At 69.9% G+C, this 54256-nt stretch carries 60 protein-coding genes, 1 tRNA gene and 1 pseudogene (2 of these 62 running past the window's edge); 15 read left to right on the top strand and 47 right to left on the bottom strand.

The annotated features are described in order from the left end of the window. The 15 genes from ACWD11_RS11645 to ACWD11_RS11575 all read right to left on the bottom strand — a co-directional run. Positions 1 to 1140, bottom strand: the 5' portion of a protein-coding gene (locus tag ACWD11_RS11645) for a serine hydroxymethyltransferase (protein ID WP_389414936.1). It extends 99 nt beyond the left edge of the window; the window shows 1140 of its 1239 coding nt (coding positions 1-1140); its start codon is at positions 1138 to 1140; its stop codon lies beyond the left edge, outside the window. Positions 1141 to 1206: 66 nt separating this feature from the next. Continuing rightward, positions 1207 to 1875, bottom strand: a complete 669-nt coding sequence (locus ACWD11_RS11640) for an arsenate reductase/protein-tyrosine-phosphatase family protein (protein ID WP_389414937.1) — start codon at positions 1873 to 1875, stop codon at positions 1207 to 1209. After that, complete coding sequence (locus tag ACWD11_RS11635; protein ID WP_383312239.1) at positions 1872 to 2519, bottom strand: L-threonylcarbamoyladenylate synthase; 648 nt, start codon at positions 2517 to 2519, stop codon at positions 1872 to 1874. The genes ACWD11_RS11640 and ACWD11_RS11635 overlap by 4 nt, the downstream gene beginning before the upstream one ends. A 49-nt stretch (positions 2520 to 2568) precedes the next feature. After that, positions 2569 to 3414 (bottom strand): peptide chain release factor N(5)-glutamine methyltransferase, encoded by an 846-nt coding sequence (gene prmC / locus ACWD11_RS11630; RefSeq protein ID WP_328873844.1) that lies wholly within the window; start codon positions 3412 to 3414, stop codon positions 2569 to 2571. 31 nt (positions 3415 to 3445) lie between these two features. Further along, a complete protein-coding gene (prfA, locus tag ACWD11_RS11625; protein ID WP_389414938.1) occupies positions 3446 to 4522 on the bottom strand; it encodes a peptide chain release factor 1 in 1077 nt (358 codons plus the stop codon). Positions 4523 to 4625: 103 nt separating this feature from the next. Next, positions 4626 to 4847 (bottom strand): 50S ribosomal protein L31, encoded by a 222-nt coding sequence (gene rpmE / locus ACWD11_RS11620; RefSeq protein WP_016438250.1) that lies wholly within the window; start codon positions 4845 to 4847, stop codon positions 4626 to 4628. A gap of 170 nt (positions 4848 to 5017) precedes the next feature. After that, complete coding sequence (locus ACWD11_RS11615) at positions 5018 to 6157, bottom strand: LCP family protein (RefSeq protein ID WP_451282674.1); 1140 nt, start codon at positions 6155 to 6157, stop codon at positions 5018 to 5020. 207 nt (positions 6158 to 6364) lie between these two features. After that, the gene (locus ACWD11_RS11610; protein WP_451282754.1) at positions 6365 to 8128 is read right to left on the bottom strand and encodes a trypsin-like serine protease; all 1764 of its coding nucleotides are present in this window, start codon (positions 8126 to 8128) and stop codon (positions 6365 to 6367) included. A gap of 128 nt (positions 8129 to 8256) precedes the next feature. Next, on the bottom strand, positions 8257 to 10281 hold the full coding sequence (gene rho / locus ACWD11_RS11605) for a transcription termination factor Rho (RefSeq protein WP_451282672.1): 2025 nt from the start codon (positions 10279 to 10281) through the stop codon (positions 8257 to 8259). Positions 10282 to 10671: 390 nt separating this feature from the next. Continuing rightward, positions 10672 to 11601 (bottom strand): homoserine kinase, encoded by a 930-nt coding sequence (gene thrB / locus ACWD11_RS11600; RefSeq protein WP_389414941.1) that lies wholly within the window; start codon positions 11599 to 11601, stop codon positions 10672 to 10674. 225 nt (positions 11602 to 11826) lie between these two features. Continuing rightward, on the bottom strand, positions 11827 to 12885 hold the full coding sequence (gene thrC / locus ACWD11_RS11595; RefSeq protein WP_389414942.1) for a threonine synthase: 1059 nt from the start codon (positions 12883 to 12885) through the stop codon (positions 11827 to 11829). Between the two features lie 6 nt (positions 12886 to 12891). Next, the gene (locus tag ACWD11_RS11590) at positions 12892 to 14184 is read right to left on the bottom strand and encodes a homoserine dehydrogenase (protein WP_389414943.1); all 1293 of its coding nucleotides are present in this window, start codon (positions 14182 to 14184) and stop codon (positions 12892 to 12894) included. Between the two features lie 159 nt (positions 14185 to 14343). Next, the gene (gene lysA / locus ACWD11_RS11585; RefSeq protein ID WP_389414944.1) at positions 14344 to 15735 is read right to left on the bottom strand and encodes a diaminopimelate decarboxylase; all 1392 of its coding nucleotides are present in this window, start codon (positions 15733 to 15735) and stop codon (positions 14344 to 14346) included. Positions 15736 to 15751: 16 nt separating this feature from the next. Next, on the bottom strand, positions 15752 to 17257 hold the full coding sequence (gene nrtL / locus ACWD11_RS11580; RefSeq protein ID WP_451282669.1) for an ArgS-related anticodon-binding protein NrtL: 1506 nt from the start codon (positions 17255 to 17257) through the stop codon (positions 15752 to 15754). Between the two features lie 157 nt (positions 17258 to 17414). After that, on the bottom strand, positions 17415 to 17915 hold the full coding sequence (locus ACWD11_RS11575) for a response regulator (protein ID WP_389414945.1): 501 nt from the start codon (positions 17913 to 17915) through the stop codon (positions 17415 to 17417). A gap of 97 nt (positions 17916 to 18012) precedes the next feature. Between ACWD11_RS11575 and ACWD11_RS11570 the strand changes: the two genes are divergently transcribed. Further along, positions 18013 to 18084: transfer RNA gene (locus ACWD11_RS11570), tRNA-Arg, on the top strand. Between the two features lie 185 nt (positions 18085 to 18269). On the opposite strand, the gene ACWD11_RS11565 is transcribed toward ACWD11_RS11570, so the two are convergent. Further along, complete coding sequence (locus tag ACWD11_RS11565; protein ID WP_451282667.1) at positions 18270 to 18962, bottom strand: hypothetical protein; 693 nt, start codon at positions 18960 to 18962, stop codon at positions 18270 to 18272. Between the two features lie 155 nt (positions 18963 to 19117). On the opposite strand from ACWD11_RS11565, the gene ACWD11_RS11560 reads away from it, so the two are divergent. Continuing rightward, on the top strand, positions 19118 to 20275 hold the full coding sequence (locus ACWD11_RS11560) for a DUF4365 domain-containing protein (RefSeq protein ID WP_451282665.1): 1158 nt from the start codon (positions 19118 to 19120) through the stop codon (positions 20273 to 20275). A 60-nt stretch (positions 20276 to 20335) separates the two neighbouring features. On the opposite strand, the gene ACWD11_RS11555 is transcribed toward ACWD11_RS11560, so the two are convergent. From ACWD11_RS11555 to ACWD11_RS11490, 14 genes are all read right to left on the bottom strand, one after another. Beyond that, entirely contained in the window at positions 20336 to 21796 is a 1461-nt protein-coding gene (locus tag ACWD11_RS11555; RefSeq protein ID WP_451282663.1) for a tyrosine-type recombinase/integrase, read from the bottom strand. Beyond that, positions 21793 to 21987 (bottom strand): helix-turn-helix transcriptional regulator, encoded by a 195-nt coding sequence (locus tag ACWD11_RS11550; protein ID WP_451282662.1) that lies wholly within the window; start codon positions 21985 to 21987, stop codon positions 21793 to 21795. The genes ACWD11_RS11555 and ACWD11_RS11550 overlap by 4 nt, the downstream gene beginning before the upstream one ends. Then, complete coding sequence (locus tag ACWD11_RS11545) at positions 21984 to 23141, bottom strand: AAA family ATPase (RefSeq protein WP_451282660.1); 1158 nt, start codon at positions 23139 to 23141, stop codon at positions 21984 to 21986. Before ACWD11_RS11545 ends, ACWD11_RS11550 begins: the two co-directional genes overlap by 4 nt. Continuing rightward, the gene (locus ACWD11_RS11540; RefSeq protein ID WP_451282658.1) at positions 23138 to 24037 is read right to left on the bottom strand and encodes a bifunctional DNA primase/polymerase; all 900 of its coding nucleotides are present in this window, start codon (positions 24035 to 24037) and stop codon (positions 23138 to 23140) included. The genes ACWD11_RS11545 and ACWD11_RS11540 overlap by 4 nt, the downstream gene beginning before the upstream one ends. 89 nt (positions 24038 to 24126) lie before the next feature. Continuing rightward, entirely contained in the window at positions 24127 to 24522 is a 396-nt protein-coding gene (locus tag ACWD11_RS11535) for a hypothetical protein (RefSeq protein ID WP_451282656.1), read from the bottom strand. Between the two features lie 17 nt (positions 24523 to 24539). Beyond that, the gene (locus tag ACWD11_RS11530; protein ID WP_451282654.1) at positions 24540 to 24857 is read right to left on the bottom strand and encodes a hypothetical protein; all 318 of its coding nucleotides are present in this window, start codon (positions 24855 to 24857) and stop codon (positions 24540 to 24542) included. After that, a complete protein-coding gene (locus ACWD11_RS11525) occupies positions 24854 to 25459 on the bottom strand; it encodes a hypothetical protein (protein WP_451282652.1) in 606 nt (201 codons plus the stop codon). The genes ACWD11_RS11530 and ACWD11_RS11525 overlap by 4 nt, the downstream gene beginning before the upstream one ends. A gap of 11 nt (positions 25460 to 25470) precedes the next feature. Further along, complete coding sequence (locus ACWD11_RS11520; protein WP_451282650.1) at positions 25471 to 25659, bottom strand: hypothetical protein; 189 nt, start codon at positions 25657 to 25659, stop codon at positions 25471 to 25473. 35 nt (positions 25660 to 25694) lie between these two features. Continuing rightward, complete coding sequence (locus ACWD11_RS11515; RefSeq protein ID WP_451282649.1) at positions 25695 to 25946, bottom strand: hypothetical protein; 252 nt, start codon at positions 25944 to 25946, stop codon at positions 25695 to 25697. Between the two features lie 139 nt (positions 25947 to 26085). Beyond that, the gene (locus ACWD11_RS11510; RefSeq protein ID WP_451282647.1) at positions 26086 to 28341 is read right to left on the bottom strand and encodes a cell division protein FtsK; all 2256 of its coding nucleotides are present in this window, start codon (positions 28339 to 28341) and stop codon (positions 26086 to 26088) included. Positions 28342 to 28422: 81 nt separating this feature from the next. Further along, the gene (locus ACWD11_RS11505) at positions 28423 to 28806 is read right to left on the bottom strand and encodes an RRQRL motif-containing zinc-binding protein (RefSeq protein WP_451282645.1); all 384 of its coding nucleotides are present in this window, start codon (positions 28804 to 28806) and stop codon (positions 28423 to 28425) included. After that, positions 28806 to 29456: a GGDEF domain-containing protein gene (locus tag ACWD11_RS11500; RefSeq protein ID WP_451282643.1), complete on the bottom strand. Its 651-nt coding sequence runs from the start codon at positions 29454 to 29456 to the stop codon at positions 28806 to 28808. Before ACWD11_RS11500 ends, ACWD11_RS11505 begins: the two co-directional genes overlap by 1 nt. After that, entirely contained in the window at positions 29453 to 30442 is a 990-nt protein-coding gene (locus ACWD11_RS11495) for a DUF2637 domain-containing protein (protein ID WP_451282641.1), read from the bottom strand. Before ACWD11_RS11495 ends, ACWD11_RS11500 begins: the two co-directional genes overlap by 4 nt. Continuing rightward, the gene (locus ACWD11_RS11490; RefSeq protein WP_451282639.1) at positions 30439 to 30738 is read right to left on the bottom strand and encodes a hypothetical protein; all 300 of its coding nucleotides are present in this window, start codon (positions 30736 to 30738) and stop codon (positions 30439 to 30441) included. Before ACWD11_RS11490 ends, ACWD11_RS11495 begins: the two co-directional genes overlap by 4 nt. A 163-nt stretch (positions 30739 to 30901) precedes the next feature. On the opposite strand from ACWD11_RS11490, the gene ACWD11_RS11485 reads away from it, so the two are divergent. Continuing rightward, complete coding sequence (locus tag ACWD11_RS11485) at positions 30902 to 31297, top strand: GntR family transcriptional regulator (RefSeq protein ID WP_381859479.1); 396 nt, start codon at positions 30902 to 30904, stop codon at positions 31295 to 31297. A gap of 215 nt (positions 31298 to 31512) precedes the next feature. Here the strand turns inward: ACWD11_RS11485 and ACWD11_RS11480 are convergent, their stop codons facing one another. From ACWD11_RS11480 to ACWD11_RS11455, 6 genes and pseudogenes are all read right to left on the bottom strand, one after another. Then, complete coding sequence (locus tag ACWD11_RS11480; protein WP_451282637.1) at positions 31513 to 32076, bottom strand: flavoprotein; 564 nt, start codon at positions 32074 to 32076, stop codon at positions 31513 to 31515. Next, complete coding sequence (locus tag ACWD11_RS11475; RefSeq protein ID WP_451282635.1) at positions 32073 to 33308, bottom strand: helix-turn-helix domain-containing protein; 1236 nt, start codon at positions 33306 to 33308, stop codon at positions 32073 to 32075. The genes ACWD11_RS11480 and ACWD11_RS11475 overlap by 4 nt, the downstream gene beginning before the upstream one ends. Before the next feature lie 263 nt (positions 33309 to 33571). Further along, on the bottom strand, positions 33572 to 34009 hold the full coding sequence (locus tag ACWD11_RS11470) for a hypothetical protein (RefSeq protein ID WP_451282633.1): 438 nt from the start codon (positions 34007 to 34009) through the stop codon (positions 33572 to 33574). A gap of 282 nt (positions 34010 to 34291) precedes the next feature. Beyond that, the gene (locus ACWD11_RS11465) at positions 34292 to 35797 is read right to left on the bottom strand and encodes an AAA family ATPase (RefSeq protein ID WP_451282752.1); all 1506 of its coding nucleotides are present in this window, start codon (positions 35795 to 35797) and stop codon (positions 34292 to 34294) included. A 357-nt stretch (positions 35798 to 36154) separates the two neighbouring features. After that, positions 36155 to 36292, bottom strand: a pseudogene (locus ACWD11_RS11460) (AAA family ATPase); the annotation flags it as partial. A 447-nt stretch (positions 36293 to 36739) separates the two neighbouring features. Continuing rightward, positions 36740 to 37120, bottom strand: coding sequence for a hypothetical protein (locus tag ACWD11_RS11455; protein WP_451282631.1), 381 nt, complete (start codon positions 37118 to 37120; stop codon positions 36740 to 36742). Positions 37121 to 38096: 976 nt separating this feature from the next. Here ACWD11_RS11455 and ACWD11_RS11450 point away from each other — a divergent pair. Further along, positions 38097 to 38630: a DUF5994 family protein gene (locus ACWD11_RS11450; protein ID WP_451282629.1), complete on the top strand. Its 534-nt coding sequence runs from the start codon at positions 38097 to 38099 to the stop codon at positions 38628 to 38630. Between the two features lie 274 nt (positions 38631 to 38904). On the opposite strand, the gene ACWD11_RS11445 is transcribed toward ACWD11_RS11450, so the two are convergent. Beyond that, positions 38905 to 39300: a DUF5994 family protein gene (locus ACWD11_RS11445; protein WP_389415955.1), complete on the bottom strand. Its 396-nt coding sequence runs from the start codon at positions 39298 to 39300 to the stop codon at positions 38905 to 38907. A 43-nt stretch (positions 39301 to 39343) separates the two neighbouring features. Next, positions 39344 to 40345, bottom strand: a complete 1002-nt coding sequence (locus ACWD11_RS11440) for an acyl-CoA desaturase (RefSeq protein ID WP_389415954.1) — start codon at positions 40343 to 40345, stop codon at positions 39344 to 39346. 263 nt (positions 40346 to 40608) lie between these two features. Between ACWD11_RS11440 and ACWD11_RS11435 the strand changes: the two genes are divergently transcribed. From ACWD11_RS11435 to ACWD11_RS11415, 5 genes are all read left to right on the top strand, one after another. After that, positions 40609 to 41382, top strand: coding sequence for a DUF5994 family protein (locus ACWD11_RS11435; protein WP_389415953.1), 774 nt, complete (start codon positions 40609 to 40611; stop codon positions 41380 to 41382). Positions 41383 to 41392: 10 nt separating this feature from the next. Then, entirely contained in the window at positions 41393 to 41659 is a 267-nt protein-coding gene (locus tag ACWD11_RS11430) for a hypothetical protein (RefSeq protein WP_389415952.1), read from the top strand. A gap of 413 nt (positions 41660 to 42072) precedes the next feature. Beyond that, positions 42073 to 42489 carry an STAS domain-containing protein gene (locus ACWD11_RS11425; protein WP_389415951.1) on the top strand — a complete coding sequence of 139 codons (417 nt, stop codon included), beginning with the start codon at positions 42073 to 42075 and terminating at the stop codon, positions 42487 to 42489. Then, the gene (locus ACWD11_RS11420) at positions 42479 to 43240 is read left to right on the top strand and encodes an ANTAR domain-containing protein (RefSeq protein ID WP_451282626.1); all 762 of its coding nucleotides are present in this window, start codon (positions 42479 to 42481) and stop codon (positions 43238 to 43240) included. The genes ACWD11_RS11425 and ACWD11_RS11420 overlap by 11 nt, the downstream gene beginning before the upstream one ends. 78 nt (positions 43241 to 43318) lie before the next feature. Then, positions 43319 to 44035, top strand: coding sequence for a GAF and ANTAR domain-containing protein (locus ACWD11_RS11415; RefSeq protein WP_389415949.1), 717 nt, complete (start codon positions 43319 to 43321; stop codon positions 44033 to 44035). A gap of 56 nt (positions 44036 to 44091) precedes the next feature. Here ACWD11_RS11415 and ACWD11_RS11410 read toward each other — a convergent pair whose 3' ends face one another. After that, positions 44092 to 44409, bottom strand: a complete 318-nt coding sequence (locus tag ACWD11_RS11410) for a hypothetical protein (protein WP_389415948.1) — start codon at positions 44407 to 44409, stop codon at positions 44092 to 44094. Positions 44410 to 44593: 184 nt separating this feature from the next. Between ACWD11_RS11410 and ACWD11_RS11405 the strand changes: the two genes are divergently transcribed. The 4 genes from ACWD11_RS11405 (at position 44594) to ACWD11_RS11390 (ending at position 46608) form a co-directional block, all read left to right on the top strand. Continuing rightward, entirely contained in the window at positions 44594 to 44950 is a 357-nt protein-coding gene (locus tag ACWD11_RS11405) for a PRC-barrel domain-containing protein (RefSeq protein WP_451282624.1), read from the top strand. A 37-nt stretch (positions 44951 to 44987) separates the two neighbouring features. Next, positions 44988 to 45158 carry a hypothetical protein gene (locus ACWD11_RS11400; RefSeq protein ID WP_389415946.1) on the top strand — a complete coding sequence of 57 codons (171 nt, stop codon included), beginning with the start codon at positions 44988 to 44990 and terminating at the stop codon, positions 45156 to 45158. A 10-nt stretch (positions 45159 to 45168) separates the two neighbouring features. Beyond that, positions 45169 to 46128 carry a D-2-hydroxyacid dehydrogenase family protein gene (locus ACWD11_RS11395; protein ID WP_451282621.1) on the top strand — a complete coding sequence of 320 codons (960 nt, stop codon included), beginning with the start codon at positions 45169 to 45171 and terminating at the stop codon, positions 46126 to 46128. Positions 46129 to 46281: 153 nt separating this feature from the next. Beyond that, positions 46282 to 46608 carry a chaplin gene (locus ACWD11_RS11390; RefSeq protein ID WP_389415944.1) on the top strand — a complete coding sequence of 109 codons (327 nt, stop codon included), beginning with the start codon at positions 46282 to 46284 and terminating at the stop codon, positions 46606 to 46608. A gap of 114 nt (positions 46609 to 46722) precedes the next feature. On the opposite strand, the gene ACWD11_RS11385 is transcribed toward ACWD11_RS11390, so the two are convergent. The 8 genes from ACWD11_RS11385 to chpG all read right to left on the bottom strand — a co-directional run bounded on the left by ACWD11_RS11385 (position 46723) and on the right by chpG (position 51899). Then, positions 46723 to 47589, bottom strand: a complete 867-nt coding sequence (locus tag ACWD11_RS11385; RefSeq protein WP_451282619.1) for a tyrosinase family protein — start codon at positions 47587 to 47589, stop codon at positions 46723 to 46725. Further along, complete coding sequence (locus ACWD11_RS11380; RefSeq protein WP_389415942.1) at positions 47573 to 48037, bottom strand: tyrosinase family oxidase copper chaperone; 465 nt, start codon at positions 48035 to 48037, stop codon at positions 47573 to 47575. Before ACWD11_RS11380 ends, ACWD11_RS11385 begins: the two co-directional genes overlap by 17 nt. 138 nt (positions 48038 to 48175) lie before the next feature. Beyond that, entirely contained in the window at positions 48176 to 48688 is a 513-nt protein-coding gene (locus tag ACWD11_RS11375) for a hypothetical protein (protein WP_389415941.1), read from the bottom strand. Positions 48689 to 48806: 118 nt separating this feature from the next. Continuing rightward, the gene (locus tag ACWD11_RS11370) at positions 48807 to 49412 is read right to left on the bottom strand and encodes a vitamin K epoxide reductase family protein (RefSeq protein WP_389415940.1); all 606 of its coding nucleotides are present in this window, start codon (positions 49410 to 49412) and stop codon (positions 48807 to 48809) included. Further along, positions 49412 to 49909 carry a DUF5949 family protein gene (locus tag ACWD11_RS11365; protein WP_389415939.1) on the bottom strand — a complete coding sequence of 166 codons (498 nt, stop codon included), beginning with the start codon at positions 49907 to 49909 and terminating at the stop codon, positions 49412 to 49414. The genes ACWD11_RS11370 and ACWD11_RS11365 overlap by 1 nt, the downstream gene beginning before the upstream one ends. A gap of 188 nt (positions 49910 to 50097) precedes the next feature. Beyond that, complete coding sequence (locus ACWD11_RS11360; protein WP_389415938.1) at positions 50098 to 50385, bottom strand: hypothetical protein; 288 nt, start codon at positions 50383 to 50385, stop codon at positions 50098 to 50100. Between the two features lie 192 nt (positions 50386 to 50577). Continuing rightward, a complete protein-coding gene (locus ACWD11_RS11355; RefSeq protein ID WP_451282616.1) occupies positions 50578 to 51414 on the bottom strand; it encodes a hypothetical protein in 837 nt (278 codons plus the stop codon). A gap of 245 nt (positions 51415 to 51659) precedes the next feature. Next, positions 51660 to 51899 (bottom strand): chaplin ChpG, encoded by a 240-nt coding sequence (chpG, locus tag ACWD11_RS11350; RefSeq protein WP_389415936.1) that lies wholly within the window; start codon positions 51897 to 51899, stop codon positions 51660 to 51662. Between the two features lie 460 nt (positions 51900 to 52359). Here chpG and ACWD11_RS11345 point away from each other — a divergent pair, with 460 nt between their 5' ends. Continuing rightward, positions 52360 to 53520 (top strand): glycosyltransferase, encoded by a 1161-nt coding sequence (locus ACWD11_RS11345; RefSeq protein ID WP_451282614.1) that lies wholly within the window; start codon positions 52360 to 52362, stop codon positions 53518 to 53520. After that, a protein-coding gene (locus ACWD11_RS11340) for a sugar transferase (RefSeq protein WP_451282612.1) crosses the window boundary here: on the top strand, positions 53517 to 54256 show its 5' portion. It continues 688 nt past the right edge of the window; only the first 740 of its 1428 coding nucleotides appear in the window; its start codon is at positions 53517 to 53519; the stop codon falls past the right edge of the window. Before ACWD11_RS11345 ends, ACWD11_RS11340 begins: the two co-directional genes overlap by 4 nt.

Below are 54256 nucleotides of genomic sequence, written 5' to 3'. Positions count from 1 at the left end.
GGCGATCCGGGCCATCTCCTTCTCCCCCATGCCCTGGGTGGTCACCGCCGCCGCCCCCAGGCGCAGGCCGCGGGCGTCGCCGTGCGGCAGGGCGCAGCAGTCCAGGACGATCCCGGCCGCGGCGAGCAGACCGCGGGCGGTGCGGCCGTCGGCACCGAGCGGGGCGGGGTCGGCGGTGATCAGGTGGGTGTCGGTGCCGCCGGTGGTGACGACGAGGCCCTCGGCGGCGAGACCGGCCGCGAGGGCTCGCGCGTTGGCGACCACCTGATGGGCGTACGCGGTGAAGGCCGGTGTCGCCGCCTCGCCGAACGCGACGGCCTTGGCGGCGATGGTGTGCATCTGCGCGCCGCCCTGGGTGAAGGGGAACACGGCCCGGTCGACCCGCTCGGCGAGCTCCGCGCCGCACAGGATCATCCCGCCGCGCGGTCCGCGCAGCACCTTGTGGGTGACGGCGCACACGATGTCGGCGTACGGCACCGGGCTGGGCGCCGCTCCCCCGGCGACGAGCCCGATGGGGTGGGCGGCGTCGGCGATGAGATAGGCGCCCACCTCGTCGGCGACCTCGCGGAAGAAGGCGTAGTCGATGTGCCGGGGGTAGGCGATGGAGCCGCACACGATCGCCTTGGGCCGGTGGCCGCGCGCGAGGGCGCGCACCTGGTCGTGGTCGAGGAGGCCGGTCTCGGCGTCGACGCCGTAGGGGACGAAGTCGAACCAGCGGCCGGAGAAGTTGGCGGGCGAACCGTGGGTGAGATGGCCGCCGTAGGGCAGGCCGAGGGCGAGGACGGTGTCGCCGGGGCGCAGCAGGGCCGCGTAGGCGGCGAGGACGGCCGAAGACCCGGAGTGGGACTGCACGTTGGCGTGCTCGGCACCGAACAGCGCCTTGGCGCGGTCCACCGCGATCCGCTCGGCGACGTCGACGATCTCGCAGCCGCCGTGGTGCCGGGCACCGGGGTAGCCCTCGGCGTACTTGTTGGCGAGGGGGGAACCGAGCGCGGCCAGTACGGCCGGCGAGGTGAAGTTCTCGGCGGCGATCAGCTGCAGGGTGGTCGCCTGCCGCTCCCGCTCACCGAGCAGGATCTCCGCCAGCTCGGGATCCTGCCGACGCAGGACATCGGCCTCTAGGACAGGGGTGACCGACATGGTGGGCTCCGGGGCGTCGACGGTGACGTAGCACCAATGTAGGCCCGGTGTTCGCCGCCCGCTCGCTCACGTCCGCGCGGGCACTCCGGTCAGCGCGGTGACCACCGGATCCAGGGCCTCGTGTATCTCGTCCCCGATGGAGCGGAAGAACGGCAGGGGGGCGCCGTACGGGTCGAAGACCTCGTCGGCCTCCGCCGTCGGGGCCAGCAGCCACCCGCGGAGCGCGGCCGCGGCGCGGACCAGGGCGCGGGCGCGGGCGACGACGCCGTCCTCCAGCGGGGGCAGGGTCGCCGGGTCGATGGCCCGCACCAGGCGGGTGAACTCCTTCAGGGTGAAGGTGCGCAGGCCCGCCGAGTGGCCCATCGAGATGACCTGGGCCCGGTGGTCGCGGGTCGCGGTCAGCACCAGGTCCGCGCGGATCACATGGTCGTCGAGGAGCTCCCGCCCGACGAAGCCGGAGGGGTCGGCGCCGAAGTCGGCGAGGACGGTCTCCGCGTTGGCCTCCATGGGCGCGCCCTCATGGCCCCAGGTGCCCGCGCTCTCCACGATCAGCCCGCCCCACAACGGGTCGCCGAGCCGGTCCGCGAGGGCATGACGGGTCAGCCGCTCGGTGATCGGCGAGCGGCACACGTTGCCGGTGCTGACGTGGAGGATGCGGAAGCTGTCCCTCGGGAGCCCGAAGGTGGTGGTCTCTTCCCCGTTGCCTATGCCACGCCCCGCGTCAGGGGCTGTCAATTCGCCACCTCGAGGTCGGGTACGACCTTGCGCAGCTCGTCCGGCGAGAGGGCGCCCTCGCGCAGCAGCAGCGGCACCTCGCGGGTGACGTCGACGATCGACGACGGGATGTTGCCGGGCGTGGGCCCGCCGTCGAGGTACACGGAGACGGAGTCGCCGAGCATGCCCTGGGCCGCGTCGCAGTCCTCCGGCGCCGGGTGCCCGGTCAGGTTCGCCGAGGAGACCGCCATCGGGCCGACGTCGGTCAGCAGCTCGATCGCCACCGGGTGCAGCGGCATCCGCACGGCGACGGTGCCGCGGGTGTCGCCCAGGTCCCACTGGAGGGACGGCTGGTGCCTGGCGACCAGGGTGAGCGCGCCCGGCCAGAACGCGTCGACCAGCTCCCAGGCCAGCTCGGAGAAGTCGGTGACCAGGCCGTGCAGGGTGTTCGGAGAGCCGATGAGAACGGGGGTGGGCATGTTGCGGCCCCGGCCCTTGGCGTCCAGCAGATCGCCCACGGCCTCCTTGGAGAACGCGTCGGCGCCGATGCCGTACACCGTGTCGGTCGGGAGGACCACGAGCTCGCCACGGCGGACGGCGGACGCGGCTTCACGCAGACCGGTCGTGCGGTCGGTCGCGTCATTGGTGTCGTATCGCCGTGCCATGTCTAGCGGGCCTCCTCGTACACGTACTGCTGATGGGTCATGGGGGTGCTCACGGCAGCGCCTTGCGGGCGGTGGCGAAGCGCGGCCGGTTGTTGAGGTCCGGGTGATCGGCCGCGTCGGCCCAGCCCCGCTCCTCGGTGAAGATCCACGGCACCTGGCCGCCCTGGGTGTCGGCGTGCTCGATGACGACGACGCCCCCGGGGCGCAGCAGCCGGTGCGCGGTGCGCTCCAAGCCGCGGATGAGCTCGAGGCCGTCCTCCCCCGAGAACAGGGCGAGTTCGGGATCGTAGTCGCGTGCCTCGGGCGCCACGTACTCCCACTCCGTGAGGGGGATGTACGGCGGATTGGAGATGACCAGGTCGACCTGGCCGTCCAGGTCGGGGAAGGCGTCGAGGGCGTTGCCCTGACGCAGGTCGACGCGGGACCCCTCCATGTTCTTGCGGGTCCACCGCAGGGCGTCCTCGGACAGCTCCACGGCGTGCACCCGGGAGCGCGGGACCTCCTGGGCGAGGGCGAGCGCGATGGCACCCGAGCCGGTGCACAGGTCGACGATGAGCGGCTCCACGACGTCCATGGCGCGTACGGCGTCTATGGCCCAGCCGACGACCGACTCGGTCTCGGGGCGGGGCACGAAGACGCCGGGGCCGACCTGGAGTTCCAGGTAGCGGAAGAAGGCGCGGCCGGTGATGTGCTGGAGCGGCTCGCGCTGCTCACGGCGGGCGATGACCTCCCAGTACCGGGCGTCGAAGTCGGCGTCCCGCACCGAGTGCAGCTCGCCCCGCTTCACGCCGTGCACGAACGCGGCGAGCTCCTCCGCGTCGTTGCGCGGCGAGGGCACGCCGGCGTCGGCGAGCCGCTGGGTGGCCTGTGCCACCTCCGCGAGCAGCAGGTTCACGCTCGTCCTCCGGTCCTCAGGTCTCCGTGCCTTACGCGGCTGCGAGCTTGGCGGCCGAGTCCGCGTCGACGCAGGCCTGGATCACCGCGTCGAGATCGCCGTCCAGGACCTGGTCCAGGTTGTACGCCTTGAAGCCGACGCGGTGGTCCGAGAGGCGATTCTCCGGGAAGTTGTACGTACGGATCTTCTCGGAGCGGTCGACGGTGCGGACCTGGCTGCGGCGGGCGTCGGCGGCTTCCTTCTCCGCCTCCTCCTGCGCCGCGGCGAGCAGCCTGGAGCGCAGGATACGCAGTGCCTGCTCCTTGTTCTGCAGCTGGCTCTTCTCGTTCTGGCAGGATGCGACCACTCCGGTGGGGAGGTGTGTGATGCGCACGGCGGAGTCCGTGGTGTTGACGGACTGCCCGCCGGGGCCGGAGGAGCGGTACACGTCGATCCGCAGGTCGTTGGGGTTGATCTCGACGTCGACCTCCTCCGCCTCGGGCGTGACCAGCACACCGGCCGCGGAGGTGTGGATACGGCCCTGGGACTCGGTCGCCGGGACGCGCTGCACGCGGTGCACACCGCCCTCGTACTTCAGCCGCGCCCACACGCCCTGGCCGGGCTCGGTGGCGCCCTGGCCGCCCTTGGTCTTCACGGCGACCTGGACGTCCTTGTAGCCGCCGAGCTCGGACTCGGTGGCGTCGATGATCTCGGTCTTCCAGCCGACGCGCTCGGCGTAGCGCAGGTACATGCGCAGCAGGTCGCCCGCGAAGAGCGCGGACTCGTCACCGCCGGCGCCCGCCTTGATCTCCAGGATGACGTCCTTGTCGTCATTCGGGTCGCGCGGGACCAGCAGCAGCCGCAGCTTCTCCGTCAGCTCCTCGCGCTGCTTGTCCAGCTCCTTGACCTCGGCGGCGAACTCCGGGTCGTCGGCGCCCAGTTCGCGCGCGGTCTCCATGTCGTCGCCGGTCTGCTTCCAGGAGCGGTACGTGGCGACGATCGGGGTGAGCTCGGCGTAGCGCTTGTTCAGCTTGCGCGCGTTGGCCTGGTCGGAGTGGACCGACGGGTCGGAGAGCTTCTTCTCCAGGTCGGCGTGCTCGACGACGAGTTCCTCGACGGCCTCGAACATCTCTGGGCTCCTGTACGTACGTGGGTGAAGGGCGGACGACCAAAAACGCCGGTCCCGGCACGCCTGTGGAGGGCGCGGCCGCGGACCGGCGAAATGGGGCTCGCTACTTCTTGGAGCCGGCAGCCTTGCCGAAGCGGGCCTCGAAGCGGGCCACACGGCCACCGGTGTCGAGGATCTTCTGCTTGCCCGTGTAGAACGGGTGGCACTCGGAGCAGACCTCGGCACGGACGGTGCCGCTGGAGATCGTGCTGCGGGTGGTGAACGACGCGCCACAGGTGCAGCTGACCTGCGTCTCGACGTACTCGGGGTGGATGTCGCGCTTCAAGGTGTCTCCTAGTTTCGGGAGGGCGCCGGGTCGCAGCCGCGGGATGCGGAGGCGTGAACCGGAGCCGACGTACCAGTCTGCCAGGACTGGGGCCATCCCCCAAAACGAGGGGTGGCTGTCGGGTATTCCCCGCGGGTCCGTGAGGGCTGGTCGCGCGGTTCCCCGCGCCCCTAGCCGGCGCTCACGACGTCCTTGGCCTGGCCGGTGGCCGTGCCTTCCGTGGCCGCCTCGGGAATCGCCTGGTCCTTCTTCAGGGCCTTCCAGACCAGCTTCGCCTTCTTCTCGTCCACCAGGACGCGGTTGCCGTCGGCCGTGTCGTACTGCACGGGCATCGTGACCATCGTCATGTCCGAGGAGCTGATGCCCTTGAGGCCGCCTGCGAAGGACATGAGCTTGTTGACCGAGTCCAGGTCGGAGTCGGTGGTGACGGTGCTGGTCGCGGTGTCGGCCAGGTCGTACAGCTTCTTCGGGTTGGTGAAGACGCCGACCTCCTTGACCTGGTTGATCAGCGCCTTGATGAAGGCCTGCTGAAGCTGGATCCGGCCGAGGTCCGAGCCGTCGCCGACGCCGTGCCGGGTGCGCACCAGGCCGAGCGCCTGCTCGCCGGTGAGCGTGTGGGTGCCGGCCTTCAGGTCCAGATGGCTGTCGGGGTCCTTGATGTCCTCGGTGGTGGTGATGTCCACGCCGCCGAGGTCGTCGACCAGCTTCTGGAAGCCGCTGAAGTCGACCTCCAGGTAGTGGTCCATGCGCAGGTTCGTGATCGACTCGACGGTCTTGACCGCGCAGGCCGCGCCGCCGGTGGTGTACGCCGAGTTGAACATCACGCCGCTCGCGGCGTCATGGGTGCCGCCGTCGGCGTCGGTGCACTCGGGGCGGTCGATGAGGGTGTCCCGCGGGATGGAGACCACGCTGGCCTTCTGGTGGCCCTTGTACACGTGCACGATCATCGCCGTGTCGGAGCGGGCGCTGCCGTCGTCGGCGCCGCCGCCCAGGTCCTGGTTGCTGCCTGAGCGGGTGTCGGAGCCGAGCACCAGGATGTTCTCGGAGCCGTTGTCCACCTTCTCCGGGCGGTCGGTGCCGAGGACCTGGTCGATGTCGACGCTGTTGATGTTGCCGTTGAGCTTGAAGTACAGGAAGCCGGCTCCGGTGCCGCCCAGGACGACGATGCCCGCGGCGGTCCAGGCCATGATCAGCAGGCTCTTGGGACGCTTGTCGCGGGGCTTGCGGCGGTGGCCCTTGGCGCGGGGGCCCGGGCCGTCCGCGGCGGTGTCACCCGCTATGCCGGACTCCGGCGTGCTCTCGGCGGACATGTGCTCCTCGGTTCTCGTCCGGTCGGCTACCCCCTGCTTTCAGGGTCAGGCGTGGTCTGCGGAAGACCCGTACCGCACCATCGTCGCTCCGCCGGGTCAGACGGCGAAACTCGGGAAAGGGTTGCACAACACACTGTGGCCACCCTGTGAAAAGGTGGCCACAGTGCGTACGGCGGCCATCCGGGCGGACGCCTGTCACCTGCGGTTTCAGGCGAAGATGTCGTACTGCTTGAAATCGGTGCCCACGGAGATCCTTGTGGCGAAGATCTCGCTGGTGGCCTTGCCGGTGCCCTTGTACAGGTAGAGCGTGCCGCCGGGGGTGCGGGCCAGCAGATCGGCCCGGCCGTCGCCGGTGACGTCGCCGACGGTGGCGACCTTGTTGTACGTCGAGGTGCTCCAGGTGCGCACCTTCACCCGGGACGAGAACGGCGCCGAGGCCGATCCGGTGCCCTGGTACACGTACACGGCGCCGTTGCTGCGGGTGCGCGCGATCAGGTCGGTCCGGCCGTCGCCCGAGAAGTCACCGTGGCCGACCAGGACGTCGTACTGGCTCCAGCCGGTGCCGCTGCCGACCTGGACGCGGCTCGCGAAGGTGCCGTTGCCCTTGCCCGGGTAGAGCCACAGCTTCCCGGCGGAGTCCACGGACAGCAGGTCGGGCAGGTAGTCGCCGGTGACATCGCCGGGGGTGACGATGCGGGTGCGGGTCTTCCAGTTGTCGGCGACCTTCGTGGTGGCCCAGGAGCCGCTCACGGGCACCCAGTGCTTCCAGAAGACGTCACCGTCGGAGCCGCGGCGGACCAGCAGGTCCTGGTAGCCGTCCCGGTTCAGGTCGTTCTGGAGGACGACGTTGTAGGCGCCCCAGTTGCCCCAGGACTCACGGGCGCCGAAGGAGGTGCCCTGGGAGTCCTTCTCGTAGCCGGTCTTGGTGGAGGCGTTGCGCACCCACAGGTCGGCCTTGTGGTCCCCGCTCAGGTTGGTGTCGTCCACGCGCGGGTAGGTCGCGCCGACGTAGGTCCTCACCTTGGCGAAGACGCTGTAGGCGCCCTTGGCGACACAGTCCTGCACGCCCCAGGAGACGACGCCGACGATGCGGTTGTTGACGATCAGCGGGCCGCCGGAGTCGCCGTTGCAGGCGGTGGTGGTGCCGCTGTCGCTGCCGCTGGCGGGCTTGCCCGCGCAGACCATGTGGCCCTTGACGAAGTCGGCGCCGTAGAAGGCGGCGCAGGTGGCGTCGGACTGGATCGGCAGGGTGGCCGTCTTCAGCGTCTGGGAGACGTTCTGGTCGGTGGAGGTGGTGCGGCCCCAGCCGTAGACCTTGGCGCTGGTGCCGGCCGCGTAGGCGGCGGTCTCGGTGGACGTCGCCATCCGGATCGGGGTGGCCTTGACCGGCTGGGCCAGGGTGAGCACCGCGATGTCGTTGTCGATCGTCCGCGAGCTGTAGGAGGGGTGGTTCCACTGGCGGTGGACGGCGGTGGCGGTGCCGCCGTTCAGGTCGCCGTCGGGGAGCTGGGTGGCGCCGGTGACGACGGCTCCGTACGCCTTCCAGTTGTAGCCCTGGACGCAGTGCGCGGCGGTGAGGATCTTCGTCGGCGAGACGACCGTGCCGCCGCAGAAGAAGTAGACGCCGTTCGTCTCGTCCTGGTACCAGAGCTGGGCCATCCACGGCGCGTTCGTGATGGTGGTCGTGGTGCCACCGATGATCTTCGCGTCGACCGTGCCGGAGCCGCTGTACGACGACTTGGCCGACGAGACGCCGGCGGTGTCCTCGTGGGCGGCGGCGCCCAGGACGCGCTGCTCCAGCTCGGCGGGCGAGGGAGAGGCGGCGCTCGGCATGGCCGGCGGGTTCGGCTGCGCGGAGGCGGCCCCGGCGGACGAGGTCAGCAGCGCGCCGGCGACGGCCGCGGCGACACCGGCGGCCGCGACGGGCAGGGCGATCCGCAGCCGGCGTCTGTGCCGCCCGCCCCCGGACATGGGTGTACCCACGAATGTCCCCCCTAGGGATCACAAGTTCGAAGAGCGCGATCGTACCCCGGAGGGAAACAGCGAAGAGGGCCGCCCTTGAACCAAGGGCGGCCCTCTTCGCTACGACTCAGCGGCGACTAGTCACCGTTGCCCGGCGTCGGCGTCGTCTTCTGGATCTGCATCAGGAACTCGGCGTTCGACTTCGTCTGCTTCATCTTGTCGAGCAGCAGCTCCACCGCCTGCTGCTGGTCGAGCGCGTGCAGCACCCGGCGCAGCTTCCAGACGATGGCCAGCTCGTCGGGGGCGAGCAGGATCTCTTCCTTACGGGTACCGGACGCGTCGACGTCCACCGCCGGGAAGATCCGCTTGTCCGCGAGCTTGCGGTCGAGCTTCAGCTCGGCGTTGCCCGTGCCCTTGAACTCCTCGAAGATCACCTCGTCCATGCGGGACCCGGTGTCGACGAGAGCCGTCGCCAGGATGGTGAGCGAGCCACCGTCCTCGATGTTGCGCGCCGCACCGAAGAAGCGCTTCGGCGGGTACAGCGCGGTCGAGTCGACACCACCGGACAGGATGCGGCCGGAGGCGGGGGCGGCGAGGTTGTACGCACGGCCCAGACGCGTGATCGAGTCGAGCAGCACGACGACGTCGTGGCCCAGCTCCACCAGACGCTTGGCCCGCTCGATGGCCAGCTCGGCGACCGTGGTGTGGTCCTCGGCCGGGCGGTCGAAGGTCGAGGAGATGACCTCGCCCTTCACCGACCGCTGCATGTCGGTGACCTCTTCGGGACGCTCGTCGACGAGGACGACCATCAGGTGGCACTCGGGGTTGTTGTGCGTGATCGCGTTGGCGATCGCCTGCATGATCATGGTCTTGCCGGTCTTCGGCGGGGCCACGATCAGACCGCGCTGGCCCTTACCGATCGGCGCGACGAGGTCGATGATGCGGGTGGTGAGGATGCCCGGGTCCGTCTCCAGACGGAGCCGGTCCTGCGGGTACAGCGGGGTGAGCTTGTTGAACTCCGGGCGGCCACGGCCGTGTTCGGGCGCCATGCCGTTGACGGAGTCGAGGCGGACCAGCGCGTTGAACTTCTCGCGGCGCTCGCCTTCCTTCGGCTGGCGCACGGCACCGGTGACGTGGTCGCCCTTGCGCAGGCCGTTCTTGCGGACCTGGGCGAGGGAGACGTATACGTCGTTGGGGCCCGGGAGGTAGCCCGAGGTGCGGATGAAGGCGTAGTTGTCGAGGATGTCGAGGATGCCCGCGACGGGGATCAGGACGTCGTCCTCGTTGATCTGCGGCTCCTGGGCGCTGCCCATCTCGTCGCGGCCACGACGGCCACGGCGGTCGCGGTAACGCCCGCGACGGCCACGACGGCCGCCCTCGAAGTCGTCGTCGTCCTGCTGCTGGCGGTCACGGTCGCGGTCCTGACGGCCGCCGCCCTGCTGCTGGCCCTGCTGCTGGCCGCGCTGGCCGCCCTGCTGGTCGTCACCCTTGCGACGGTCACCGCGGTCACCACCGCGGTCGCCACCACGGTCACCGCGGTCGCCACGGTCACCGCGGTCGCGGTCCCGGCCGCGCTCACGGCGGTCGCGGCGGCGGCCCTCGCCGCCGTCACCGGCGTCGCCCTGCGGCTGCGCCGGGCTCTCGGCCTTCGGCTCGCTCTTGGCCTCGGCGGCGACCGTCTCGGGCGCGGCGGCCACGGGGGCGCCGGCCTCGGCGGTGGCACGGCGGCGACGGCGCTCCGCGGGGGCGTCGTCGGAGGCCGGCTGGCCGGGGATCTCGATCTGCTGCTGCGCCACGGCCTGCTCGGCGGGCGCCTCGGCCTTCGCCGCCTTCTTGGCGGGCGCGTCGTCGCCGGTACGGGCCTTGGAGGTGGCCCGGCGCTTGGGCTTGGTCTCGGTGGCGTCGGCCTTGGGGGCCGCGGCACCTCCTCCCGCCTGCGCTTCCTTGATGACCTCGATCAGCTGGCTCTTGCGCATACGCGCGGTGCCCCTGATGCCGAGGCCGGATGCGACCTGCTGCAGCTCGGCCAGCACCATGCCCTCGAGGCCGGTACCGCGGCGCCGCCGGGAGCCGGCACCGGTGGCAGGCGCGGAGGCGTCCGTGGCGGGCGCGGCAGCGGTCTCCTCGACACGTGCGCCCATCAGATCGGTGGTGTCGCTCACGAAGGGTCCTTCCCTGGAGCGGACGTCGGCCTGTCTGGCTCGGCGACCGGTTGTGCTGTCCGGCTGTGGTCCTTTTCGTGGACCGGCCGGGGCGGTGGTCCGCCCAAAGCGGCGGAAGAAATATCGGTGATGGCGCTTCCCAGAGCCGTGGCACTGAGTGTCCGTGTCACGTGGCTTGGTCGCACCGGTTCCGGAGCGTGCCCGGCGAGTCGCTCAGCGCCCGCGTACGTCGTACGGAACACAGTGCGGCTTGGGAGGCTCCCGGAAGAATGTCTGTCCCGGACGGGGACACAAAGCACCTCGCCATGGTGGGGTCGGGTGCAGACTTGAGATTAACACTACCGGATCCAACAAACATTCCCCCTCTCGAAATCCGGCAACCGTGCGCTTTCAAAAGTCACCGGAGGGCGCGAGCGGCAGCACGCTCGCTCCCCGGGCGTCGAGGTCGAGCCGGTTCGCGGCCCATCCTTCGCCCGCCAGATGAGCCACCTTGTCGGCGCTGTCGCCGTCGGCCAGCGCGAGCACGGTCGGTCCCGCTCCCGAGATGACCGCCGGGACTCCGTCGGCCCGCAACCGCTCCACCAGCGCGGCGCTCTCCGGCATGGCCGGGGCGCGGTACTCCTGGTGCAGACGGTCCTCGGTGGCGGGCAGCAGCAGTTCGGGGCGCCGGGTGAGGGCCTCGACGAGCAGGGCGGCACGGCCCGCGTTGGCGGCGGCGTCGACATGCGGCACGGTGCGCGGGAGAAGGCCGCGCGCGGTCTCGGTGAGGACCGGCTTCCCGGGCACGAAAACCACCGGAACGATGGAATCGGCGGGATCCATCCTGATCGCCCGGGCCGCGCCGGACTCCATCCAGGAGAGCGTGAAACCGCCGAGCAGACAGGCCGCGACATTGTCGGGGTGGCCCTCGATCTCGGTGGCGAGCTCCAGCAGGGCCGCGTCGTCGAGCCGGGACTCACCGCCTATGGTCACGGCACGCGCGGCGACGATGCCGGCGCAGATGGCGGCGGAGGAGGAGCCGAGGCCGCGGCCGTGCGGGATGCGGTTGGCGCACACGATCTCCAGGCCGCGCGGCTGTCCGCCGAGCAGGTCGAAGGCGGTGCGCAGGGACCGTACGAGCAGGTGCTTCTCGTCGCGCGGGAGCGTTTCGCCGCCCTCACCCGCGATGTCGATGTGCAGCCCGGAGTCGGCCACCCGGACGACCACGTCGTCGTACAGCCCCAGCGACAGGCCGAAGGCGTCGAAGCCCGGGCCGAGGTTGGCGCTGGTGGCGGGGACGCGCACCCGGACGGCGGCGGCGCGGAAGGCTGGACCGGCCATCGCTCGATGACTCTCCTTGAGCTGCGTGATTGTCGAAGACATTCGATACGTACGGGATGACCCTCGGGCCGTGGAGACGGCGCGGCACCCCGCCGGATGCTCGGGCATATGCGGCGGGCGGGTTCGGTACAGCCTATCGAAGGAAGGTTCAGTGGCGACATAGGGCGCACAGGAGGCGCACGATGCGTGTCGTAAGCCCCCTGTGCACCCCCTGTGCGGCGCTGATCAGGCCAGACCCAGCCGCTCGGCCGCCGTGGCCGCGTCGACCGGGACGGTGACGGGCTGCGGGGCGCCCGCGACCGCCCAGTCGGGGTCCTTCAGGCCGTTGCCGGTGACGGTGCACACGATCCGCTGGCCCGGGTCGACCTTGCCCTGCTCGGCGGCCTTGAGCAGACCGGCGACGGACGCGGCGGACGCCGGCTCCACGAAGACGCCCTCCTGGGCGGCCAACAGGCGGTAGGCGCGCAGGATCTCACGGTCCGTCACCTCGTCGATGAAGCCACCGGACTCGTCCCGGGCCGCGAGCGCGAACTGCCAGGAGGCGGGGTTGCCGATGCGGATCGCGGTGGCGATCGTCGACGGGTCCTTGACGACCTCGCCGCGCACGATGGGCGCGGAACCGGACGCCTGGAAACCCCACATGCGCGGGGTCCGCTTCGAGACACCGTCGGCGGCGTACTCGCTGTAACCCTTCCAGTACGCGGTGATGTTGCCCGCGTTGCCGACCGGCAGGACGTGGATGTCGGGGGCGTCGCCGAGCATGTCGACGATCTCGAAGGCAGCCGTCTTCTGGCCCTCGATACGTACCGGGTTGACCGAATTGACCAGCGCCACGGGGTAGTTGTCGCTGAGCGCGCGGGCCAGCGTGAGGCAGTCGTCGAAGTTCCCGTCGACCTGGAGGATCTTCGCGCCGTGCACCAGCGCCTGGCCCATCTTGCCGAGCGCGATCTTGCCCTGCGGCACGAGAACGGCCGAAACCATACCCGCGCGCACCGCGTAGGCGGCCGCGGAGGCCGACGTGTTGCCGGTGGAGGCGCAGATGACCGCCTTGGCGCCCTCCTCCTTGGCCCGCGTGATGGCCATGGTCATGCCGCGGTCCTTGAAGGACCCCGTCGGGTTGGCGCCCTCCACCTTCAGGTGGACCTCGCAGCCCGTGCGCTCGGAGAGCACCTGCGCGGGCACGAGCGGCGTGCCGCCCTCACGGAGCGTCACGACCGGCGTGGTGGCGGAGACGGGCAGCCGGTCCCGGTACTCCTCGATGATTCCGCGCCACTGGTGGGTCATTGCTGGTTACTCTCCTTCAACCCGCATGATGCTGGCGACACCACGCACGGTGTCGAGCTTGCGCAGCGCCTCGACGGTGCCGCCGAGGGCCGCGTCGGACGCACGGTGGGTCACGACGACGAGCGACGCCTCACCGTCCTTACCCTGCTGCCGAACCGTGTCGATGGAGACACCGTGCTCGGCGAAGACGGTCGCCACCTGGGCGAGAACGCCCGGTTTGTCGGCGACGTCAAGGCTGATGTGGTACCGAGTGACGACATCGCCCATGCCGGAGACGGTCAGGTCGGCGTAGGCGGACTCGCCGGGTCCGGTGGTGCCGCTGAGCCGGTTGCGGCAGACGGCGACGAGGTCGCCGAGCACGGCGGAGGCGGTCGGGGCGCCGCCCGCGCCGGGGCCGTAGAACATGAGCTGGCCGGAGGCGTCGGACTCGACGAAGACGGCGTTGTACGCGCCGCGCACCGAGGCGAGCGGGTGGGTCAGCGGAATCATCGCGGGATGCACGCGCGCGGTGACGGACCGGCCGTCCCCGGCCCGCTCGCAGATGGCGAGCAGCTTGATGGTGCAGCCCATCCCCCTGGCGGAGGCGAAGTCGGCCGCGGTCACCTCGGTCATGCCCTCGCGGTAGACGTCGTCGAGACGCACGCGCGTGTGGAAGGCGATTCCGGCGAGGATGGCGGCCTTGGCGGCGGCGTCGAAGGCCTCGACGTCGGCGGTGGGGTCGGCTTCCGCGTACCCGAGGGCGGTGGCCTCGTCGAGGGCCTCCTGATAGCCGGCGCCGGTCGAGTCCATCTTGTCGAGGATGAAGTTCGTCGTGCCGTTGACGATGCCGAGGACGCGGTTGACCTTGTCACCGGCCAGCGACTCGCGCAGCGGCCGGATCAGCGGGATGGCGCCGGCGACGGCGGCCTCGTAGTAGAGGTCCTTGCCGTGGGACTCGGCCGCGGCGTGCAGGTCGGCGCCGTCCTGGGCGAGGAGGGCCTTGTTGGCGGAGACGACGGAGGCGCCGTGCTCGAAGGCGGTGGTGATGAGGGAGCGGGCGGGCTCGATGCCGCCGATGACCTCCACCACGACGTCGATGTCGCCGCGTTTGACGAGCGCGGTGGCGTCGGTGGTGATGAGTTCGCGTGGGATGCCCTCACGCACCTTGTCGGGGCGTCGCACGGCGACTCCGGCGAGCTCCACGGGGGCGCCGATCCGGGCGGCGAGGTCGTCGGCGTGCGTCGTCATGATGCGCGCCACCTCTGAGCCGACCACTCCACAGCCCAGCAGCGCCACCTTCAGCGGACGCGTACGCATCATCCGACCTCGTTTCCTTTACCTTCTACGGTTGCACCAGTCTCACTCACCGGACCGGAGTTTCTATCCCTGGTCCGGATCGTGAGACGACTATTTCATTTTCCTGACGGGTGGAGACCGGAAGATCTTCCGCCCCGCTGCTTCAGGCGATCGGCCTGGCGATCAGCCGACATCGAGACGCAGGAGATCCTCCTCCGTCTCCCGGCGGACGATCACCCGGGACTCGCCGTCCCGCACGGCCACGACGGGCGGCCGCAGCACGTGGTTGTAGTTGCTGGCCATGGACCGGCAGTAGGCGCCGGTGGCCGGTACGGCGATCAGGTCACCGGGTGCCAGGTCGGCGGGCAGGAACGCGTCCCGCACGACGATGTCCCCACTCTCGCAGTGCTTGCCGACCACCCGGGCGAGCATCGGCGCCGCGTCGGACGTACGGGAGACCAGCGAGACGCTGTACTCGGCGTCGTAGAGCGCGGTGCGGATGTTGTCGGACATGCCGCCGTCGACGGAGACGTAGGTGCGCAGCCCGTCGAGCGGCTTGATGGTGCCCACCTCGTACAGGGTGAAGGCGGTGGGCCCGACGATGGCCCGCCCCGGCTCGACGGAGATGCGCGGCGTGCGCAGCTTGGCGGACTCGCACTCACGGGTGACGATCTCGGTGAGCGCCTTGGCGATCTCGTGCGGCTCGCGGGGGTCGTCGTCGCTGGTGTAGGCGATGCCGAGCCCGCCCCCGAGGTCGATCTCGGGCAGCTCGATGCCGTGCTCGTCCCGGATGTCCTTGAGCAGCCCCACGACCCGGTGCGCGGCGACCTCGAACCCGGACATGTCGAAGATCTGCGAGCCGATGTGGGAGTGGATCCCGATCAGTTCGAGCCCGTCCAGCTGCAGGGCGCGCCGGACCGCCTCCGCGGCCTGTCCCCCGGCCAGCGGGATACCGAACTTCTGGTCCTCGTGGGCGGTGGCGATGAACTCGTGCGTGTGGGCCTCGACGCCGACGGTGATACGGATCTGCACGCGCTGCCGCTTGCCGAGCCCCTGCGCGATGTGGGCGACGCGGACGATCTCCTGGAAGGAGTCGAGGACGATCCGTCCCACGCCGCTCTCGATGGCCCGGGTGATCTCCGCGACCGACTTGTTGTTCCCGTGGAAGGCGATGCGGTCGGCGGGCATCCCGGCGGAGAGGGCGGTGGCGAGTTCGCCCCCGGAGCACACGTCCAGGTTGAGCCCCTCCTCGTGCAGCCACCGGACGATGGCGCGGGAGAGGAAGGCCTTGCCGGCGTAGAAGACGTCGGCGTCGGTGCCGAACGCGGTGCGCCAGGCGCGGGCGCGGGCACGGAAGTCGGTCTCGTCGACGACGTAGGCGGGGGTGCCGTGTTCTTCGGCGAGGGTCTGCACATCGATTCCGCCGACGGTGAGGACGCCGTCCTGGTCGCGGGTGACGGTCTGGGCCCACACCTTGGGGTCGAGGGCGTTCAGATCGGCCGGCGGGGCGGAGTAGTGGCCCTCGGGCAGGACATCGGCGTGGCGGGGCCCGGCGGGGTGTGCGGAACGGCTCATGACTCTTGTGGCTTCCTCAGAGGTGTTCGGGTGCGTCGATGCCGAGCAGGGACAGGCCGCCGGCCAGCACCGCCCCGGCGGCTTCGGCAAGAGCGAGCCGGGAACGGTGGGCGACCGAGGGTTTCTCCGCACCGCGCGGCAGCACGGCAGGCAGAAGAACGAGAACGGCATCGGCGACGGTGACGAGGTGCCGCGCGAGACGATCGGGGGCGTGGTGGGTGGCGGCGGCGGCGAGGATGCGGGGGTGGTCGGCGAGGGGGGTGATGAGGGGGGTGGCTTCGGGGAGTGCGGTGAGGGGGGTGGTGAGGGCCGTGACTTCGGGGGGTGCGGCGAGGAGGGTGGGCTGCGGGGTGGGGGCGGGGGCCGCCGTCGAGGAGGGGGTGGGGCCCGGTTCCTCGGTGATGGCCGGGGCGGCGGCGTACGAGGCGGGAGCGAGGGCCGCGTGCGGGGCTCGGGCGGGGGCCGCGGTGCGGCCGAGGGCCTGGGTAGGCGCTGCTTCTGGGGCGAGGGCGGGGCCTGCGGGGTGAGGGGCGCGGGCGGGATCTGCCTCCGCGGAGACGCCGAGGTCGGCGGTGTGCGAGGCCGGGGCCGGGGGCGTCGTCGAGGTGGGGGCGGGTCCCGGTTCTGCGGAGACGCCGAGGGCCGCGGGGGGCGAGGCGGGAGCGGTGGCGGCCGTTGGAGTGGGCGCGGGTCCCGGTTCCGCGAAGATGCCGAGGGCCGCGGGGGGCGTCGTGGGGGTGGGCGTGGGGTCCGGTTGTGCTGTGAAGCCGAGGGCCGCGGCGTTGCGGGCGGTCGCGCGGATGCGGGCGTGGGCGTAGCGGACGCGGAAGAGGGGGTTGGACTCGCGCTGGACGAGGTGTTCGTCGGTGATGCGGGGCCGGTCGTGCGCGGCGGGGTACAGCAGGGCCCAGCGGGCGGCGTCGGCGCCGAGGGGGACGGGGTCGCCGGGGGCGGGGACCGGACGGACGTTGACGTCGAGTGGCGCGGGGGCGGCGGGTCGGCCGTACGCGTCGACGTCGACACCGAGCACGTCCTGCCACGCCTGCTCGGGGCGGGCCTCGCAGCTGGTACGGACGAGGGCGCCCTGCGACCGCAGGATCCGCGCGACGGCGTCCATGACGACGACGGCACGCACCTCGTGAGGGCAGTGGAGCTGCACGACCTGCCCACTGGGCCCGTCGGCGAAGCCGTACCGCGATCCGCGCCGCAGGATGTCCTCGACGAGAGCGATGGGGGCCGCGTCCCGCAGACGGAAGTTGATGAACCCGGGTCCGGTGACGACGACGTCGTCGACGCCGTCCGCCCCGGCGAGATGCGGGCGCAGGATCTCGGCGACGCGCTGCGGCGTCTGCCCCGCCGGGCGAGCGAGCTGCAGCGCGATGTTGGTGGCGTAGTCCCCGCACCCGCCGGGCCCGGGCACGGTCACCACGGCCCGTTCCGGCACGGCCACGCGCAGTTCCCCCTCGTCGACAGCACGACGCACCGCGCGCAGCACGGTACGGGAGAGCTCGACGGGGGTCACGGGACAAGCGTAGGGGAGAAGGGGGGTGGGTAAGCGAGCGGGTTTGGGCGATGGTCCGGGATGTGGACGGCCGGATGGGACGCGCCGGGCAGGTGGACCGCTCACGATCACACCGACCGACCCCCGCCGACCGAGCACCCCCGCCGATGCGACGACCTCAGCCGCCACCCCGCCCGCAGTCCCCGGCACTGGCCCGCGCCCCGGCCCCCAGGACGCCCCCACCGCTCTGCTTCCGCTCGATCAGCCGACGTACGAGGGCGACGAGTTCGGTGGGTTCGAATGGCTTGGCGAGGAACGCGTCGACGCCGACATCGAGGCCGCTCTCGACCTCGTACTGGGTGCAGGCGCTGACGATGGCGAGGGGCAGATCTCTGGTTCGGGGATCGGCGCGGAGCTGCGCGGCGGTGCGCAGCCCGTCCAGCCGGGGCATGACGACGTCGAGGGTGATGACGTCCGGACGCACCTGATGCACCACATCCAGACACTCGGCACCATCGGCCGCGGTCACGACCTCGAGGCCCTCCAGCTCGAGATTGACCCTGATCAGTTGCCGGATGACCTTGTTGTCGTCCACAACAAGCACCCGGCCCGGCGCGCCTGACACAACTCGAGAGTAGGTCCGGACCGGCCACCGCGTCCGGGTTTTGCCCACTTCCACCCCGTGCGAGCTACCCGACCCCCGGAAACCGGTTCATGAACACCCCCGGTGAGCTGGTAGGGTTCTACCCGTCGCCGCCAAGCAAGGCGCCCGACACGCCCCCGTAGCTCAGGGGATAGAGCAACGGCCTCCGGAGCCGTGTGCGCAGGTTCGAATCCTGCCGGGGGCACTCGCCTAGGAACAGCAAGAATCAAGCGCTGACCAGGGCGGATGCCGATAGAAGAGGGCGGGAGTCAGTCTCACTGACTCCCGCCCTCTCTCGTTGTCTCTCAGCATTCACGACACACCTCCGACACACCGCCCCTGTTTTCCGCGGCCGTCGGGCTGGCCACAAGTGGTCGCCGGGCCAAGACCTCAGCCCAGTTCTCCGGGCTCGTACGCCACTATCCTTCGGACCTGGCTATCCCACACCCAGACCGGCGTCTCACGCCACAACCTCGGGTAGTCCTGGAGCGGTTGCGCGTACGGGTTACCGTCGGGCCCAGGCAGCGGATCACCGGTTGAGCCGTCCACCCACGCGGTAGCCACCTTCTGCGGACGCCACGCGGCATCACCGACGAGAATCGCCGCAAGAGCGGCGATGTGAATAGTCCCCTTCTCCAACGGGAGTCGCCATTCGCGCTCATGCATCCAGGAGACACGTTCATCCGTGCGCACCGCCCAGTGCCCCAGCCTCGCTCGCTGAAACTGCGACTGCACGTGGGGCGGTACGTACGCCACTGAACCACCGCCGAGCTTGTTGAGCACCATCCTGGTCGTGACCAAAGCCCACGGAGTGAACCGCCCGAAGCGGATGAGGTGGTCCAGGTGCTCCGGAGGACTCTCAGAGAAGCACACACAGGGCGTGCCCGATGCGCCGGGATCCGCAGCACCGAAGGGCGCGAACGCTCGGAACTGCTCCTCCCGAAGGATCGTCTCCAGCCGCTCCTGCGCGGCCATGCTGTTGATCTCTTGCGGTACCCAGTTCGGCCGGTCTCCGTTCCTCCCGGTGAAGTGGAACAGGTGCTCGCTCTGTGCCGGTCCCGGTACACCCAACTCGAATGCCATCCCCGCCCCTTGCTTGAACTCCAGCCCCCTACACACCAAGGTCATACACGACGGCAGGGGTCTGGCGTGCGGGGAGCCGGCAGGCGAATACCCGTGTTAGCAGTCGTCTTCCGAGACCACCAGCACCTCCATGCGCCATCTGCCATCATCTAGCGATGGCGGCAAACCATGATTCGTTACCCCCGGCCAGGAAACGCATGCTGCGGACGAAGCAGACTGAGCGAGCCGCGGTAAACGCCACGAGAGCATTCTTGGAGGCTCACGAGTGCGTTGTTCAGGAGGTGGATACCGGAAACGACTATGGAAAGGATCTTCTAGTTGATCTCACTGAGGATCTGGAGATAACCGGGGATTCCATAGCCATTCAAGTCAAAGGCGGCTCTAGCTTCTTCCGGTCAGGCAAGTGGGGCATCCCCGCTAAGTCCGCCGACTTGCGCCTATGGCTGGAATCGTCGATGCCGATTTTCGGATTCGTACACGATCCCGCCGCAGATGAGATCCATTGGATGAACCTTAGCGCTTATGTACGCGAGGATATGGCGGCACATCACGAGTTCAAGCGAGTCGGGAAAAAATCAGGCGATGCAACGAACGAGCTGACGGGACACTTCGTAGCCTTCCCTGAGAAGCACATACTTTCTCGCGAGACCTGGCCACAGTTCAAGGAATCGGCACGCGCTTATCTGTCGCGCTTCGGTGGTCACACGCTTCTCAACCTCTTGGACGTCGATCCGTGGAAGCAAGAGGCAGCCGTGGCAGACTGCTTCGCGCTGGGGCGCGGAGACGCGCGGGCCTTGCTGATGGTCAGACAGCTGATCGAGCAGCTCTCCGGCCCAGCTCTGCACCTGGCCGCGAAAATACTCTCCCACTGCACCACTTACCACCCAGATATCTTCTGGCACGAGGGCAACTGGATTCCGCAACGCACGAAGGAATCAGTTGCTTCTACTTTTTCATGGAGCCCTCGCGAAATCTTCCACATGATCAGGGAAGTAGATGCGCGCGACGATCCGTGGAAGTGGGATAGAGGAACCAGCGGACAGTGTCTCCTACTCCTACTTCTCGAAGATAAGGACCTCACGAGGAAGCTGCCAGATGCGGTACAGATAGCCTGCGAGGCCGACGAGACACAAGTCGCTGTCATGATGCTTTATGTGCATCAATATCGCATGGCAACCGAATCCACGCCGAAAGAAAACCTCCTAAAAGAGATCGACAAGATTGTATCGGCCAACCCAAAGCTCTCGGAGAGTCGCGCAACTTGGGATCTCATCGCAACCATCTCCGACCATGGATGGGCAGATATCTTCTAACAACAACGCTGGCGCGGGAAAGCGCATCGCTTTCCCGCGCCACTCAATACGAAGCCTCAGTTACCCGTCCCCGTCCTCCCTCAGCGCCAAAGCGATTCGGGCATTGGCGACTTCCTCGTGGCCGTCGATGCAGCCGTGGTACCGACGGTGGATAACCTCCGGCGAGTTGCCGACCCTCCGGGCTACCTCAGCGATGGGCACCCCAGCGTTCAGCCACCGCGTGATGCACGCGTGCCGCAGGTCGTACGGGCGCCCGGCCAACGGCGAGTCGACGCGTTCCGGTGGAAGCGCGTACTCCCGCGCCTCCTCCCACACCCGCCAGTAGGTGGAAGAGCCGGCCACTCCCCCACGTTCGTTGCCGAACACGCGCCCTTCCTTAGCGTTCCCGAACTCCTTCAGGTGGGCCCGGAGGATGGCAACCAGGACGGGCGGGATGGGCACCGGGCGGTCGCTGGTCGCCTCCCGCGCTTTCAGGCCGCGGCGGTCGTGCCGCTCGCCTGAGTCGGTCCACTGCTTGCCGGAGACGGGGCGGGTCTCCCGCAGCGTGAGCGTGCCCCAACCCGTCTCCGGCAAGTGGCAGTCAGACCGCCTCAGCCCGACCGCCTCAGCGGGCCGTAGGCCCGCGTAGTACAGGACCGCGTAGAAAGCCACCAGGCGGCGTCCGCGACAGCGATCCCATGACCCGACGTAGGAGACAGCGGTGAGCAACTGTCGGGCCTGTACGGCGTTCACCAGGACGCGACGGTCCACCACCTCATTGGAGCCGACGTGCTTCCGGCGGACGCGCTGAAGGGGGTTCTCCGGGAGCGCCCCCACGACCACGGCGTGTTCGAGAGCGGTGTTCAGAGCGCGGCGCCGCCGCTTGTACGTGTCGCCCGCGGCCGGAGTGCCGTCCAGCTTGTAGCTGAGGCGGTACAGCACGTCCTCGAACACCTCGGTATCGGCCAGATCACCCAACGGCCGGTCGGCCGTCCTGACCCAGTCGTACGCGGTCTTGAGTTCGGCCGGCGGGTCCTCACCCTCATTCGCGGGCACGATCCCCCACCGGAAGGCCAGCCGAAGTGTCTCGTCGTCGGGAGCGTCGTCCCCGCGCTTGACCATGGCGAGCGTCACAGCCGCAAGACCGTCCGCCATGCCCTCACGAGTCTTGGCCGCAGCCGTACGCCACCGCCCGGCCACGTACTTCCGGCAGAACTCGAACCACCGCACCGGTGGTTCGGCGTCTTCTGCCTCGGCAGCTTCGGCCCTCGCGCGCACCTCGGACTCAGGCAGCCCCGATTCGATCTCGAACGCTTCGCCACGCCGGTTCATGGCCTGCCACAGCTCAGACCGTCGGCTCTCCGCGAGAGCCGACGTGGTGAACGTGTCGCCGTGCACCTGTCCTGCGACCACCCACCGGAGGCGCCACGGGCGGGACTTGCGGCCGGTCTTGGACACTTTCCACAGCTTGACGTCGAAGGAGTAGCCCGGCCGGGCCGACCCGCGAGGGCGCCCGGCAGGGGTGTCGTTCTCGGTGCTCACGCAGCGTCCTCCCGCTCCGCAAGCCAACGCTCGTATTCCGACCGCCGGATCCGCACGTCGCCGTTCGGGAGCTTGATCGAGCGGGGCCCCTTCCCGAGCTGGCGCCACCGGTAGAAGGTCGACGGGGCAACCTTCAGATCGGCGATGACCTCCTGAACAGTCATCTTTTCGTCCTGCGTACGGGCGCTCATCCCGCCATCCCTTCGCCTTCGTCCGCACCGGACAGGCCGGACAGCTCCAACTCCGACTGTCCGGGGTGTTCGTGCTGGTCAGAGGAGGTAACCGGACAGCCGGACAGTGCGGACACCTCTTGGGCGCCCTGCGTCCGGGTCTCGGTGTCCGGGTAGTACCGGCCGCCGGGGTCCTTGGTGAGCTGTCCGTCGGCGGCCATGCGGTTGCAGGTGCGGCGGATCGTGTCCAGGTCGACGTTCGGCAGTTCGCCCGCCATGTCCTTCGGCTTGGCTCCGGGGTGGGCGCGGACGTAGCGCAGGATCGTGGCGCGTGTGTCGCTGACGGTGTGGTCAGTGACCGGTCCGTCCAACAGGTGCCAGGCGCCGGAGGCCGGTTGGAAGCTGAGGGCGTACTCGGCTTCGTCGACGTCGCGGCCGGTGACGTGGAGGATGCCATCTGCCTGTCCGCGGGCGCGCTTCAGTACGAGCGTGGCGTCAGCGGCTCCGGCGATTCCGTTGGTGCCGGAGACCTCGGTGAGGAAGTCCTCAGAGCCTGCCTTGCGTACGTGGTGCACGAGGACGACAGCAACGCCGTAGTGGTCGGCGAGCCGCTTGGCGTAGCCGACGGCGACATAGTCCGCGTCGTATGCCGACACCCCTTGCGGCGCGTTCCCGCGCATCTTGGCGAACACGTCAATGACGACCATGCGCGCGTCGGGGTTGCGCTCCAACCACTGGGCGATGGCCTCCATGCCGCCCTGGGGGAAGGGCGGGCATTCGGTGACCAGAGTGAGCCCGGCGGGGGCTGGCTGTCCGCCCAAGAGCTTGCCCATGCGGGTCTGGAGACGGCGCGGGGTGTCTTCGAGCGCGAGGTAGAGCACGGGTCCGCCCTGCACGGGCACGGAGTCGAACGCCGTGCCTCCGGCCGCGACCGACAAGCCCAGGCCGAGGGAGAGCCAGGACTTGCCGACCTTGGGCGGTCCGGCGAGCACGCTGACGCCTTCGGCAAGGATGCCGGGCACGGCCCATTTCGGCTCGGGGAAGTGGGCGGCCATGAGCTGATCGGCGGTCCACGCGGTGCGCGGGCGCTCTCGCTTGGGCGGCGCCGGGCGGGCTGGCTCGGAGTCGCTGGGCACGGAGTATAGGTGCAGGGGCGGAATGGGGTTGGCGCTCATGCTGCGACCGTCCGGGGGCGTCGTGCTCCGGCTCGCAGGCCGGAGGCGATGGTGCGCTGTGCCTCGCGTTCGCCCTGGCCGACCCGAAGCCCGGCGGACAGGAGCCAGCCGGTCACGTCGGCCTCGCTCAGCTCTCCCCCGGCTACGAGCTGTCCGAGGGCGACGGAGGCGAGGTAGAGGCTGGTGTTGTGCTCGTTCTCGCCGGAGTTGGTGACGCGGGCCAACTCGCCGTTGACCGCGGCGTTCAGGAACGCCGTGCGCCTCCCGTGGCCTCCGAGGGCGACCGTGACCGGTCGCTGTGGAGGCAGCGGAGCCGGACGCAGCAGTTCGGCGAGCCAGCCCGGCAGCGGCGCCACAGGAACGTTGTGGACGACCTTGTAGGGGTGCCCGTCGAAGATGCTGCCCGCGCCGACGACAAGTCCGCCGACAGCTCGCGTGTCGACCTTCCAGCCCAGCCCGCGGGCGCTGTCCCCGGCAGTGTTGCGCAGGGTCTCGCCCTGGGGTGCGGCAAAGTACATGTGCGTGCCGCCGCTCCATGTACGGACCGTGTAGGTGTTGCCGGGGAATGGCTGGCTGTGGCGCGCGCACAGCACGGCGAGCACATCGGCGCCGTCGGTGACCGCGTGCGCGGCCCAGTCCGCCGGCGGGGTGTCATCGGGGTGCTTGGGCCTGTCCAGGTCGATGACAACCAGGCCGGAGGGGCCGGTGGCGATACCCACGTTGTAGGGGGCATGCGTCCAGCACCGGGTGATGCGGTCCGGGTCGGTGGTGGCGCGCTGTTCCCACGCTGAGATGGCGGGGCGCTTGTCTCCGGGCCGGAGGGGGAAGACGTGCCAGTCGCGCGACGCTGCGTCAAGCGCGGCGGTGAGCTGGGCAGAGCCGTCCGGGTACGGCATGCTGGGGATCTCCTGTTCTGTCTTCGGATGGGCAGGGAGAACCGCGGCGGCGGGCGACCTTGCTGGGGAGTCCCGCCGCCGCGGCGTTGCTACAGGTAGTCGTCGGTGTCGTCGATCGGGCCGGAGTAGCCGAGGGGATTGGCGGCGCGGTGGGCACGTTCCAGGGCTTCGGCCATCGCGGTGGCGTGCTGTTCGGCTTCGCGCAGAGCCTCGGAGACCGAGGCAGCGTGTTCCGTGGGAGTGCCGTAGTCAGCGGTGAGGTGTCCGGCCGTGTGGATGTCGGCCACAGCCGTGCCGATCTGGTCGAAAGCCTGCGGCAGCCGGTGAGCCAGCGTTCCGAAGGCTCCGATGGCGCGGTACACGGCGCCCGGGTAGGCAATGCCGGGGCGGCGGTCGCGGGTGCGCTGGGTGGCGTGGTTGAAGGCACGCACCACTTCGGCGGCCTCGCGCGGGTACTCGGTCGGGTCGGTGTTGCGGCTGGTCATGGATGTTCCTCTCACGGTCAGAAGGGCGGTTCGTCGCTGTAGCCGTTGGTGGCCCACGGGTCCCGAACGGTGCGCCGCCGGGGGAACCGTCGGGGCAGGCTGGGCAGGCTGGGCAGGGGCAGCAGGACCCAGCGGCGGTCTTCGTTCCAGCACTCGCAGGGCTCCCAGTCGGTACCCGCGTACTCGCCGGTGTCGTAGTCGCCGTAGTCGTGCTCGATGCCGCCGATGCCGTCGCAGTGCGGGCAGTCGGGGCGGGGGGTGTCCGTGAGGATCAATGCCGGGCGCGGCAAGGTGGCGCGCTGGATGCGCAGGCGGGGCAGCGTGCGGCGGCTCATGCGGACTTCCTCTCGGCGCTGGGCAGTTCGGGCAGTCCGGCGGCTTCCAGGGCGGTGGGGTCGAAGCCGGGCAGGGTGGCACGCGTGACCAGAGCGGCGGCGAGCTGTTCGGCGTAGGCGGCGCCGGTGCGGGCCACCTCGATCTGCGTGGTGGCGCGGAGGGTCTCGACACGTTCGCTGTGGGCGCGTTCCTCTCGGCGGTCGCTCACGTGCCGCTCGTACGCCACGCGCTCCCGCCGGTCGGTGCGCCAGTACCGGGCGGCGAGCCCGTAGGCCACGGCAGTCGTGAGCGCCCACAGCAGCAGCGGCAGCGAGATCCCGTCGGCGTATCCGGCGACCCCGGCCAGGGCGAGCCCGCCGGATGCGGCGAACGCGGTCCCGGCGAGCACGCCGTCACCGGAGCGACCGAGGGAGGCACAGGCGCCGGCCGCCGCGGCTCCGAGGGACAGCACGGTCATGAGCACGGCGTTGCCGAGGGAGTGTTCGGCACCGTTGGCGTTCCAGATGCGGGCCAGGATGAGCACGGTGGACGTGGCGATGGCGGGCGCCGCCTTGGGCGCGATGATGGCGAGCCAGTGCCGCGCGATGATCTGTTCGTTCATGGCCGGACTCCTCAGAGACTCTGGATGGTGTCGATGACGGCGGCGGCGAGTTCGTTGATGGGGCCGGAGGCTCCGGTGGAGGCGAGGAAGAAGCCGAAGGCGGCGGCGGTGAACGCGGAGCCGTAGCCGAGGGACTTGGAGCGCAGCAGGAAGAACAGGACGAGTCCGAACACGGCCACGAGCGAGACGGTGACGGCCACTGGCGGAACCTCCTTCGAGTGGGGTGGACGGGTGGTCAGTTGGTGCCTTCGCGGTAGATCCGCTGGGCACGGTTGAAGATCCAGCGCCCGGCGCGTATGCGCTTGCCGGTGGCCTTGCAGCGGCGGCAGCTCTTGCCGCGCTTGGGGCGTCCCTTGCGGTCGGTCGTGGTGGCGAAGCCGAAGCCGTTGCACCTGCGGCAGGTACCGAACGGACTGGCCGCACACAAAGAGCCGTAACCGAGCGTGACGAGCATCAGGCAGGCGATAGCAAGGGCGATGAGGGGCATCGGGGGCCCTTTCTCGGGGGTTACGGGGTTTTCGCAGGTGGGGTGCTATGCGCTAGATGGCAGATCAGGCGCTATGTGGGGTGCTAGCGAGGGTGCTACCGGTAGCAGGTGAGCCCGCTACCGGTAGCGGTCCGGCAAGCTAGGCGGCACCCCGATTTTCGTCACGCTCAGCAATCGCCTTCGTGAGGTCGTCGCGGACGATGCCGCGGCGGGTGGTGCGCTCGCCGTCGTCGGTCGTCCCGGCCACGCCGGTGGTCTTGATGCCGTGCGGCTTGAGGGCGCTGGTGACGTTCTCGCCCTTCCAGCCGCCGTAGACCTCCGGCCGCAGCTCGGCGAGCCGGGCGGCGATCCGCTCGTTCCACACGCGCTTCTCCGACGGCGGCACGACCGCGGCCACGTCGGCAAGCAGGTCATACGACGGGCCCGACGTGCTGTCGGAGTCCTCCCCGAGGGCGTGCCCGGACAGGGTGCCTTCGGCCTTGCGTAGGGCAAGCGCGCGCTGAGCGATTGCGTTAGTGGCCGGATCGTCCAGGTAGGCGGTGCGCACCACGACCGGCAGCGCGGTTGCTCCGGCGAGGTAGCCGTTACCGGCGTCGATCTCCGGGCGGAACGACGTGGCGCGCACGCCGTTCTTGTACGCGGATGTGCCCAGGATCATGTCGTTCTCGACCTGTCCGGCGACCTTGAGAGCGAAGCGGATGGAGACGTTGCCGCTGATGCCGGTCGGGAGCGAGTCCTTGTCGGGGCGCTGCGTGGCGAGCACGAGGATCACGCCCAGGGCGCGACCGAGCTTGATGATGAACTCGGCATCGTCACCAGCCTGCTTGCCGTACTTGGGGTGCGCGAACAGGTTCTGGCACTCGTCGAACACGCCTACCAGCGGCCACAGCTTCAGCGAGCGCTTGTCGGCGATGGCGCGGGTGATGCGCTTGTCCGGGCACAGGTCCCGCGGCAGCTTCTTGATCGCAGCCGCGCGCCGCATGACTTCCTCACGCAGCAGCTTCAGGGAGTCGGCCGCGTACTTGATCGAGTCGTCGTCGATGCCGGAGACGAACCGGTGGCTAACGCATTCGAGGGAGTCCAGGTCGCCGGTGCCCTTATTCTCGTGCAGCCACAGTTCCACCGACGGGTCAAGGGCCGCGCCGCAGGCCAGCACGCGCACGGAGGCGGTCTTGCCCTGGCCGGGCAGCGAGCCGACCAGAATGTTGTGCTGGATCATCGGTACGGACTGGGCCCGGCCGCGCGGGTCGATGCCGAACGGGACGCGCTTGAAGATGTCGTGCTTGCGGACGTTCGCGAGCGCCCACTTCACGGTGCCGGTCTTGGACAGATCCCGGTCACCAACCCACAGGATGAGGCGCCCCTCGTGCTCGTTGGGGTCGGCGTCGGGCCACACGCAGCCCAGCGGGCGGCGCAGGCCGGAGGCGAGCCGGGCACGCCGGTCGGCCACGTCCGCGACGGTCACGCCCAACGGCAGGTCGATGTCAGCGCGCCAGCCCGGGCCTTCGCGGGTGATGGGGGCGACGAACCGGATGCCGTCCTGGCCCTTGGCGACCGCGGATGCGATCTGTCCGATGCCGATGGAGGCCATGGCCTTGACCACGATGTCGCTGGTGAGCTTCTGTACCTCGGTCTTGATGACCGCCCGGGTGGCCAGTGGCGCATCCGCCGGCGCACCCAGCCAGCCCAGCGTCAGCACGGTGACCGCGGCGGCGATGACCTGCGTCATCAGCTCCGCCCCGAATACCAGGAACAAGCCCGTAACCAGGGCGAACAGTGCTCCGAGGATCGTGAGGAGCATCCGCAGGCGTACCCGGCGGTCCCGCTGCCGGGACAGCTTCAGGTACAGCTCGGAGTTCTCGCGGCGCGCCTCTGCCTGCCGCAGCGGCTCGCCCTCCGCGTCGACCGCCCAACGGCCGATCCTGCCCAGGGCGTTGACCAGGCCGTTCGGGGAGCGCCAGATGAGTTTGGGCACGTACAGGAACGGCACGCGGACCGCGTGGAAGGCGATGGTGTGGCCCACGTGCCCGGCCAGCCAGCCCATCGCGTCCTTGAATTCCGCGCCCGACTTCATCCACACCGGGATGATGTCCAGCCGCTTGGAGTCGCGGATGCGGTCGATCAGACTGGGGCCCGACCGAGTCGGCGCCGGGCGGTCGACCAGAGTCGGGCCGGAGTCGTTCGGCTCCCCCGTCTCCGAGTCGGCCGACTCTGTCGGCTTCGGGTCGCCCGACCGGTCGGGCGCGGAGTCGGGCGACGCGTCGGGGATGGCGTCGGTCGACTCGGTGCGGGCCGACCGGGCCTTGTCCAGGTCGACCACGTCGCCCTTGGAGTCGGTGGACATCTCGGCTTCGAGCCGGTTGAAGAGTTCGCTGTCGTCGTCGGGGTGTTTCACTTGGGGTTCCTTCTTTCGGGAGGGATGCGGGGCCCGGCCGCTGCTTTGGTCGGTTGAGACCGGGCCCCGTACGAGCGCGGGTTATGCGGCGCGCTGGTCTTCGGGGTAGGCGCAGGGGACGCACGTCCCGAGCGAGGTCGGGATGCAGTAGCTGTAGGTCAACCGGCACTGCGGGCAGGTGCGGCGGGCGAGCATCGCCAGGGCGAGCGCGCCCCACTTACGCGAGGTCATCGGACGGACCGACTTCGCGCAGTCGATGCGGTAGAGGTAGGCGACCTGAACGCCGGACTTGCGGCCCCGGTGGCGGCGCATCACCTGCGCGGCGACCGGCTGTCCGCCCGGCCGCAGCCCCTTCTCGCGCAGCTGTCGGCGGGTGGCGTAGCCGTCCGGGGCGAACCGCCACGGGAACGTGGGGATGCCGAACCGGGTGCCGTGCGGGTCGAAGCACTTGGCGTAGGTCGACATCAGGCAGCCACCCCCACGACCGGAGCGTCCGCGCGGGCGCCCGTACGGCCTGCGCGCCGTCCCGTGACGGTGGCGAACAGCCGACCCAGCCCCGCCCGACGGGTACCGGCGCGCGCCTGCTTGGCCGCGTACATGGCCTCATCCGCACGGCGCAGCAGCGCGGACAGGTCGTCGCCGGGGAAATCGGCGGCGCGTACCCAGCCGAGGGAGACCGTGGTGTGTACGGCGGGGTCCTGGCCGTCGACCGGCCGGGCGAGAACGCCGTGCAGCACGGCGAGCATGTCTCCGGCGGTGCCGTGGTCGTCGATCAGGACGGCGGCGAACTCATCGCCCCCGAGCCGTCCGGCCACCCCGGACCGGCCGAAGTGGTGGGCGAGCCGGTCCGCGGTCGCCTGCAACAGCGCGTCCCCGGCCGCGTGCCCGAAGGTGTCGTTGATCTGCTTGAACTTGTCGACGTCGGCCAGCACTACGACCGCGTGCGGGTCCTTTAGCAAGGCGGTGGCGCGGCGGGTGAATGCCTCGCGTGTCCGCAGCCCGGTCAGCGGGTCGCGACGGGCGACGTTCAGGCGCCGCCGCAGCCACAGCGTGTGGGCCGTCCAGCCGGAGGCGACCGGCGCCGCGGCGGCCAGCATGGTCAGCATGGTGTTCATGCCGCCGCCCCCTCGGTGCCTTCGTCGTCGCCGTCGACGGAGTGCAGGCGGCGCCCCTCGGCCCGCTCGTTCAGCAGCAGGTCACGCAGGACACGGGAGTTCGCGGCAGAGCAGTGCAGGGTGGTGCGGATGGCTTCCGCGTTGATCGCGTCGTCTGTCCAGTCGGCCGTAGCCGCGCGTGCCTCGGTGAGCAGTTCCGCCGGGGTCCGCGGCGCCTTCGTCGTCTTGCCCTTGGTGCTGGCCGGGCGCTTGCGCGGGGGCTTGGGCGCCTCCGGCTTCGGCTTCTCCGTGTCCTTCGGCGGTACGGGCGGAACGTCCTCGCTCGCCGGGGCCAGCTCGCCCAGCTTCAGCAGCACGCGTTCCGGGCGCGGGGTCTTCGACCGCCACCGGCGGCCGTGCTCCTCGCGAAGCCGGGCGCGGGCCAACTGCCGCTCACGCTCACGCTTCAGCGCCTCGGAGTAGGAGGTGATCTCCCACAAGGTCATCCGGCGCCACAGAGCGAACGTCGACAGCGGGGCCAGCATCCAGCGGGAGAACCGCACCTTCTCCATCCGCCGGCCAGTCGCGGCGCCGATCCGCACGGCATAGACATGGGCTCCGATCTCGGAGAACACCACCCACAACAGCGGCATCGTGCCGTGTGCCACCTTCGCCCACAGCGAGTGCCCGGCGGCGACGTTCAGCCCGCACGTGACCAGCGTCAGCACCCAGGGCACGAACCGCACCCACGCCAGCGCCATGTCCATCCGAATCAGCAGCAGGTTGGCCACGGTGAACACCGGAATGGCCACGTCGATACCGACCGGCAACATCCACGGGGCGCCGAAACCCCACCGGGCGGCAGCAGAGGAGACCGCGTCGAACGAGGCGATCAGCCCAAGGGCACCAACCCCGGCCGCGGCCAGCGCCCCGAGTCCGGCCAGACCCGTCTCCGGCTTCGTCAGCGGCGGCACCGTCGGCCGCGCCGTCTCGGTTGCGGTCGTCATGCCGCTGCTCCGTTCCGGGAGGACCGGCGGCGCCTCGCCGGGCACGCCAGCGGGACGACGTTGAACAGCTCCGGGGCGTGCGCCTCGATCACCTCGGCAGCGATGCGGGCCACGTCGTCCGGCAGGTTGCTGTACTCGGGGTCGGCGAGGATGTCGCGCGCCGCGTCCAAACGGGCCGCGCGCTCGTCATCCGACTCGCCCTCCACCCCGAGCCACAGCTCAACCGGGGTGCCAAGGGCCAGTTCCACGAAGTCTTCCGCGGATACGGCCTGTTGACGGCCGACGTACGTGCGCATTGACGTGCTCCTCAGTCGATGGGCAGGGAGAACCACGGCGGCGGGCGACCTTGCTGGGGAGTCCCAGCGCCGCGGCGTCTTTAGATTGACCTATGTCAATCTGCCAGTCAAGGGGATAGGCGGAGGAGCAGAGATTGACCTAGGTCCAGCTACTCTCGAACCCATGGAGCAGAGCCCAGAAGCGCCCAAGCAGGCACCCACGGCCAAGGAAATCGCCGCGGATTTTCGCGAGAAGATCACGGGCCCGAACCGCGAGTACGACCCGGGAGACCAGCTCCCCGCGGCTCGCAAACTCGCCAAGGACCTTGGCGTGCAGCTCATGACCGTGCAGAGCGCGTATGGCCAGCTCCGCGACGAGGGGTTGGTTCTCACCCAGCAGGGCCGCGGGACGTTCGTCCGTGACCCTTCGATGCCGCTCGGCACCGAGCCGGGCAGTAGCCCCGCGTTCACCGCACTGGCAGCAGAGCTCAGCTCGATTCATGACGCTCTTCGTCTGCTCGGCGAGCGACTGGACCGCCTTGAACAGCTTGTCGGCGACGGGACTCCACCCGCGCCGTGAGGTCGTTAGCGCGCCTCAACAGTCGTTCGACCGTGGCGCGCGCCTCGCCCAAACTCGCTTCGATCAAGGCTAGTTCTGTGGGAGTCAGCCCTCTTAACTCGCCGCTTCGCTCATTGATCCCTGGCATGGCAATGAGCATGCGGCCGGAAATGGAAGAGGACCCGGACAGACTGTCCGGGTCCTCTTTCCTTGCAGGCAGGGAGGTTGACGACTCGTCACTGAGTGGCTTCCTCTACGGCTTCCAGCACTGCGGCCCACGGGAGTTCGCGACCCCCCGGCGTTTTCCTCGGCTCGTACAGCGGCCAAACGTCCGGGCCGTAGACGACATGCACTCCCCCAGCCCGAAGGGCGTCGATGTGGCCTTGCCACGCGGGGTGGCGAGCGTGCGCCGCGTTTACCCGCGGGAAGACGACGACCGGCAGACCGAGGGTGCCGATAGCCTCGCCGACCTGGGTCAGTGCCTGGTTGTCCATCAGGCCAGTCGCGAGCTTGGCGACCATGTTGGCGGACGCGGGAGCGACCACGTAGCAATCAACTGGCGGATGCGGCCGGGCCTCACCGGGCAAGCGCGGTTCGTCGCGTACGGGTAGGCCGGTGAGCTTCTCCAGCCGCTCAACCTCCCCGCTCATCCGCAGCCACTGACCCGCGGCCGGCGTCAGCGTAACGGCCACCCGCCATCCGCGGTCCATCGCGGGTTCGACGAGACCGGTACGCAGTGCCTCTACGCCCCCGGCCGCCGACCCGACGACCCCGAGCACCCCGCGCTTGCCTGAACTCACTGCACCGCCCTGCACCGTTGCGCCATCACGAACACCTCGGACGAACGCGAGCCACCGGTCACGGGAGACTGCTTGATCAGGTCCCGCAACGTCTCGCGCACCCTCGGATTGTTGCGTACGAGCTGCGGCGACGTGCGCTCAGCCGTACGCAGCTCCGCGAACGCCTCGTCTCCCTGGCCGGCCAGCGACAGAGCCCGCGCATAGTCGATGCGGTGGGAGACGCTGCGCTCCTGCGGCATGTGATCGACGTTGATCCGGCCGTGTTCCACGACGTACGAGACGTTGTCGAGGTCCAGCTCAACGGACAGGCGATGGAGCAGGACGTTTGTCGGCCCGAATCCGGTCTGCCAGTAGTTCTCATCCGACCCAAGGTCGTCCGCGAGTTCTTCGGCACGGTCCAACAGCCCCGTGGCGGTGGGTCGGTCCTGATGCCGCGCTGCCGCGACTGCGGCACGCAGGTGGATCATACCGAGCAAGCTGAGCGCGGCCGGGTCATTCTCGGTCACCTGGGACGACAGCCACCTTGCCGCCGTGTTGCCCAGTTCGAGAGCGTCGTCGTAGCGCCCGTTGGCAAGCAGGGCATGCGTGCCGGACCGGGCCGCGGAGGCCAACACGAGCGGGTCGTCCGACTCGTCAGCGGCTCGCATCGCACGCTCGGCAGCGAGCCATGAGACGTCGGACTCACCGATCTTCGCGAGCGTCGTAGCGGCGAGATGGTGCGTACGGGCCGACACTGCCCAGCAATCGCTACGGTCGTCGCCGCGACGCGCCGCTCGATCCTCCAACTCCTGTGCGGTCTGAAGCAGCGCGGGGAGAGCGGCGATGACACTGCCGAGTCGTCCGCCCTGGTAGTCGTTCCATGCCTGTTCCACCCGTACGGCCACCGGGGCGGGTGTCGGCAACTGAGTCTCAGCCTCGGGACCGAAGAGCAGTCGTGAGAGGCGACGCGGGCTCATGAGGGCGTCACGTACGGCGGGGACGTCGTCCTGTTCGCGCTCGTCTTCCACCAGGACGGTCTGTCCGAGCAGGTCTCCGAGGGGCACGCGCAGGATGCGCGACAGCTCGGCGAGCATGTCGATGCGGGGCGGCTTCCGGCGCCCCGTCTCGATCTTCGCGAGCCAGTCAGTGCTACGACCGACCAGACCGGCCAGCACCTCTTGCGTGTAGCCACGGCGCTTCCGGTAGAACGCGATGCGCTCGCCGATGCTGAGGTGATCTCCAAGACCACGCATGGGGTGTTGCCTCCCGCTGCTGAGTAGGGGCGTCTTTCAAGGTACCGACGTGGGCGGGGAAGGCGTAAGTGATCTCAGCCCTGGCCGCTCATGGCCAGCGTGCGGCACTGAACAGGCGAGGACCCGGACGGACTGTCCGGGTCTGATCGAACCGTGCCGGGAGGTGTCCGCACTGTCCGGCTGTCCGGTTATGGCTCCCACCTGCACAAACACCCCGGACACCATCTGTTGTGGCTGTCCGGGGTGTCCGGCTGGAGACAAACTCAGATGTCGCGGACGAGTCGAGGCCTGGGGAAAGAGCGGTTCACGACGTCAACGTGGGCACACGCCTCCCCCTTGTTGGTGAGCGCTGCGCCAGTCTCCCGCGCCAACACGGGGAAGAACTGCTGCCCGTCCGGTGACTGGCTCGACGTGACCCAGGCATAGCCCGGTCCCTCACGCAGGGCCCAGCGCACGAGACGGCGCCCCAGACCCTGACGCTGCCATTCAGGGATCATCGAGATCTTTGCGATCAGGCCACACTGGCATTCATGGCAAACGCTCCAGATCAGGATCGCATGTTCGATGCCACCCCGATCACATACCCGCAGAACCTTGGCGTCTGCGCCCCCGCCATTGGGGTAGTACAGGAAGAACCTGTCATCCCTCGGGTTGCGTAGCTTGATCCACCACCATCTCAACTCGCCTACTCGCTCGGGCATTTGACCCCCATGAGTTCGGTTGGTTAGACCGTACGACGCCCGACTGACACCACCTGTCCGGCTGTCCGGATACGCCTCCAACCTGGACAAACACCCCGGACAGCTCAAAGTGCAGGTGTCCGGGCTTTCCGGTTACAGATGGCTGCAACACCCACAGAGTGTTACAGCCCGTCGGCGGAGCCGACCTCTCAATGGGCGCAGGAGCCGGTGGCGACTTCTATATGTTCGACAGCACGGGTGAGCGACAGAGCGGCCAGGACGGATTACCCAGTACTTGTGCGCTTACTCGGTCTCGTGGTCGCTCATGAACGCATTGAAGACATCGCGTAGTACCTCCGGAGGCGTTTCCATCGCCTTTGCCAGCGCAGGACCGTCCTTACTCTTGCTGTACCCGCTGCCAAGAAAATGCTGCCAAACCCCCTTCAGCACATCGGCCCCTGGAGCAAGAGACTCCCACGCGTTATCCCAAGCAGCGTCAATCTCTGCAGTATGAGCGGACCACGCTGCACTGATACGCGACTTCACATCCTCGTGCTGGGGAATGCGATCGACCACTGCTGAAATCAACGTCTCCTCGCTTGGCACTGCACGGCCGAGCTTTCTCCGCAAGGAGTTGTCTACTAGTCGAACCGGATCGGCAAATTCGGTCATGACTCGTTTCATGACCACGGTTGGTTTAAGCTCGTCTGCTGTTGCCCGCGCAATGAATGCAACCTCGGCGCTACTCACGGGATCGCGCCGCTGCTTGGCGCGCTCACTGCTAATCAGAGCGGCGATGGCCTCGTAGTCCAGCAGAAGGTTCTCAATCTCGCGACCGGGAAGCAGATAGGTGTTTGGTGATTCCTCCAACTTCTCCAGGAAAGCTCCCGAAAGTTCATCACGATCACGCACGTAGAGGACCCGCCGCTGGCCGAGCTGGTCAGCTACCTTAAGCCATTTAGCAAGAAGTTCTGCGTGGCGAGCGTCATACCCTCCCCCTCCTGGTAGGACTACAACCCTGGGACTGCGCAGCACATCGTGGAACCACACCTCCAGAATTTCCCGATCACTCGGACCTTCAAGTATCAAGATCCGCTCCGCTGACAGGACGTCACTCATGCGCATGCCCAGTTCGAGCAATAGGTGGGCCCGCTCAGTCGTGACAACGGCCGCCTCGGAAACCCCGTGCTTTCGACTCACAGTCATAACTGTGGTTTCTGGAGAAGACCAGTCCAACATGGCAGCGGAATGCGTGGCAGCGAGAATCAGACTGCGATGGGACCAGTCCTGGAGTAGGCCTAGAAGAGCTCGCTGAGCACTGGGGTGAAGACCGATCTCTGGATCTTCGAGTACAACCGTCATAGCGTTCGAGGTACGCGTAAGACCGACAACGAGCAGCATGAGCAACTGCTCCACTCCGGTACCGAGATCCTTGAGATTGTGCTGGAATTCATTTTTTACAGCGGGATCCCTGAACACAATTTCACACGTTCCACCGTTGACCGGTGTCATGAGCACTCCGACGTCAGGAATGATGCCGGCAATCAATTCTTGGAGAGCAGACCAGAGGCGAGGCTTATTGGTGTGAAGGTGAAGCAGGACGGTTGCTAGGTTAGAGCCGTCCGAGTTCAGCGCCTCAGAGATGTTGGAAAGTGGAGCTGACCGGCCGCTGGCCTGCCGCAAGGGCTGAAAGTGAAAATAACCGCCCCTCCAACGCCTCAGCACCCGCTGAGCCACAGGCACTCCGCTGAAATAGGTCAGGGCGTCACCAAGGTCGCCACTACCTCCGATGCTACTGCTGCCTGCCACCTCTGGGTCGTAATTCCCAGCGAGAGCTGCTTCCAGAGCCGGTGTAGTGATTCGCCACCCAGTAGAACCGGTTGACTCAAGCAGAGCGAGATAGCGCCATCCGTCTCGATAGTTCACTCGGACAGCAACGGGCTGTATTGCATCCCCTATTTTAGCGAACTCCCACACAAGGTACTCAGCGACACCGCCCGAAACTAGACGTTCCGGATCTGACGCCTGCTCCAAGAGTGCAGCCCGCTCCCAATCTCTGAGCTGCCATGTGGCTGTGAGGGTTGTCCTTTCAGGGGGATTTCCACCAATCCCAACACGGCGCGTAAAAAAGTGCTGTACGCGTTCAGGGGTCGCGCCCGCAAGGACGTCGAACATCGACAGAAGGGCACTCTTCCCGGTGTTATTAGGTCCCGCCACTAGGATCAAACCGGTCGAGTCAAAGTCGATCGCGCACTTCCGGAAAGCTCGGAAGTTTTCCGCTTCTAGTCGAATGAGTGTCGCCATTGCCCCCCCTATGCACCGGTGCGAAAGCTTAGATCATAGATGCCCCACCAGGGTCAGGGATGCTGAAACCTCGATCACACGGTGATAACTCCGCTACTCATCCCGCGGCTTCAGGGCCACCCATGCTGTTAGGCAGCAAGAGCCGCCGAGCTGCGCCCACGCTGATCTCGCGTCAACGAGGACGGGGGCTCAATCAGACGCTTCCCCGTCACGCTTGCCCCTGCCAAAGACATCGAGTGCGACACACCTCCGACACAGTGGGGGCTGCCGTTGCCGCCCAACTTGGTTCACGTGCAGGTCAGAAGGCAACTGGGAGTCGACTGGCACAATCACTCCGGAGCCGCGTGCGTAGGTTCGGCCGCCCCCAACCGGTCGGTGATCATTTGGTCCATTCATAGGTTGGAGCACCAGCATGCAGGCCCTACGCACACCAAGCCGCCGAGGCTGTCACTCGTTGCGTGTGGCCCGCACGCCGTCGAGGACTTTCACCAGTTGGCTCACCTCGTGGTGTTCAACCGGGCTTCTGGGATCACGTTCTGCGAGTTGTGCGACCAGGTAGATCACTGCGCCGAGACCATCACCATCAGAGGCTCGATAGAGCAAGAGCGCTGCATCCTTGTCACGGGGAATCTGCCGCGGGAAGTGGGCAATGCCGCGGTCGGCCAGCTTTTGCTCGATCCGTGACACGACACCGGACTTCGCTGAGCGAGCACCAACCATGTCACGCAGTAGGAACACCGTTGTCGGCATGTACCCCAGCCCCTCATACATGATCTTGGCCAAAGCATCGAACAATGCCTCTTGCTGCTCGGGATCGGTCACGGTCATGCAGTTCCCCTTCAAGATCAGAGAGTGTGGACTGCGGTCATTCGTGGGCCGTCCGACGTTCCAGCGAGTCCTGTGCTAGTCGGAGCTCCAAGAGCAAGTGAAGAGCATCCCGACCAACCACCGCAGTCGAATGCGTGTCGAAGTCCCAAGCCGTCAGGGATCAGGCCTGCCCACACAGCAGCTCAGGCCGCATGTCACACCCGAAGCCCCAGGCGCCTTCTAAGCGCTTGGCCGCAGGTTCGAGTCCTGCCGGGGGCGCCAGTCTCCGCCCTCCCTCCGGGAGGGCTTTTCTGCTGGACATGAGGGCGCGGTTTCCCGGCGGGCGCCCCTACCTTCGACGGCAGATGTACCAGGCGGCCGCCACCACGATGAGGATGGCAACCACGACGGCCAGCATCGTCGTTGGGCCGTGGTACGAGCGGTACGTCGTCAGAGCGAGCATGTACGGACGGATACCCAGAGTCGGCTCGGTCAGCCGACAGTCCCCATGTGTCCGATATGACGTCCGGGCATACCCTGGAAGTGGGTCCGCGCACTCTCACGTGCAGCGACCCGGAAGGGCGGTCCCGGTGTGCATACGCCGGGACCGTTGAAACAGCGGCGCGCATTGTGGCGAGGATCGCCGGGCCGGCGGTGGCGGGCGTACGCGCGAGGGGCGGTGGGTTCGCCCGCGGCATGGGGGCCATGCGCGAACGGGTGCCCGGTACCGGCGGCAAGGCCGTCACCAGTGGGGTGAAGGTCGAGGTCGGCGAGGTGCAGACCGCGGACCGGCGACCAGCGACGGCCGTTCCCTCGGGGGGCATTCCCCCGGCCGAAGTGAGCCGACCTTCAGGAGCGGTCCGTTCGGCCTCTTCGGGGAGTAGCGTGAAGTCATCGGGAGTATTCCGCGCACCGGCCCCGATGCCGGTGTCGTTCCCGGTGAGCGACGACACCGGTCGGCTGCCGCCGCGCAGGCGCCCGGAGACAGGTCCGCGCGATGTCCGCGACCACCACCCGCTCCCGGCCAACGGCTGCCCCCTTCCGGGCCCCGACCGCGCGCCTGGCGCTGAAGTCCGCGAGCCCATCCGCAGGACCCGCCGGGCTGGACGGCGCCTGGTGGCCCCGTTCCCGTGATCTGCCGACCGAACTCTCCGCCTTGGCGGACGTACTGGATCCGCTGTGGGGTCGGATCACCCGTATCGCGGTCAACCCCCGTCACTGGCCGATCCTCCCGCCCAGGATTGTCGTCAACGGCCACATGGTCCGGGTCGGTTGCCTCACCACCGAGCTGGATCCGCACGGGATCGCTCTGCTGTCCTACACGGCAGGCCGCTGGAACCTTCCTCGTGATCCCCCCAGAAACCGGCGCCCCCTCAGCCGCTCACCTGATGACCGCCGCGAGTGCGGACACCGGGCCACCGAGGACCGCGTCCGCGCTCCTTACGGCGGAGCGGAGTCACCGGGAAGGCGGAGAGGGTGCCGGTGCTCCCTCAGCACACGGACGGTGTCAGCGGCTCGCAGGGCGGTGTGACTCGCACGCGGGCACGGCGTGGAGCACCCGTCGCACGCGTGCGTGGAGCCCCCGTCACACGCGTGCGGGGAGCACCCGTCACACGCAACCGCTCCGCGCGGGCACAGCGACACCCGCGCCCCCTCCGCAGGGACACAGCGCAAAGCGCCCGACACACGCGCCCCCCTCCGCCCGCCCCGCATGCAGCGCCCGACACCCGCGCCCCCTCCGCCCGGGCACAGCGTGCAGCACGCAACCGCTCCGCCCAGACCAGCAAACAACCGTCGCGCGCCCGTCACACCCCACCGCTCGCCGCCGCCATGAGCGGTTCCGCCGCCTCCGGGGGCGTATCCGGAGGGACCACCAGCAGGTCCCAGCGGCCCCGGCCGGGTGAGAGCAGGACGATGGTGTGCGCGGCGGATGCGGTGAGGGTCCGGTGCAGTCGTACCGCCTGGTTGGAGACGAGCATCCGGCCGGGCACCGCCGACCAGGTGGTCCCGTTGACGGTGGCGCTGGTGATGTCGCCCCATGCCTGCGGCAACCCCCCGAGCAGCCGGGGCAGTTCGGTGAGGAGGTCGTACGAACGCGGCCACCACGCTCCGTCGATGGGCCGCGGCACGGTGCTGTGGGATGCGAGACGCAGCCGCAGGAGGGGTTGGGAGGGAAGCGGGGGCTGCACTGCGGTGGTCATGAAGGCTCCTGCCGACTGCCGTGCACGGGTGGGGTGGTCGATGTCAGGCGCGACGGGCCGCGACCCGCTCCTCGGTCGGCCAGCGCACGTCGTGCACCCAGCCGAGGCGTTCGAAGAGGCGGATGACGGTGGCCGAGGGGTCGAGCTGACCGCGGTCGACACCGTGGCGCGCGCTGGTGGGGTCGGCGTGGTGCAGGTTGTGCCAGCTCTCGCCGAAGGAGAGCAGGGCCAGCGGCCACAGGTTGGTGGCCCGGTCGTGATGCCGGGTGCGGAACGGGCGCTCACCGATCAGGTGGCACAGGGAGTTGACGCTCCAGGTGACGTGATGGAGCAACGCGATGCGCACAAGTCCCGCCCACAGCAGGGCGGTCACGCCGTACAGCCAGGTGCCGCCGATGGCCCAGCCCAGCCCGAACGGCAGGGCGAGCGTGAGGACGCACAGCGCCGGGAAGGCGCGGGAGACGGCGCGGATGTCGCGGTCGGCGAGCAGGTCGGGGGCGTAACGCTCCGACGGCGTACGGTCGTTGCGGAACAGCCAGCCGACGTGCGCGTGCAGCAGCCCGCGCAACTGGCCGCGCAGATGCGTGCCGTAGCGGTACGGCGAGTGCGGGTCCCCCGGCCGGTCGGTGAAGGCGTGATGGCGGCGGTGGGTGGCGACCCAGCCGATGACATCGCCCTGGAAACTCATCGACCCGGCCACCGCGAGCGCGATCCGCAGGGGCCGGACGGCCCGGTAGCCGCCGTGGGTGAGGCCGCGGTGGAAACCGACCGTCACACCGAGACCCGTGATCGCGTAGAAGAGGAGGGCCAGCAGGAGGTCGGTGGGGTGGACGAGACTTCCCCACAACAACCAGCCGGCAAGACCGAGCGCCACGAACGGAAGGACGACGATCGCCGCGGTCACCGTGACGTACAGTCGGTCGCTGCCGCTGCGCGCGGGCGCGGGGCCGTCCGACGGGAAGGGGGACGTCCCGTCATAGCCCTGAGGCGGCGGGGCGGGGTCCGACGGCGTGGACCTCGTGGACGTGGTGGGACTGAGTGGCATACGTGACTCCTCGGCCTGGATGCGGATGGCGCGGCCGGGGTCACGGGCTGCCCATAGAGGGACGTCGCGAGAACGGCGCCGGCCCGGAGACCGGCAGACGAAGGGCCCTCGCTCCCTCCACCGTACTCCGGCACAATGCGGGACGAGGCGGGCCGGAGCGATCCGGGACGGCGTACGACCGAGCTCGCGCCCAGTGGTCCGGGGGCGAACGCCTCCACATTCAGGCGGCCACATTTCTCCGCCAGAGCGGAACGCGGAGTAACATGGACATTACCAAGGGCATTTCGCACACCGGCTTCCACGCCGGGTCGTCTTCGGTGAAAGATGAAACCCGGGCCGCCGTCGACGCGGCCCGGAGACGGGTCCGCATCATGTCGGCGACCTTGCTTCCTCCCCTGCCGCACCCCGAGCCCGTCGCAGCCCCGGCCGCGCGTCTCGCCCTGAAGCCCGGGAAGACCGACGGCACCTCCCGTGGACTCCTGGACGGTGCCTGGTGGCCCCGCTCCCGGGATCTGCTGAGCGAACTACCGGCGCTCGCCGACACGTTGGACCCCTTGTGGGGCCGTATCACCCGAATCGCCGTCAACCCCGAGCACTGGCCGGTCATCCCCCGCAAGGTTCCGGTGGACGGTCACATCGTCAAGGTCGGCTGGTTCACCCGGGAGCTCGACCCGCACAAGCTGCTGCTGCTCTCCTACGGCGCCGAGCGCTGGGACCTGCTGGTCATCCCGCCCGAGACCGACGCGGAGACGGCGGCCCGGCTGATGGCCGCCGCGTCCGGGGACGACGGTCCGCCGCTGACCGCGAGCGCGCTCATCGCCGCGGACGAATCCCGGCACGGCGTCTCCGGGTCCGATGGCCCGCCGAGCCCGGACGACAGGACCGAGCGCCCGCCGAGCCAGGACAACAGGACCGATGCCCCGTCGAGCCCGGACGAGGCGTGGGAGGCCGAAGGCGGCGCCTCCGCGGTCTCCGCGGCCGTGCCGGAGCAGCCCGGTCCGCTCCATCGCGCCGGCCGCCTGATCACCGGCATATGAGGTGGCCACCATGAACGCCTTCCTGACAGCCGCAGCCCTCGTGGTGCTCATCGCGGCGGGCGCGTACGCGATCCACCGGCTCAACCTCCAGCACGCCGACAGAATCGCCGTGCACCGGTACAGCGACCCGCTGCCCGGCCGGGGTGGCCGCGGCACCCCTCAGCCCTCCGGACCGGACCGCTCCGAGTCGCCGCCCACCGGCGAACCGCGGGACCACCGCGAGGGACGCGGCCGGTTCCCGCCGCGCCGTCGCAGCCGTACGCCTCACCACGAGTGACCTGCCGAGCTGAGCGGCCCCCTGCCGGAAAGGGGGCCGTTCAGCTCGGCAGGTACGGCTGAACACGCCCCCCAGTGAGCCGCCAACCGCACAACCCACCACCCCCCTACCGGAATTAGGCTGCTTCGAACCCGTCCGTCACCCGCCGCGAGGACTACGCTGCTGGGGAGACGTCCCAGACCCCGGCGGCACACTGTTGCTTGAACACGGATGGCTGCGGGGCGCGGACTCCTGGTCCGCCACCCGGCGATTCCCTGGAGGGCACGGAGTGGGTCCTCCGTCCGGCCGCGCAGGCTGCCGGACCGGCCGCCGCTCCGCCTCCGCCGCACGTACGCCCCTGCCGCAAGCGCGCCCGGAGTGCCGTAACTCAGGCTCACCGGGCCGCTGCCGGATGGCTTCCGAACCGAGGCGTCATGCCCCTCTCCCAGCTCACCGTCCACCACCATGGCCACCGGGAACAGGCATTGATCACCCTGTACGGCGAGATCGACCTCGACTCCGCGCCGTCGGTGCGCAAGTGCCTGGAGCGGTGCCTGCGGGACGGTATCCGCACCATCGCTGTCGACCTCTCCCCCGTCACGTTCTGCGACTGCAGCGGACTCAACGTATTCCTCCACGCCGCGCAGCGGACCGCCGTCGCCGGGGGAACCCTGCGACTGCACCATCCGCCGGCCACGCTGGTCCGGATCGTCGACCTCGTCGGCTGCGGGCTCCTGCTCCTCGGCCCTCAGTCCGGCCGGCTGCCGCCCCCGCTCGGCGGCACCCCGCCCGCACCAAGGCTGGAGGGCCTGGTCACCAACCCGGCAGGCGGTGGCCCGAGTGGCCTCTGACCGGCGGTCGGCCCGCATCCGGATGCTGGTGGCCGAGCAGGCGGTCCGACGAGGCGCGCCGGTGAGCGTGATGGACGTGTGCACCGCTGCCGTGGCCGCGCTGCCGGTCGGCGGGGCCGGGCTGTCGGCGATGTCCAGGGCCGCGGTGAGCCATCCGCTGTGCAGCACCGACGCCATCAGCGAGCAACTGGAAGAGCTCCAGCTCACGTTGGGCGAAGGGCCCTGCGTGGACGCCTTCGTGCGCGGCTCGGCCGTCCTCGCGCCGGATCTGCTCACCGCCGAACTGCGCGACCGGTGGGCCGTGTTCGCCGACGCGGCCCTGAAAGCGGGAGCCCGCGCGGTGTTCTCGCTCCCCCTGCAGAAGGGGGCGATCAGCCCGGGAGTCCTGGACCTCTACGCCGACGTTCCGACCGTGCTGGACGCCGAGGAGCTGGCCGACGCGCTGGCGTTCGCCGATCTCGCGACGCTGCTGCTGCTCGACACGGGGATCGACGAGACGGGCGCGCCGGCCGGCGTACCGACGCCGGACCGCGGCTTCGAGGATCTCGGCGCGTACCGGGCGGAGATCGACCAGGCGAGCGGAATGCTCACGGTTCAGCTCGGAGTCGGCATCGAAGAAGCCTTAGTCCGGCTGCGCGCCTACGCCTACGCGCGGGAACGCCGGCTCGCGGACGTGGCCGCCGACGTGGTGGCCCGACGGCTCCGTTTCTCCCCGGACGCGGAGCCGGATCAGGTCGGGGAGCGAACCTGACGTCCGGTTCCGGTGGGGAAACGTGCGTACTTCCCGCCCCTTCGGGCAGGGGACTAGTCTCTATCGAGGGTGCCTACGATGGATCAAAAGCTTCTGGCCAAGACCTTCGTCGAGTTGGCCGACAACCTGGTCGCCGACTTCGACCTCATCGACTTCCTGCGCCTGCTGACCGACCGCTGCGTCGGCATGCTCGACGTGAGCGCCGCCGGGGTCCTGCTCGCCGACCGGGACGGCAAACTCCGTGTCATGGCCGCCTCCGACGAACAGGTGCGCCTGCTGGAGCTGTTCCAGCTGCAGAACGACGAGGGCCCCTGCCTGGAGTGCTTCCGCACGGGCGCCGCGGTGGTCGTCCCCGACCTCGGTGCGGCGACCGTCCGCTGGCCGCGCTTCGCGCCGGCGGCCCAGCGCAGCGGGTTCGGGGCGGTCCAAGCCCTGCCGATGCGTCTGCGGGACGAGATCGTCGGCGCCCTGAACCTCTTCCGCGCCCATTCCGGCCCCTTCGACCCGGCCGCCGCACCCGTCGCCCAGGCGCTGGCCGACGTCGCCACCATCAGCGTGCTGCAGCAACGCACCGCTGAGCGCAGCACGGTGCTCAACGAGCAACTGCAGACGGCGCTGAACAGCCGGGTACTGATCGAACAGGCCAAGGGCAAGCTCGCCGAACGCCAGGGCATCGACATGGAGCAGGCGTTCACCGCACTGCGCGGTTACGCCCGTGCCCACAACCGGCGCCTGGCCGATGTCGCCCGCGCCCTCATCGAGGATTCCGAACCGCTCGCCGGCCTGGGATTCTGACCCGCACGGCGTCGGCTACGAGCGGCAGGACCCCCGGACGGCAGGCCGGGGACGGCTCACCCGCGGTGCCCCCGGTCACGGCGGTCCCGGCGGTCCTCGCGCCGCCAGCGCGCCCGGTTCTGGCGGCTGTAGCGGCGGTCCCAGCGTTCCTGGCGACTCCGGCGCTCCTGGTACTCCCGGTAGTCCCCGGCACCGGAACGGCCGCCGCGGCTTTGGCCGCCGCCCCGATCGCCGCCGCCCCGAGTGCCGCCGCCCCGATCACGGCCGTGCCGGGTCGCGGCGTACAGCAGCACCGCCGCGGCCACCCACCAGAGGGGACTGAGAAAGCCGAGGCCGAACAGGACCGCGACGAGGACGAGAAGCAGGACGAACACAGTGGGCCTCCCGGGAGCTGGACACAGCATCGATACCGGGGACTGGGGCCTCATCCCACAGCGTAGTACGCCGGAAGGCCGCACCGGCATGCCCGCCGACCACCATGGCCGAAACCCGCGGCACGCGGGGCCCGGCGCGGAGATACCCGGTTAGCCTGGAAGAACACAGGCTCGGAGGCAAGCCATGATTCATGCAGCCGACATCCGCGAGTGGCGCAACCGCAGCGTCGTCGACCCGAAGGGCCACAAGATCGGCGTACTCGAAGCGGTCTACGTCGACACCGCCACCGACGAACCGGCCATGGCCACGGTCCGCACCGGGCTCCCCACCCGCCACCAGCTGGCCTTCGTCCCCCTCGACGAGGCCACCCTCGGCCCGGACTACGTCAGGGTCCCCTACCCCAGGACGCTGGTGAAGAAGGCGCCCTCGGTCGGCATGGACGACATCCTGCCCGCCGAGTCGGAGGAAGCGATCTTCCAGTACTACGACCTGCCCTACCAGCCGGGCCCGGGCAGCGAGCGGAAACTCGCGCGCCGCTGACCGCCCGCCCTCAGCCGCCCGAGGAGGCGTACGCATCATGGCCCTCTTGCTGTTTCTGCTGCTGGTCGCCGTCGTGCTGGGAATCATCGGAGTGGCCGCGGAAGGGCTGGGCTACCTGTTGATCATCGGCATCGCGGTGCTGGTGGCCGCGCTGGGCATCACCGCCGTCCGCTGGTCCCAGCGCGCCGGTCACCGCCCCATCCGCTAGGGACGTCACCGTGCCGCTGCGCTGTGCCGTGCTCGACGACTTCCAGCAGGTCGCGACCGGGCTCGTGGACTGGGCGCCGATCGCCGAGGACGTGGAGGTGGTGTCCTTCGGGTTCCACTTCGGCGACGAGGACGCCCTGGCCGCGGCGCTCGCCGAGTTCGACATCGTGGTCACCCTGCGCGAGCGGGTCCCCTTCCCCGCCTCCCTGTTCGCCCGCCTCCCCCGGCTGCGCCTGCTCGTCGCCTCCGGCATGCGCAACAGCGTCATCGACTATGCCGCCGCCGAGGCCCACGGCGTCACCGTCTGCGGTACGGCCTCTTCCCCCACCCCGCCCGTCGAACTGACCTGGGCCCTGCTGCTCGGCCTCGCGCGGGGAATCGTGGAGGAGAGCACCAACCTCCGCTCGGGCGGCCCTTGGCAGTCCACCATCGGCGCCGATCTGCACGGCAGCCGTCTCGGCCTGCTCGGCCTCGGCAGGATCGGCTCCCGGGTGGCCCAAATCGGCCTCGCCTTCGGCATGCGGGTCTGCGCCTGGAGCCAGAACCTCACCGACAAGCGCGCGGAGGAAGTCGGCGTCCACCGGGCACGGTCCAAGGAGGAACTTCTCGCGGACAGCGACTTCGTCTCCGTCCATCTCGCCCTCGGCGACCGCACCCGCGGTCTGCTCGGCGCCCCCGAACTCGCCCTCCTCAAGCCGACCGCCTACCTGATCAACACCTCCCGCGCGGCCGTCGTGGACCAGGACGCCCTGCTCGCCGCCCTGCACGCGGGCCGGTTCGCCGGCGCGGCCGTGGACGTCTTCGACACCGAACCGCTCCCCGACGGCCACCCGATGCGCACGGCACCCGGCCTGCTGGCCACCCCGCACCTCGGCTATGTCTCCCAGGCCAACTACCGCACCTACTACGGCCAGGCCGTGGAGAACATCAAGGCCTTCCTCGCCGGTTCGCCCGTACGGCAGCTCCCCTGACTGCGCGCTCACACCCCGTCGGACACCGCCGGACGGGTTACAGGACCGGGTGATCTCCCCCCGGGCCCCGTGACCAGCCGTGGGTCCCGGCGTTGAACGGAAAGTCCGGCGGCGCACCCTGCCGCCGGACTTACCGAGTCAAAGGAGAACGTGATGTCGCGCATCGCGAAGGCTGCCGCTGTCGCCGTCGGCACCGGTGCCATGGTGGTCGGCGGAGCCGGGATGGCCCTGGCGGACGCGGACGCCAACGCCACCGCCGCCCACTCGCCCGGCGTCCTGTCGGGCAATGTGCTCCAGGTCCCCATCCACATCCCCATCAACCTGTGCGGGAACACCATCAACGTGGTCGGCCTGCTGAACCCGGCCTTCGGCAACACCTGCATCAACAACGGCGGCGACGACAAGAAGGACGGCGACCGCGGCCACGGTCACGACCGCGGCCACGACAACGGCAAGGGCCAGGGCGGCTACGGCGGCTGACGTCCCGCACGTCTCCGCACCGCCCGTACGTCCCCGTACGGAACAGAGCCCCGGCACCTCCGAGCGCCGGGGCTCTGCCCTGTCCCTGCTTCCGCCCCCGCCCCCGGTCCCCCGTCACGCGTACCGGTAGATGTGGCTCACGTCCTCCAGCTGGTCCGGCGTCACGTCCCACGGCGGCAGCTTCTGGTGCCGGGCGACGATCCGCCCCCGCTGTCCGTCGCCGATCGCGGGCGGTTTGGCCGGGAGATACCGGTGCACCCGGTGCCGCCGCTGCCAGCGCGTCCAGCACAGGTCGACGAAGGCGTGGTGCAGCCAGAACACCGGGTCGTTGACGGAGGCGCCGCCGACCATGTCACCGCCGACCCAGCGGTGCACCCGGTTGTGATTGCGCCAGGCCACCGGGCCGCGCCCCTGGCCCCACCCCTCCAGCTTGTTGCGGAACCCCTTGCGGACGGTCGAGTCCCACGGCGGCGCGTCGTAGACCGGATCCGCCAGGGCCCACTCCAGATCGCTCTTCGTCGGCAGCGCGATCGGATCGCGCACCCGCCCGAGGTCGCGGGTGAGGAACCTGCCGTCCGTGACGTTCTCCCGGAGGGTCCAGTTGCCCTCCGCGTAGGCGAACGGCCCGGTCATCACCTGCCGGTCCGAGCGCCGCCCGGTGCCGCCGAGCAGGTCCGCGGTCCAGGGCGCGGAGGCCGCCGAACGGTCCTTCGTCCAGTCCCAGTACGGCAGCGTCACCGAGGGGTCCACCCGGCGCAGCGCCCGCTCCAGGTCCAGCAGGAACTGCCGGTGCCAGGGCAGGAAGGACGGCGTCATATGGGCCGTACGCAGTCCGCCCTCGCCGTCGGAGACGTAGTACTCGATGTGCATCCGCACGAACTCGTCGTACTCGCCCCGGCGTTTGAGCTCCAGCAGCGCCTTCACCAGCCGCCGCCGCTCGGTCCGGGTCAGCGTGCTGACGTCCTTACGCGTGTACGCCATGGTGGCCCCCCGAGTCCGTCTCCTCGTCCCGCAGCCGCTCCCCCGGCCCCAGTTCGTCGACCGCCGCACGGGCCGCGTCCAGCGGGGTGTCGTAGGAGCGGTAGTGGTCGATCATGCTCAGCCAGGTGCCGTCGGCCCGGCGCATCAGATGCAGGCGTACGCCGTCGACCGTGACGTACCACTGGGCGGCGCCGACGGTGGGACCCACCGAGGTCCGGATGCCGCGGATGCGGCGGCCGCGGTAGGTCTCGTCGAAGGCGATCTCCCCGGGGGCGTCCAGTCCCTGGGCGGGGGCCTGCGGCCGGGAGGCCGCGACGACGGGTGCCAGCGTCAGGGCACCCACCGCCGCGACCAGCCCGCGCAGCAGGTCCCGCCGTCCACCCGGTCTCACCGTGCCCAGCGCTCCGGGCTCCGCGTCCACTGCCACTGTGCCGACGTCGACGACCATCGTGCGCTCCTCTTCCGGTTGGCTTGTCACAGCGGTAACCCCCACCCGGCCCGCCCGGTCACCGCGTCCGCCCCGGAAACCGGAAAAGCCGAAGGGCCCGGTCGGCGGTGCGCGCCCCGGGCCCTCGCGAAGGCGCGGCTACAGGCCGGGCCCCGTCACCACGTCGGCGGCCGTCACGGTCTGAACGACCGGGGTCAGCACGCCCGCCTGCGGCAGCTTGGGCTCCGGCAGGCCGAAGTTGTCCGGGTTCGGCGGGGTGAGCGGGGCGTCCAGGGTCAGGCCCGGCGCCAGGGCGCGCAGGTCGGAGGCCGGGGCGTGGAGGGCGACGTGGTCGAATTCGTCGCCGAGGATGTGGGGCAGCGGCGCACGCAGGTTCCCGCCCGGCAGACCGGCGCTGACCGGCAGCTGCGGGATGACCCGCTCGGGGATGAGCCGGCCCTCGACGTACCGCGGGCCGTCGGGGGAGCCCGGCACCGGCACCGGGATCTCGGCGCCGAGCTGGGGCAGTTCGATGTTGAGGGACCTCTCCACGCCGTCCAGCGGCACCGGGACGGGGACCGTGCCGACCGCGGCGGCGGGGGCGGCGCCGGCTACCGCGGCCGCGAGGCCCGTGACGACGGCGGCGAGGGTTCCTCGGGTGGTCGACTTCATCTCAGCTACGGTCCCTTCCAGGGGTTCGGTGGATCGGCGTCCGTACCGCACAACGACTCCGGGATCACCTCCAGCGCACAATTCCCCCGATCGCCGCAGTAGTACGACCTACGTCCTGTCAGTTCGTCCAGAAGTCCCACCAGCGGGTGAGGATCAGCATCCCGACCGCACCGAGGTGCACCACCGCGAGCACCCAGGTGAACTCGCCGAGGAAGGCGACCGCCCAGCCCGGCGCGGGCAGCAGCCGCTCGCGCACGACGAGCGAGGTGACGTACCAGAAGAGGACGATGGTGGCGATCCACGCCAGACAGCACCACAGGCACAGGGCGTTGATCCGGTACAGCGACTCGAACTGGAGCCAGGACACGAACCCGACGCCGAACAGACAGCCCGCGGCGAGGGTCAGCCAGTACCAGCGCGGGAACCGGGCCCCGGCCAGCAGGCTGACGCCGACGCAGCCGACGACGGCGTAAGTGACCAGGCCCAGCATCGGGTTGGGGAATCCGAAGGCCTCGGCCTGGTCGCTCTCCATCACGCTGCCGCAGGACACCACCGGGTTCAGGCTGCATCCCGGGGTGAAGTCCGGGTCTTCCAGCAGCTTGAACTTGTCGATGGTGATGACCCAGGAGGCCAGCAGCCCGGCGGCGCCGGTGAGCACCAGCAGCAGGGCGAACCCCCGCCCCGCGCCCACGGTCCGCGCGGTCCGTCCCGCGGTCGTGGCCATCAGCCGCGCAGGGTGCGGGCCGGGAGCACGATGTGCGCGGCGGCGTTCAGGGTCTCGTCGGCGCCGACGAACTCGGCCAGCGCCTCGGGCACGATCGGCTTGCCGGGCTCGGCCTCGGGCCAGGGCCGGGTGGTGAACACGAAGTAGGCGTAGCCGCGTTCGGCGACGGCCCGCAGCCACTCCTGGGGCGGAGCGCACTGGGCGTTGAAGCCGGGCATGCTGACGACGGCCTGTCCGGCCTCGACGAGCAGGCTGACCGGGAGGCTGGGCTGGGCGGCGCCGTCGACGAGGTCCCCGCCGACCGGCAGGCCGTTGTTCTCCAGCAGCGCCGCTACGGCGTCGATCGAACCCTCCGGTCCCCCGGCACCGTCGCCGAGGGTGTAGGCGAGCAGATAGGGCATGTCGCCGCCGGGGGCCTCGCCGCTCCAGGCCATGACGACGAGCGTGCCGAGATCGGCGGCGCGGAAAGCGCGGCTCTCGCTTGAGGTTGAGGTCACCGCGCGACCTTATCGACGCATGAGAACGGCTCCGGAACACTGCTCACCCGACCGGGTGACGCCCCGCCTGGTGTCCACACGAACGAGTTACCCGTGCCTGGAACGAGGCCAGGCGACTCGGCGGCACATACCGAGGGCCGATTCCGTGCGCCACGAAATCGGCCGCTCCCGGTGCGCAATTGCCGAATTCAGCTCTGCACGGGGAGCCCGCCGAGCAGTCCGGCCTGGTTCAGGGTGGTGGTGGCGCCCTTCACGGTGCTGAGCATGGAGTCCTTGTTCTCGGTGTTGAGCGCGTTCGACTGGTTCTGGAGCGGCATCGCGTCAGCGGGCGACAGGCGGCCACTGGTGAGCGTGTTCCAGGCTCCGTTGAGGCTGGTGGGCGTGAGGTCGGCGGTGCTGTGGGCGAACGCGGGCGCGGCAGCACCGGCGACGACCAGGGAACCGGCAACGACAGCAGCGGCCTTCAGGGACTTCATCGTGTTCCTTTCTTCGGCAACTCACAGTCACCACGGGGAATTCTGCCGCCGTGCCTAACGACCTGACGCCGGACCGGAAACCCCGGGCCCGCATCCTCATATGAGATCCAAGAAAGACGTAGAGAAATTCAGAAAGCCGTTGTGCCGGTCAAATCAACCGGCACAACGGCTTTTTTGCGGCTTCGCCGTGTGTTACGGGGCGGGCGTCAGACCGGCTGGTGCGGCGGGTGCGCTCGGCAGTTGCGGCAGTCCGGCCAGGGTCGGGGCGGGCAGCTTGCCGCCGACCAGGGTGGCGGCGACCACGTCGACCAGATCGGTCAGCAGCCCGGTCACGGCCGAGGTCACCTTGCCGACGTCCCCGGCGGTGACGGCGGCGAGCAGGGAGTCGACGCCCTTCTGGAGGGCGGCAAGGGCATCCCCGACGAGGTCGGCGGGGGCCTGCGCGGCGGGTGCCTTGGCGTCGTCGAACTTGCTGAGCGTCGGCAGCGTGGCCGGCAGGCTCGGCGTGGCGGGCAGCGCGGGCTCGGCCGACGCGCTGGGCGCGGCGGGGGTGCTGGGCGCGGCGGGGGTGCTGGGCGCCGTGGGAACGGCCGGCGCCGTGGGGACAGCCGGGGACGTGGGAGCGGCCGGGGACGTGGGAGCGGCCGGGGACGTGGGGGCAGGCGGCGGGGTGGGGACGGTCGAGGTCGCCGAGAGGTTCGCGGCCGGAGCGGCGGCCGAGGCCTTGGCGATGGCGTCCTTGGCGGCCTTGCCGAGCTTCTCGGCGTCCGCGGCGGACAGCCGGCCCTCGTCGGCCTTGAGCACGTCGGTCAGCAGGTCGGTGACCGGCGTGAGCACACCACCGATGTCACCCAGGGACTTGACCTGGGCGAGAAGCGCTTCCGCGTCGGGGACGGGCGCGTGGGACGCCGCATGAGTGCGCTCACGGGCGGAGTCGTCGGCGGCCATCGCGGCTGGACCGGCGATTCCGAGCAGGAGGGTGGCGCACAGCGCGGAGGACGCGATACGCCGTGCGGGCAGAGCACGCATGGGTGTTCCTTTCGGTGGTGCTTCCTTCTTGTGCCCACCGTGAAATCGCCTCTCGCGCTCTGCAACCGTTCGAGTGCCCAGGGTGACCGCCCGCACGCCGTGCCGACGACGTCATGCCTGGTGAGAGGCGCGTCAAGGCTGCCGTGCGGGTGGGTGCCGGGATGCCCCGTTCGAGGTAACGCGAACCGGCCGCCCCGCCGTGGCGGATCCACGGAAGGGCGGCCGGTCAGGTTCTCGCGACGACGTCAGTCGTTGATGCAGGTGTTGCCGAACGCCGGGTTCAGCAGGCCGATCACGTTGATCGTGTTGCCGCAGACGTTGACCGGGATGTGGACCGGAACCTGGAGGACGTTGCCCGACAGCACGCCCGGGGAGTGGGCGGCGACGGCCTTCGCGTCGGCGTCGGCGGCGGCGATGCCGGCGCCGCCCGCAACGGCCGCGGCGGCAACAGACGTAAGGACCAGGCCCTTCGCGATACGCGACATGGAGAGGTGCTCCTTGGGGGTTGACACAAACAGCCGGGCGGGGATGCCCGGCGTTGTGTCAACGCGGGACGCGCACCGGGGTTGTGCCGCCAATGGGGTGATCCGGTGAGCGGTCCGGCTTCACCAATCCGACACACTTGTCCGGTTTCAACGGATTAATACGGATAGCAACTAGAGTTGCGGGCCTCCCGACGCGCCCCTATTGCCAGCACATCGCACCGTCCCCTCGCCGTTCTCCCGAAAGGCATCCCGGTGATGCGCCACTGTCTGGGCCCGCCACAACTCCGCCCCGTTCGAACCGAGCACGGCGCCGCGAGCCGGTGGTGACCCGTGGGCCATCCGGCTCGTTTCCCAGCGGGACGCAGTGTGCGCCGGCGCGCTCCTGGTCGCCGTCGACGCCCAGAGCCGAGGCGCGATCCCGCCCGTCCCCCGCGACACCCGTGAGCGAGGAAACCGCGCAATGCACCTGTCAGCCACCGACCCTCCGCCTCGGATCCTCCATCTGACCCAGCCCGTGGAGGGCGGGGTCGCCCGGGTCGTGACGGACCTGGTACGCGCCCAGCTCGCGACCGGACTGCACGTCACGGTCGCCTGCCCCGACAGCCCGCTGAGCGCAGCCCTGGGGACGCTCGGCGCCGACGTGCACGCCTGGCCCGCAAGCCGTGCGCCGGGCCCGACTCTTGTTCGAGAGGTACGGCGTCTGACGCAGGTGATCGAGGCGGCACGGCCCGATCTGGTGCACGCGCACAGCGCCAAGGCCGGGCTCGCCGGACGGCTCGCGGTGCGCGGGCGGATCCCGACCGTCTTCCAGCCGCACGCCTGGTCGTTCGCGGCGGTCGGCGGCGCCATGGCCGCCTTCGCGCTCAACTGGGAGCGTCAGGGGGCCCGTTGGGCCTCACGCGTGGTGTGTGTGAGCGAGGCGGAGCGGGTGACCGGGGTACGCGCCGGGATCCGCGGCCGGTACACGGTGATCCCCAACGGCATCGACCCCGAGCACTTCCACCCCGCCGCCGCGGGCACCGTACGCGCCGGGCTGCTGCCGGACGTCGATCCCGGGGCGCCGCTGGTGGTGTGCGTGGGGCGGCTGTGCCGGCAGAAGGGGCAGGACGTCCTGCTGCGGGCGTGGGCCTCGGTGGCGGAACGGGTGCCCGGAGCCCGGCTCGTGCTGGTCGGCGACGGTCCCGACGCCGCGTCACTGCGGGCCCGGGCGCCCGAGTCGGTGCTGTTCGCGGGGCCCGTCGCCGACGCCGCCCCCTGGTACCAGGCCGCCGATCTCGTCGTCCTGCCCTCGCGCTGGGAGGGCATGGCGCTCGCCCCGCTGGAGGCGATGGCGTGCGGGCGTCCGGTGGTGGTGACCGATGTGGACGGCGCCCGGGAGAGCCTGCCCCCCTCGCTGGAGCCGCACTGCCTGGTACCGCCGCGCGACCCGGCCCGGCTGGCCACGGCCGTCACCGAACTGCTGCGCGACCCGCTGCTGCGCGAGTCCCTCGGCCATCAGGGGCGCAGGCACGTCCGGTCCACGCACGACATGCGGCACACGGCCGAGGCGGTCGCGGAGGTCTACCAGGACCTGCTGGCCCGCCGCGTGCCCACCGAGCACAGGGAGTCCATCCACTCGTGACTGCCGACAGCACCGTCCCCTCGCCCGCCGGGCAGCCACGGGACCTGCCTGCCTCGCCCGTCTCCCTCATGCCGCCGCGCGGCGCGGCCCCGGGCTTCCGCTTCCCGGCCCGCAGACCCCGCCCGCGGCCCGCCTCCCCCGTACCGCTGCTGGCCGCCGACACCGCCGCCGCCCTGCTGGGCGCCTGGGTGCTCACCGCCGCCCAGCTCCGCCCGCTGCCGGCCGCACTGCTGGTGGCCGCCGCGCTGCTGCTGCGCCCGCAGCCGTCCCGGACCGCGACCGGCGTACTCGACGAACTGCCCGCCGTCTGCGGCCGGACCGCGGTGGCCTGGCTGGCGCTGGCGACCGCGGTCGCCGCGTACGCCCCGGACCAGGCGCTCTCCGCGCGCACCCTCACGCTCGGCTTCCTGACCCACGCGGCGGCCTGCTGCGCGGCCCGCGGTCTGGTGCACCGGCGCCGGGCCGGCGCGCTGCTCGCCCGGCCGCGCGCCGCCCTCGTCATCGGCCCGGCGGCCACCGCCCAGCGCGTGGCCGACGGCGTGCTGCGCCACCCGCGGTGCGGGGTGCGGCCGGTGGGCATCGTCGCCGACGACCCGGACGGCACCGAAGGGCTGCCCGTGCTGACCACCGGCGAGGAGGTCGAGCGGGCCCTGATCCAGAACGGCGTCCGTGACGTCCTCGCCGTGCACCCCTCCGTACGGTCCGAACGGGCGCCGCTGCTGCGGGCGCTCGCCGG

Source organism: Streptomyces sp. NPDC002776 (assembly GCF_053592195.1).
The sequence above is the reverse complement of the archived record's forward strand: the minus strand, read 5'-3'. Positions and strand labels throughout refer to the sequence as shown.

Bases quoted from the DNA above. Each gene is read 5' to 3' on its own strand.
- ACWD11_RS11635 (WP_383312239.1), bottom strand. From the start codon at position 2,519: ATGGCACGGCGATACGACACCAATGACGCGACCGACCGCACGACCGGT.
- prfA (WP_389414938.1), bottom strand. From the start codon at position 4,522: ATGTTCGAGGCCGTCGAGGAACTCGTCGTCGAGCACGCCGACCTGGAG.
- ACWD11_RS11615 (WP_451282674.1), bottom strand. From the start codon at position 6,157: ATGTCCGCCGAGAGCACGCCGGAGTCCGGCATAGCGGGTGACACCGCC.
- ACWD11_RS11610 (WP_451282754.1), bottom strand. From the start codon at position 8,128: ATGTCCGGGGGCGGGCGGCACAGACGCCGGCTGCGGATCGCCCTGCCC.
- thrB (WP_389414941.1), bottom strand. From the start codon at position 11,601: ATGGCCGGTCCAGCCTTCCGCGCCGCCGCCGTCCGGGTGCGCGTCCCC.
- thrC (WP_389414942.1), bottom strand. From the start codon at position 12,885: ATGACCCACCAGTGGCGCGGAATCATCGAGGAGTACCGGGACCGGCTG.
- ACWD11_RS11590 (WP_389414943.1), bottom strand. From the start codon at position 14,184: ATGATGCGTACGCGTCCGCTGAAGGTGGCGCTGCTGGGCTGTGGAGTG.
- lysA (WP_389414944.1), bottom strand. From the start codon at position 15,735: ATGAGCCGTTCCGCACACCCCGCCGGGCCCCGCCACGCCGATGTCCTG.
- ACWD11_RS11565 (WP_451282667.1), bottom strand. From the start codon at position 18,962: ATGGCATTCGAGTTGGGTGTACCGGGACCGGCACAGAGCGAGCACCTG.
- ACWD11_RS11560 (WP_451282665.1), top strand. From the start codon at position 19,118: ATGGCGGCAAACCATGATTCGTTACCCCCGGCCAGGAAACGCATGCTG.
- ACWD11_RS11550 (WP_451282662.1), bottom strand. From the start codon at position 21,987: ATGAGCGCCCGTACGCAGGACGAAAAGATGACTGTTCAGGAGGTCATC.
- ACWD11_RS11545 (WP_451282660.1), bottom strand. From the start codon at position 23,141: ATGAGCGCCAACCCCATTCCGCCCCTGCACCTATACTCCGTGCCCAGC.
- ACWD11_RS11540 (WP_451282658.1), bottom strand. From the start codon at position 24,037: ATGCCGTACCCGGACGGCTCTGCCCAGCTCACCGCCGCGCTTGACGCA.
- ACWD11_RS11535 (WP_451282656.1), bottom strand. From the start codon at position 24,522: ATGACCAGCCGCAACACCGACCCGACCGAGTACCCGCGCGAGGCCGCC.
- ACWD11_RS11530 (WP_451282654.1), bottom strand. From the start codon at position 24,857: ATGAGCCGCCGCACGCTGCCCCGCCTGCGCATCCAGCGCGCCACCTTG.
- ACWD11_RS11525 (WP_451282652.1), bottom strand. From the start codon at position 25,459: ATGAACGAACAGATCATCGCGCGGCACTGGCTCGCCATCATCGCGCCC.
- ACWD11_RS11515 (WP_451282649.1), bottom strand. From the start codon at position 25,946: ATGCCCCTCATCGCCCTTGCTATCGCCTGCCTGATGCTCGTCACGCTC.
- ACWD11_RS11505 (WP_451282645.1), bottom strand. From the start codon at position 28,806: ATGTCGACCTACGCCAAGTGCTTCGACCCGCACGGCACCCGGTTCGGC.
- ACWD11_RS11500 (WP_451282643.1), bottom strand. From the start codon at position 29,456: ATGAACACCATGCTGACCATGCTGGCCGCCGCGGCGCCGGTCGCCTCC.
- ACWD11_RS11495 (WP_451282641.1), bottom strand. From the start codon at position 30,442: ATGACGACCGCAACCGAGACGGCGCGGCCGACGGTGCCGCCGCTGACG.
- ACWD11_RS11490 (WP_451282639.1), bottom strand. From the start codon at position 30,738: ATGCGCACGTACGTCGGCCGTCAACAGGCCGTATCCGCGGAAGACTTC.
- ACWD11_RS11485 (WP_381859479.1), top strand. From the start codon at position 30,902: ATGGAGCAGAGCCCAGAAGCGCCCAAGCAGGCACCCACGGCCAAGGAA.
- ACWD11_RS11475 (WP_451282635.1), bottom strand. From the start codon at position 33,308: ATGCGTGGTCTTGGAGATCACCTCAGCATCGGCGAGCGCATCGCGTTC.
- ACWD11_RS11470 (WP_451282633.1), bottom strand. From the start codon at position 34,009: ATGCCCGAGCGAGTAGGCGAGTTGAGATGGTGGTGGATCAAGCTACGC.
- ACWD11_RS11455 (WP_451282631.1), bottom strand. From the start codon at position 37,120: ATGACCGTGACCGATCCCGAGCAGCAAGAGGCATTGTTCGATGCTTTG.
- ACWD11_RS11450 (WP_451282629.1), top strand. From the start codon at position 38,097: ATGTCCGCGACCACCACCCGCTCCCGGCCAACGGCTGCCCCCTTCCGG.
- ACWD11_RS11445 (WP_389415955.1), bottom strand. From the start codon at position 39,300: ATGACCACCGCAGTGCAGCCCCCGCTTCCCTCCCAACCCCTCCTGCGG.
- ACWD11_RS11440 (WP_389415954.1), bottom strand. From the start codon at position 40,345: ATGCCACTCAGTCCCACCACGTCCACGAGGTCCACGCCGTCGGACCCC.
- ACWD11_RS11435 (WP_389415953.1), top strand. From the start codon at position 40,609: ATGGACATTACCAAGGGCATTTCGCACACCGGCTTCCACGCCGGGTCG.
- ACWD11_RS11430 (WP_389415952.1), top strand. From the start codon at position 41,393: ATGAACGCCTTCCTGACAGCCGCAGCCCTCGTGGTGCTCATCGCGGCG.
- ACWD11_RS11425 (WP_389415951.1), top strand. From the start codon at position 42,073: ATGCCCCTCTCCCAGCTCACCGTCCACCACCATGGCCACCGGGAACAG.
- ACWD11_RS11415 (WP_389415949.1), top strand. From the start codon at position 43,319: ATGGATCAAAAGCTTCTGGCCAAGACCTTCGTCGAGTTGGCCGACAAC.
- ACWD11_RS11405 (WP_451282624.1), top strand. From the start codon at position 44,594: ATGATTCATGCAGCCGACATCCGCGAGTGGCGCAACCGCAGCGTCGTC.
- ACWD11_RS11400 (WP_389415946.1), top strand. From the start codon at position 44,988: ATGGCCCTCTTGCTGTTTCTGCTGCTGGTCGCCGTCGTGCTGGGAATC.
- ACWD11_RS11390 (WP_389415944.1), top strand. From the start codon at position 46,282: ATGTCGCGCATCGCGAAGGCTGCCGCTGTCGCCGTCGGCACCGGTGCC.
- ACWD11_RS11385 (WP_451282619.1), bottom strand. From the start codon at position 47,589: ATGGCGTACACGCGTAAGGACGTCAGCACGCTGACCCGGACCGAGCGG.
- ACWD11_RS11380 (WP_389415942.1), bottom strand. From the start codon at position 48,037: ATGGTCGTCGACGTCGGCACAGTGGCAGTGGACGCGGAGCCCGGAGCG.
- ACWD11_RS11375 (WP_389415941.1), bottom strand. From the start codon at position 48,688: ATGAAGTCGACCACCCGAGGAACCCTCGCCGCCGTCGTCACGGGCCTC.
- ACWD11_RS11370 (WP_389415940.1), bottom strand. From the start codon at position 49,412: ATGGCCACGACCGCGGGACGGACCGCGCGGACCGTGGGCGCGGGGCGG.
- ACWD11_RS11360 (WP_389415938.1), bottom strand. From the start codon at position 50,385: ATGAAGTCCCTGAAGGCCGCTGCTGTCGTTGCCGGTTCCCTGGTCGTC.
- ACWD11_RS11355 (WP_451282616.1), bottom strand. From the start codon at position 51,414: ATGCGTGCTCTGCCCGCACGGCGTATCGCGTCCTCCGCGCTGTGCGCC.
- chpG (WP_389415936.1), bottom strand. From the start codon at position 51,899: ATGTCGCGTATCGCGAAGGGCCTGGTCCTTACGTCTGTTGCCGCCGCG.
- ACWD11_RS11345 (WP_451282614.1), top strand. From the start codon at position 52,360: ATGCACCTGTCAGCCACCGACCCTCCGCCTCGGATCCTCCATCTGACC.